This window comes from Qipengyuania sp. BR81-2, from assembly GCF_055693895.1.
The window spans coordinates 1622379-1676818 of the sequence record NZ_CM146344.1; the positions used below are offsets into that span (position 1 = coordinate 1622379).

Sequence of the window (54440 nt, forward strand, 5' to 3'; positions counted from 1 at the left end):
CAAAAAGAGCGCGCACGCCTATAGCCAGGTTTGGACCGAAGAAGGCTCGCCGCTCGCCGTCATCACCCGCAAGCAGGCAGAGGCCATGCAGGACCGGCTTGGTGAGGGCGTCATGATCGACTGGGCCATGCGTTACGGAAAGCCTTCGATCCCCGACCAGATCCAGAAGCTGATGGATGCCGGCTGCGATCGCATATTGCTCGCTCCGCTCTATCCGCAATATTCGGGCGCGACGACGGCGACGGTGGTCGACAAGGCGGCCGACAAGCTCAAGGAGATGCGCTGGCAGGCGAGCCTGCGTACGCTCCCGCCCTATCATGACGACCCTGCCTATATCGACGCGCTCGAGACCGACATCACGCGCCAGCTGGACGCGCTCGATTTCACGCCCGAAGTCCTCCTGCTGAGCTTCCACGGCATGCCGCAGCGCACGCTGGAGCTGGGCGATCCCTATCACTGCCACTGCCAGAAGACCTCGCGCCTGTTGCAGGAGCGGCTTGCGGGCCTCGACATGCGCATCCGCACGACTTTCCAGTCGCGCTTCGGCCCCGCCAAATGGCTAGAACCGGCGACCGACACGGTGATCAGCGAAGAGGCAGCCAAGGGCACCAAGCGTCTCGCCATTGCGGCTCCGGGCTTCTCGGCCGACTGTCTCGAAACGCTCGAGGAACTCGCCATCCAAGGGCGTGAGCAGTTCATCGAGGAAGGCGGCGAGAAGTTTGCAGCGCTCTCCTGCCTCAACACTTCGGATGCTGGCCTCGCAATGCTCGAAACTTTGTTGCGGCGCGAGCTGGCCGGATGGATCGATTGCTAATTGCCACTTAATAATTGCTGATGCATGATGGCTGCATGGCAACCCTTGCAGCACACGATCCGATCCCCACGCACTGGACCGAAGGCGTCCCGAGCGACGACGAACTGGCACATATTCCAGGTGAAGGCGGCTGGCCGTTGGTCGGCAATACGCTGAAGATGCTGAAGGACCCTCACGCCTTCACGCGGCGCATGGTCGCAACCTATGGCCGGGTCTACAAATCGAAGGCCTTCGGCGGCTGGAATGTCGGACTGATCGGTGCCGATGCGAACGAGCTAGTGCTGTTCGACAAAAACAAGAATTTCTCATCCGAGCAGGGCTGGGGGCCGGTGCTTGACCAGCTCTTCCCGCGCGGCCTGATGCTGCTCGACTTCGATCATCACCGCGCCGACAGGCGTGCGCTTTCGATCGCCTTCAAGCCCGGTCCGATGCGCCACTATTCGGGCAGCCTCAATCGCGGCATCGCGAAGAAGGTCGAGGACTGGGGCGAGGGGCGGATGGAATTCTATCCCGCGATCAAGACGCTCACGCTCGACCTTGCTGCCGACAGCTTCATCGGGATCGAATGGGGTCCGGAAGCGGACAAGATCAACACCGCCTTCATCGACATGGTGCAGGCCTCGGTCGCGCCCGTACGCAAGCCGCTGCCCTTTACGCAGATGAAACGCGGCGTCGACGGACGGAAGTTCCTCGTCGATTTCTTTACCGCAGAGACGCAGCGACGCCGTGCAGAAGGCGGCGGGCAGGATATGTTCAGCCAGTTCGCCACGGCCGAGTATGACGACGGCAGCCTGATGCCGGTCGACGAAGTAGTCGACCACATGAACTTCCTCATGATGGCGGCACACGACACGATCACCAGCTCGGCGACCTCGCTAATCTGGCTGCTCGCCAAGCATCCCGAATGGCAGGAAAAGCTGCGCCAGGAACTTGAAAGCGTGACCGGCGGCATCGGCAGCGATGGCAAGCCGCGCGACCTTGCCTACGAGGACATGGGCAAGCTCGAACTGACCGAAATGGCGTTCAAGGAAGCTCTGCGGATGGTCCCGCCGGTCCCTTCCATGCCGCGCCGCGCGCTGCGCGAGTTCGAGTTCGGCGGCTACCACATTCCGGCGGGCACGCATGTCGGCATCAACCAGTATTTCGTTCACCACGAGGAAGAGCATTGGGACGATCCCTTTGCCTTCGACCCGATGCGCTTCACGCCCGACAAGGTGAAGGCGCGCCACAAATATGCATGGGTGCCTTTCGGCGGCGGCGCACACATGTGCCTCGGGCTGCATTTCGCCTACATGCAGGTAAAGATCCTGCTCGCGCAGCTCCTGCCGCGCTACGAGATCACGCTCGAGCAGGAACCCGAGTGGCAGCCCTGGCCGATCCCCAAGCCGCGTGACGGGCTGAAGATCTCGCTAAAAGCGCTCTGATTTCCGCGGCGAAGCCGAGACAAGGGCGGAAGCGAAGTCGCAGACGCAGCTGGCCAAAGGCCACCTGTATGACCGCCCGCAGCAGGCGCAGCTTGCTGCGCGTCTAGCGAGGACGCACCCGCGGAGGCGGGTGCGCAAATCAGAAGTCTATGGCGATACCGTCCTTGACCCAGTCGCCGTAGCGCGTCGGGCTCAGGTCTTCCTCGTTCTCGACCTTCTTCGGCTTGGGCGGCGGTTCGCTGCTCCAGTGCTCGGGCTTTTCGAATTTCTCGGGCCGTTTGGTCGCGCGTTTCGTCATGCTTCTAAAATGCGCAGGCTGGCGCGTGGTTTCAAGTAAAGCTAGGGGCAGCACCCAATGGCACAGCCTATCGGAATACACGCGCGCCGCGCCGCGCTCCGCCTGCTCGATGCGGTCCTGCGCCGCGGCGAGACGCTCGACGTCGCATTCGGCGCGGCAACCAAGGACGTGCGTAAGTTCGAGGACAAGGCGTTGGCGCGGGCGATCGCCAGCGAGGTGCTGCGCTGGCTGGTCGATCTCGATGTGCTCATCGACAGCGCGACGAAGAAGCCGCTGCCTGCCGATGCCAAGGCGCGCACGGTGCTGCGCATGATGCTGGCGCAGTGGCTCCGCCTCGATACGCCGCCGCACGCCGTCATCGCGACCTGTCTGCCGCTGCTTGCCGGAGGCCCGCGTAGGCTGGCGCACGGCGTTTTTTCGACGCTGACCAAGCGCGATATTGTCTTGCCCGTGGCGCCCACGCTTCCCGCCGATGTCGCGGAACGCTGGGGCGATCGCTCGGCTGCGATCGCGCGGGGCCTTGCCGAGCCCCCTCCGCTCGACCTGACGCTGAAGGACCCTTCGCAAACCGAGGTGTGGAAGGCGAAACTTGCCGCCGACAGCCTGATGCCGGGTCACCTGCGTCTCGCGCGTGGCGAGAATATCGAGAAGCTGGCCGGTTTCGCGGAAGGTGACTGGTGGGTGCAGGATATCGCTGCCTCGCTGCCTGCGCGCCTGCTCGGCGAGGGCGAGGGCCGCCACGTCCTCGACCTGTGCGCTGCGCCCGGCGGCAAGTCGCTGCAATTGGCGGCGCAGGGCTGGCAGGTGACCTCGCTCGACATTTCCAAGCGCCGGCTCGACCTTCTGCGCGCCAACTTCAGGCGCGTGGGCCTGAAAGCCAGCCCGCTTCGCGTCGACGCGCTCACTTGGGAACCTAAGCACCGCTTCGACGCGATCCTGCTCGATGCGCCGTGCACTGCGACCGGCACTGCACGCCGGCATCCCGATGTGCTTCACCGGATCGGATCGCGACAGATCAAGGAGATGGCCGAACTCCAGGCCGCATTGCTCGAACGCGCCTCTGGCTGGCTCAAGCCTGGCGGCGTGCTGGTATATGCAACCTGTTCGCTCGAACGCGAGGAAGGAGAGGCCCGTCTGGCCGAATCCAAGCTCGATCTGGTGCCGATTTCGCAGGACGAACTGCCAGAGGGAATCGCCCCCGGCGCCGATGGCACCTTGCGAACCGACCCCGGAATGATGGCGGAAAACGGGGGAATCGACGGATTCTTCATCGCCCGGCTCGCAGCCCGCGGCTGAAAAAAGGCAAAAAAAAGGCAAAGTTTTAACGGTTCGCCGCAACAGTGGACCGCACCGCCCCCATGCCGGGCTCCTCTGGCTTGCCATTCACATTTTTGAAAGCATGGGATCAACAATCAGCGTTTCACCGAACAAGGACGCCGCCATTCTCGCCGCGTCTTGAGACATACGCATCAGAATTTAGGATCGACGACCGGACCGCCCCCTACAAGCGGCCATCAAGAAGCTGTAAGATGTCCATGGTCGTCGTGGATTGAAGGAGTACGAAAGTGACTGCAATTAAGAAGACCGCAGGAATCCCCCTCCTGCTTGGCGCGCTTGCGCTGCCCATGAGCCTTTCGGCGCAGGAAGTTGAAGCCACCGACAGCAACATCGACGTCTACGGCTCGGCCCTCACCGAAGGTCCCGAAGTCGAGGGCATCATCACCTCGCGCAGCGGCGACAAGATCCGCGTGACGCTGGAAAATGGCACGACCACCGACATCATCATCGATGAAGGCACCGAAATCCGCGCAACCGGCGGCTTCCTTGGCATGAGCAGCAAGAAGCTGACCTCGCGCCAGCTGCTGAACGGCCTTCCGGTCGAAGTCGACACGCTGCAGTTCGACGGCGGCCTCGTTGCCAGCCGCGTGAAGCTCAAGGCGAGCGACCTCGAAACCGCTGCCATGATCCGCGGTGCGACCGCTCAGCAGTTCGCCGAACAGCGCGAAGACATCGACGCCAACACGGCTGCCGCAGAAGCCCTGCGTGGTCGCATGGCCAACATCGACCAGTACAACGTCCGCGGCGTGACCAACGTCTACTTCGACAGCGGCAAGTGGAATATCTCGGCTGAAGGCGAGCGTGAGATCTGCGAAATCGCTTCGCAGGCGGAAGCCATGGACAATGCGCTGCTGCTCGTCGTCGGTTACACCGACTCCGATGGCGACGAAGACTACAACCAGGTCCTCTCGGAGCGCCGTGCAGGCCGCGTGACCAACTACCTTCAGCAGAAGTGTGGCTGGAAGCCTTGGCGCATGCTGACCCCGACCGGCATGTCCGAATCGGATCCGGCTGCAGACAACAGCACGCCGGAAGGCAAGGCGCAGAACCGCCGCGTTTCGGTCAACATCCTCGTCAGCAAGGCCACCGAAGAAGGCTGAGCCAAGCGCAGGATACGCTAGTTATGAGGGGCGGGTCTTCGGACCTGCCCCTTTTTTCTTGCCTAGCCGGCAGCAGCGATGACCGATTCAGCGAGCTCTCGTCCCGAGACCCAGGCGCCCTCGACGCGCGGGGCGACCAGCCAGTCTCCGCACACTCCCAGTTGCAATGCTGCATCCCACAAGTGGCCTTCGCCGGCCTTGCCGGACTTGGCATAGCGCCAGCGGTGGGCACTGCTCGCGACGATCACGGGCAGGTCCGCGCCGATTTCCGAAGCAAATGCGCTCAGCAGGGCCTCGGTGACCTCTTCGCGCTCGTCCTCGAGATGTGCGCGCGACCATTCGGGGCCTGCCTGGACTACCCAGCGTTCGCCCGCCGACCGGCCGGGCTTTGCGCTGTCGCGGGCCGCCCATCCGATGGGGCCTGCGTTGCGCAGCGTATCATTCGCGTTGGGGACGATTTCAGCAAAGGCCGCCATCACTGTCCAGCAAGGGTCCGAGATCGTCGTGGCAGCTAGGCTGCTCCATTCCGGACGGTGCGCCTCAAGCAGGGGCGCAGCCTGTTCGGCCGGTAGCGCGAGGACGAGGCGGTCGAATGCAGCAGGATCGAGACCCTCGCCCGCGATAAGCCAGCGCTGGCCGTCCCGCTCGACGCGCTCGATGCGCGCTCCGAATTGAACGCCAAGCTCTTCGGCCATGGCGCGGATGGGTGCATTCATTCCCGGCGTGCCGACCCAGGCATCCTCGCCCGCGGCTGGCCAGCGTTCCGCAATGCCGCGCTCCTGCCAGTTCTCTACCTGCGTGCGGAACCGCTCGTCGCGCACGGTGAAATACTGCGCACCGTGATCGAAGCGCAATGTCTCGCCATCGGCATCCATCCGGCGCGTCGACATGCGTCCACCCGGGCCACGGCCCTTGTCGAACAGGGCCACTTCGTGACCGGCATCACGCAGCGCCATCGCGCAGCTGAGCCCGGCCATTCCCGCTCCGACAATCGCAGTCTTCACCTTGCCGGTCCTCAGGCGTCGTCCTTGACGTACTTTTGGAAGCTCTTGCGCAGCTTCATCAGCTTGGGCGGGATGACCGCGAGGCAATAGGGATTACGCTGGCCTTCGCCGTCCCAGTATTCCTGGTGGTAGTCTTCTGCCGGATACCATTCGCCGCTCTCGATCGTGGTCACCGCGCGCTGGCCGGGATGCTCCTCGTTCCAGCGGGCGATGGCGGCTTCTGCCGCCTCGCGCTGTTCGTCCGTCGGGAAGATTGCGCTGCGATACTGCGTGCCGACGTCGTTGCCCTGCCGGTTGAGCTGGGTCGGGTCATGCGTGCCCATGAAAACGTCGAGGATCTGTTCGAGGCTGATCTGCTCGCTGTCGAAGGTGACGCGCACGCCCTCGGCATGGCCGGTATTGCCGGTGCAGACTTCTTTGTAGGTCGGGTTCGCCTGATGGCCGCCGATATAACCGCTCTCGACCTCGCTCACTCCGATGACGTCCTTCATCACCGCCTCGGTGCACCAGAAGCATCCACCAGCGACGATTACCTGTTCCTGCGACATGCATATCTCCTTTGAGCGGGCATTTAGGAAGACGAAGGGTCCTTGTCATCGTTCCAGTGCAAGTGCAGGAAGCACCGCAATCGAATTGAGAGGAGAATCCCCCCATGCGTTTGTTCCTGACTGCAGCCGTCGCCGCCTTTGCCGTCACGCCGCTTGCGGCCGACGATCACGCCGGTGACCTCGGCGAGGTCCTAGCGTCCGACCTGCGCGAGGATGACCGTGCGCGCGACCAGTATCGCAACCCGGAAGAGACACTCGCATTCTTCGGCGTCGAGCCGACGATGACCGTGGCCGAGTACGGCCCCGGCGGCGGCTGGTACACCCGCGTTCTCGCACCGTACATCTCGCCGGCCGGCAAATACATTGCCTTCGACCAGGACAGCGACGATCGCACCTATCGCGATCGGGCGCAGGAAGCGCGCGCCAAGGGCTGGACCGAACGTTTCACCGCGAGCGTTTCCGAAATGGAAGGTGTCAACGGCGACAATGTGACGGCCTTCGAGATCGACGAAATGCCCGAAGAGCTGGCAGGAACCGTCGACCGCGTCCTCATCTTCCGCTCGATGCACGGCCTCAACATCGGCAATGCTGCCGACACGGTGCTCAAGGCAGCGCGCATGATGCTCAAGGACGACGGCATGGTCGGCGTCGTGCAGCACCGTGCTCCCGAAGGCGCCAGCTATGATGACTACGGTGCCCGCCAGCGCGGTTACATGCGCAAGCAGGACGTCGTCGCGATCTTCGAGGCGAACGGCTTCGAACTCGCCGGCGAAAGCGAGATCAACGCCAATCCCAACGACCCTGCGAATTGGGAAGGCGGCGTTTGGACACTGCCGCCCGTGCTGCGCTACGGCGACCAGGACCGCGACCGCTATCTCGCTATCGGCGAGAGCGACCGCATGACGCTGCTTTTCAAGAAGGCCGACTGACCCCTCTGTCAGCCAGCGTTCATAAGCGAACTGCAATTCCTCCGATGTAATAGTATTACATCGGAGGAATTTTTCTATGCAAAAACTGATTTTTGTGGCCGCAGCTCCGCTAGCGCTTGCAGCCTGTAGCGATCGCGCAGACGAAGCGCGCGGGGTCGATCACGGCGAGACGCTGCTGTCGGTCAGTGCCAGCGGCCAGGCAGAAAGCCGCCCCGACCGCGCGCAATTCAATGCCGGAATCGAGACATTCTCGCGCAGTGCGACTGCGGCGAGCGAGGCCAATGCCGAGAAGATCGAGGAGATCGTGACGGCGCTGCGCGAGCTCGGTATCGCCGAGGACGACATCCAGACGCAGAACGTGAGCGTCCAGCGCGTGCGCTGGGGAGATCGCAAGGGCCAGTACCAGGCGAGCAACGTCTTCGAAGTCACGATGGACGATCCCGACAATGCCGGTGCCGCGATCAGCGCCGTTACCGAGGCGGGCGCCAATGTCCTGTCCGGCCCGAGCCTGACCATGAGCGATCCCGAAGAGGTGCTGAATACCGCCTATGCCGATGCCTATGCAGCCGCTCGCGGACGCGCCGAGGCCTATGCAGCGGCATCCGGCATGGAGATCAGCCGGGTGCTCTACATCCGCGATGCCGGCGGCCAACAGGGTCGCAGCTGGGTACGCGGCGCTGAGGCGATGAACGATGCGATGATCGAGCGTACTGCACCAGCCGCGCCGCCGCCCCCGCCACTTGCCATCGCTCCCCGCCCGGAAAGCGGATCGCCCGGAATGATGGTCGGCACCACGCGGACCAATGTCCACATCCAGGTAGACTTCGCGCTGCGGGAGAAATAACGCTCCTAGGCATGAGAGAACTGACCGTTTCCGTCCTGCAGTTGCCGCTCGCCCTTCCGGACGAGGCGGACAATATCTCCGCTGTCTGCCAGCTCGTGGAAGAGGCGGCGGGCAACGGCGCGCAGGTTATCCTGCCGCCCGAGCTCTTCGCCGGCGAGTATTTCTGCCGCGAGGAAGAGGAGGAGCTGTTCGCCCGGGCCCGCCCGACGGCAGAGCATCCCAGCGTGCTCGCGATGCAGGAGCTGGCGGGCAAGCTCGGTGTGGCGATCCCGACCAGCTTCTTCGAGCGCGACGGGCATCACTATTACAACACGCTTGCCATGATCGGTCCCGATGGCGGGATCATGGGCACTTATCGCAAGAGCCATATTCCCGACGGACCGGGCTACGAGGAAAAATACTATTTCCGCCCGGGGAATGACGGCTTCAAGGTCTGGGACGTCTTCGGGGCGCGCATCGGCGTCGGCATCTGCTGGGACCAGTGGTATCCCGAATGCGCGCGGGTCATGGCGCTGAAGGGCGCAGAGGTCCTGTTCTATCCGACCGCGATCGGCTCCGAACCATATGACGCCGATCTCGACACCAGCCGCATGTGGCGCCGCGCGATGATCGGCCACGCGGTCTCGAACTGCATGCCTGTCTGCGCTGCCAACCGTATCGGCCATGAAGGCCCCGCCGACCGTCAGCAGAGCTTCTACGGCCACAGCTTCATCTCCGACGAATGGGGCGACCTGCTGGAGGAATTCGGCGCGTCGGACAGCGGCACGCTCGTCGCAAAGCTCGATCTCGAGCGGGCAGCCAAGCACCGCGCGGGCATGGGTTTCTTCCGCGACCGCAGGCCCCAGCTCTACGGGCGGATCTGCGAGGACATCTGACCGTGTCCACGGGTCGCGCCATCAGTCAGGACCAGCTCGACGCTCTCTTCACGGCGGCGCTCGAGGCGGCGATCGGGCGGATCGAGAAGGACGGCCATTTCCACCCGCTCGTCTTCGAATTGCGAGACAGCGGCGCGATCCACGCTGTTGCCGTGCTGGAGACGGGCGCGATCGACGGACGCCGCGACGTGATCGACAGGCTTTTCGAGATTGTGCGTGCTCGCGTTGCTGAGGGTCTCGTACAGGCTTTCGCCATCTCGCTCGACGGGCACCATGAGGAGCAGATGACGGTCATGCTCCGCGCGCCCAACTATGCTGCCGACATCCTCGTCCCCTTTACAGAAGCCGGTGAGGGCTTCCTGAAACGGAAGCGTCGCGTTTCGCTCGGCGAATTCTCGGCCAAAGAGGTCGCGAACGAAATCTTCGGAGCGGCCGGATGACGGGCGCACGTCACCGCTACCTGATCGCGCTTGGCTCGAACATTCGGGTGGCGGGAATCGGCGGGCCGCGGGCGGTGCTGTCGCGAATGATCGACGCTTTCGCCGAAGCGGATATCGGGGTGCAGCAGGCCTCGCGAGATCATGTCGAGCGCGCCGGTCGGCCCATCGCTCCGCCGCTATGCCAACGCCGCAGTGGTGGCCGAGAGCGCGCTTGCGCCCGAAGCAATGCTGGCCAGCCTGCAGGAACTCGAATACCGTTTCGGTCGGCGCCGCAAGGGCGCCCCTTGGCGGGCAAGGCCGCTCGATCTCGATATCGTTCTATGGAGCGGCGGTTACTTCGCCTCGCCCAGACTGCTCATCCCGCACCCGTTGTTCCGCGAACGCTCTTTCGTGTTGAAGCCCGCCGCCGAAGTCGCGCCGCACTGGCGCGATCCCGTGACCGGCCTCACGCTTCGCCAGCTCGCAGCTCGCGCGGCTTGAGTTTCGCAGCGGGATTGCCGCGGTAGATCGCCCATGCCTCGGCATCCTCGAACAACACGCCGCGCGCCGCCAGCACCGCGCCTTCGCCCATCGTGACGCCCGGCCCGACGAATGCTTCCGCCGCGACCCAGCACTTGGGCGCTAGTGTGACCGGCCTCACCACCAGTTGGAAATCCCGGTCGGACACGTCATGCGTGCTCGCGCAGAGGTGTGCCCTTTGCGAGACGACGCAGTCGCTCCCGATGGTGATGTAGCCTTGGTTGTAGATGATGGCGCCGGGACCGATCAGCACGTTGTCCCCCAGCTCCAGATTGCGCGGATGCCATATCTTCACGCTCGCGTGCACGCGGCAATTGCTGCCCAGCCTTGCTCCGGACAGCCGCAGGATTAGCGCGCGCCATGCGTGCAAGGGGGAGGCGTCCAGCGGGCGAGGAGCAGCCAGCTCGTCATCCAGATCACCCGCCCGAGACGGTTGGCAAGCGAGAAACTTGGTCCGCCGGACCGGCTGGCGGCCTTCTTCGCGTCCAGCGGAGCGTCTCGGGAAGCGGTTTTCGTCATCCTTTTCGCCCTAATTGGGGGTTGCCGCGAATGGCAAGCCAAAGCGTGCTTGACCACCTCGACAACCGTAACTAGGTGGGCGCCGTGGTCGGGCCGTTAGCTCAGTTGGTAGAGCAACTGACTTTTAATCAGTAGGTCGCTGGTTCGAACCCAGCACGGCTCACCACCTTTTTCTCCATTTCCGCCTTCCAACCTGCATTCGCAGCGCTATCGTGGCGGGAATGGTTTCTCCCAAGCTTTCGATTTTCGCGCGCCTGCCCGTGCCGGGGCAGGTGAAGACGCGGCTCGTTCCTGCCGTGGGTGAGGAAGGCGCAGCGCGGATCTATGCGCGGCTGCTGGCGCATACTGTTGAAGTCGCGAGGGAAAGCGGGCTCGACTTCGAACTGCGCGTGACCGGGGGCGAGGTGGAGGCATTCCATTCGCTGTTCGGAAGCAATGTCGCCGTGGTCGACCAGGGTGGCGGCGATCTCGGCGCGAAGATGGCGCGGGTCGAGGCACCCGCACTGCTTATCGGCAGCGATTGTCCGGGCATATCCGTGCCGCTGCTGCAGGCTGCTGCGGGCGCGCTGAATGACCGCCGAGTCGTGCTCGGCCCCGCCAATGACGGCGGCTATTACCTGATCGGCTATACCGAGCCGGTGCTCTTCCTGTTCGAGGACATGGAGTGGAGCACGCCCAAGGTGCTGCCCGAAACGCTCACCCGGCTCGCTGCGCGCGGATACGGCCCGGCGATCCTGCCCGAACTGGCCGATATCGATACCGGCGAAGACCTTGCCGCCTGGCCCGAATTCGAATGAGCGTGACGCTCCTCGTTCCGACGCTCGAGGAGGCTAAAGCGCTGCCCGAGCTGGTCGCGCTCTTCGAGAGACTCGATCCGAAGCCGGCCGAGATCATGCTCGTCGACGGGGGTAGCACCGACCGGACCTGCGAGATCGCGCTCGAAGCCGGATGGCGAGTGATCGAGAGCGAAAAGGGAAGGGCCCTCCAGATCAACAAGGGGGTCGAAGCGGCGCGCGGCGAGATCGTGTGCGTCGTCCATGCCGATACGCATCCACCGTCCGACATGGTGCAAGTCATCGAGGAAACGCTTGCCGAAAAGCGCATCGCGCTGGCGAGTTTCACGCCCGTCATTGGCGGCCCCGAGAAGACGCGCTGGGGCACCACGATCCATAACTGGGCGAAGACATGGTATGCTCCGCTGATCACCCGACCGCACCTTTTCGTGCGCGGCGTTCGCCTGCTTTTCGGTGACCATGCGATGTTTTTTCGCCGCGGGGATTTCATCGCCGTGGGCGGCTGCACGCCGGGCGACCAGGTGATGGAAGAAGCGGACCTGTGCGTGAAGCTGGCGCAGCGCGGACGCGTGAAGATGGTGCCGCGTCGGGTCTATACCTCCGATCGCCGGATCGCCGAATGGGGCGCGCTCAAGGCCAACTGGATCTATTTCAAGGTCGGCATGCTCTGGGCCTTCGGCCTGCGCGGCCGCATGGCGCAGCACTATCCCGACGTGCGCTAGGCTGCCGCGTCGTTTCCCATGAGGAATCCGTCCTCGATGCAATAGTCGATCAGGCGCTCGATGAAGGGTTCGCCGGTTGCCGGACATGATGCTCCGGCAAACGCCCGGAACTGCTTGTCATCGAACTCGGGATCCCGCTGGAAGTAGCTGGCGTAAAGACCGGCAACCCGCTTGAAGAGCCGCCTCTCGAGCGCAGGCAGCATCGAGGCGTCGAATTTCTCCGGAGCGACAAGTTCGGGCTCGTGGAACTGCGGGTAGGCGCCGATCACGCCGGTAAAACGCTCCACGGGCAGCGGCTGGCCCGAGACGAGGTGGAACGTGCCGCCCTCCGCGCGATCCATGTCGCCGGCGATGGCCAAGATGCCGCGCGCGACATGGTCGAGCGGGACGAAATCGAGCGTTGCCCCGGCGCGGGCGGGCATGTGGCGCACGCGTCCCTCGGCGATCAGCTTGAATGCCGCATAAGTCGTGTCGAACTGGCGGATGCGGCCGCTTTCGTGCTCGCCCACCACGATCGAGGGGCGCGCGATGGCCCAGCGGACACGGCTGGAGCGCACCAGGCGTTCGCCCGCCGCTTTGCTCGCCTCGTAGCCATTGGCGAAGCTGCCTGAGGGCAATGGATCGCTTTCGAGGATGGTGCCATCTCGCGTCCCGCAGACATAGGCGGTCGAGACATGAAGGAAGACCATCGAACCCGCTTCCGCGAGCGCGAGGGCATTCGCGACGCCGTCGACATTGACCGAAGTGTAGTCCGCTTCCTGGAGATCGAAGCGCACCGTCGCCGCGCAGTGGACTATGAGGTCGTGACCGTCGGCCACCGATGCGAATGTCGCTTCGTCCCAGCCCAGTTTCTCGCGCGATACGTCACCCCTGATCGCAGTGACATCGACGAGGCTGCCGTCGTTCGCCCGCACTTCGGGATTGTTGTGGACGAGCGCTGTAACGCGGTGGCCCGCATCTGCCAGTCGCCTGCAGACTTCGCCGCCCAGCAGGCCGGCGGCTCCGGTGACGAGAATATTCACGAGACTTGCGCGGAGCCCATGTAACCTGATGCTTCCCGTCGGCGAAAGGAGGAGTGCGAATTGCACTGGGGCTTTCGCATCTCTCGCAAATTCGGTTACGGAGCAAGCGATGAAATTCACGCATGACGTTATTGTGATCGGTGGCGGCGCCGCAGGTCTCACCGCAGCCGGAGGGTGCGCGCTGTTCGGGCTCGACGTCGCTCTGATTGAAGCGCGCAAGATGGGCGGGGAATGCCTCAATGATGGCTGCGTGCCGTCGAAAGCCCTGATCGCCGCGGCGAAACGCGCCGCCGAAGCGAACGAGCGGGAGCGCTACGGCATCACGCTTCAGCCGCCGAAGGTCGAGTGGACCGGCGTTCACAAGCACATCCACGATGCCATCGCCGCCATCGCCCCGCACGATAGCGAGGAGCGTTTCGAGGAAATGGGCTGCGAGGTCATCCGCGACTGGGCGAGGGTCACCGGCCCGCAGACCGTCGAAGTCGGCGGGCGCACCCTGCGCGCACCGCGTATCGTCATCGCGACCGGCTCCAAGCCCGCCGTGCCGCCGATCGAAGGCATCGACGAGACGCCCTATCTCACCAACGAGAACATCTTCGATCTCGATGCGCTGCCCGATCACCTCGTGATTGTCGGTGGCGGCGTGATTGGCATGGAGATGGCGCAGAGTTTCCGCCGCCTCGGCAGCGCCGTGACCGTGGTCGAACCGGGCGAGCTGATGGGGCGCGACGATCCCGACAGCGTGGCCGTGGTCCGCGAGACCATGGAGGGCGAGGGCGTCCGCTTCGTCAAGGGCCTCGCGAAGAAAGTCGAGGGCAGCGAGGGCGCGATCCGTCTCCACACGGAAGACGAAACCGTCGAGGGTTCGCACCTCCTTATCGCGGTGGGCCGCACGCCGCGCTGCGAGGGCTTCGGTCTGGAAGACATCGGCGTCGAGATGGATCGCGGCGGCATCAAGGTCGATGACCGCAGGCGCACCTCGGTGAAGGGCATCTACGCCATCGGCGATTGCCGCAACGGGCCGCGCCTCACCCATGTCTCGGGTTATGAAGGCTCGAATGTCGCGCTCGAAATCACCCTTGGTGTGCCCACCAAGGTCGACTGGTCTGCGCTGCCCTGGTGCACCTACACCGATCCCGAAGTCGCGCAGATCGGCATGACCGAAAAGGAAGCGCGCGAGAAGCATGGCGACAAGATCACGGTCGTGAAGGAGACATTCCACGACAACGAGCGCAGTCTCGCCGAAGGTAACGACAAGGGTCACCTGAAGCTGGTGCTCAAGGGCAAGAAGGTCCTCGGCGCCAGCATCGTCGGAAAGAATGCGGGCGAACTCCTGCTGCCCTTCTCGCAATCGATAACCGGCAAGAGCAGCACCTTCGCGCTCGGTTCGGCGATCATCGCCTATCCCACCCGCAGCGAGATTTCGAAGGCGGCTGCCTTCAGCGCGTGGGAGCCGACCGTCTTCGGATCGATCCCGAAGAAATATGCCGGTTTCGTCGCTTCCATGCGGAGGCGTTTTCCGTGAATGCTACGTGGGCGAAGTCACGCAACGCGCCTGTCGGTCCTTCGCCCTTCGCGGTTGAGGCGGCGCCGCTCCCGCGTGAGAAATTCAGCGATCCGCTGGTGACGGCCAAGGGCGAACAGCGCGCGTCGGTACCGCTCGGGAAGCTCGACACGCTCTGGCTCAACACCGGCACGCTCTGCAATCTCGCCTGCGCGAGCTGCTACATCGAGAGCAGCCCCACGAACGATGCGCTGGTGTACCTCTCGCGGGCGTACGCGACGCGGTATCTCGCCGAGGCGAAGAGCATGGGCACGCGCGAGATCGGGTTCACCGGCGGCGAGCCTTTCATGAACCCCGATATGCTCGGCATGCTCGAGGATACGCTCGACGGCGGCTTCGAAGCGCTCGTGCTCACCAATGCGATGAAGCCGATGCGTCGCCACGAAGCAGCGCTTCTCGCCCTGCGCGAAAAGCACGGTGATCGCCTTACGCTCCGCGTCAGTCTCGATCATCACAGCCGCGAGGTTCACGAAGGCGAACGCGGGCTGCGCAGCTGGGAGCCGGCCATCGAGGGCCTGCGCTGGCTCAGCGAGAACGGCTTCTCGATTGCCGTTGCCGGGCGGCTGCTGCCCGAAGAAGGCGAACCGGCTGCACGTGAAAGCTACGCTGCCTTGTTCGAGCGCGAAGGCATCGCGATCGACGCACACGACCCCGCACGCCTCGTCCTCTTTCCCGAAATGGACGAGGACAAGGACATCGCAGAGATCACCACCGAATGCTGGGGCATCCTCGGCAAGGCGCCAACGGACATCATGTGCGCATCGAGCCGCATGGTTGTGCACCGCAAGGGCGAGGCAAGTCCGCGCGTCGTCGCCTGCACGCTCATTCCCTATGAGGCCGGTTTCGATCTCGGTGAAACGCTGGCCGAGGCAAGCGGAGACGTCCCGCTCAACCACCCCCACTGTGCGCGCTTCTGCGTTCTGGGTGGGGCGAGCTGCTCGGCCTAGGAGCCAATCGCGCAAGTGCCCGTTGAGAGGGCATGTTCTTCGAAAACACACTTGCCGATCTTGCCGCGCGAGGCTTCGTGCTGTCCGCGATCGGCCTCGCCTGGGTCATGTTGCTGATCCGCGTCGTCGGGTTGCGCTCGCTTTCCAAGATGACGAATTTCGACTTCGTCATGACAGTGGCGCTCGGGTCGGTACTCGCGGCCGCGGTCACCGCCGACAAGTGGACGGTCTTCGGACAATGCCTGTTCGCGATGGCCGGACTGTTTCTCGTCCAGTGGCTGGTGGCGAGGGCGCGCAAGGACTCCGACGCCTTCGAGGATGCGATCCAGAACGAGCCCGTCTTCCTGATGCGCGATGGCGAATTCTGCGAGGATGCGCTCAAGTCTTCCCGCGTCGCGCGCAGCGATGTCATCGCCAAGCTGCGCGAGGCGAACGTGCTCTCGCTATCCGAAGTTCGCGCGGTTGTGCTCGAGACGACCGGCGACGTCTCGGTGCTCCATGGTGACAGGCTCGATGACGATCTCGTGGAGAATGTGCGCGCCGACTAGGCCGGGCGACTGTCCAGCCATTTGGCCAGCGCGACACCGCCGGTGATGAGGAACGGCACCAGCACGATGCTGAGCACGACCTTTGCGATCACCTGACCGATCAGCAGGTCGGTAATGTCGAACTCGCCGTAGAAGGCGAGCGTCACGAAGATCACCGAATCGATTGCCTGGCTCAGCGCCGAGGCGATCGCGCCGCGCGCCATCAGGCCGAAGGTGTTCGCTTCGCCTGTCCCGCGCAGTCTCGAGAAAATCCAGACATTGAGCAGCAGCGAGACGATGTAGGCGGCTGGCCCTGCGGCCATGATCCGCGGCGTCTGTGCAAGCACCGTGTTGAATGCGTCGAGATCGGCGCTGCGGTATTCGAGCATCTCGGGCGATGCGGGCAGGGATAGGACGAGGAAGATCAGTCCCGCCGAAACTGCAAGCGGTAGGAAGCCCCACCAGACAAGCCGCCGGGCGAGCTTCTCTCCGTAAAGCTGTGCGATCGTACTTGAAATCACCACCAGGCCGAGAAAGGCGAAGATGCCCGATTCGACCGCGAGATTGGTCGGCCACAGCTGCACCTGCTTGAACGCAAGCACGCCTGCGACGACCGTCAACCCGCCATAAAGAACGAGGAATACGAACAGGCCGAGCGGCATGGCTGCGGCATTCACGCGGGTTTCGTTGGCCGGTTGGTCGGTCATGTTGGCGGTGCGCGCCCCTTATCGTCTGGTGATAGCCGAAGCTGGAATCGGGCGCGAAAATTGACTAAGCGGGCCCGCCGCGCAAGACAGCGGCTGATTTCATCCGCAACTAGTCGCGTAGCCAGAGGGGTCGGCATGCCGCCAGTGGTCATCAATATTCTCGGTATCATCGCCATTCTGGCGATCGCTTTCCTCCTGTCGACGGGCAAGAAACGCATAAAGCTGCGCGTCGTGGGCGCGGCCTTCGCTTTGCAGGCGGCGATGGCGCTGCTGGTGCTGCGTACGCCCTGGGGTGTCCAGCTGATCGAGGGCATGTCGAACGGCGTGATCGCCCTGCTCGACTTCTCCAAGGTCGGGATCGAGGCTGTGTTCGGCCCGATGGGCTCCAACCCCTTCACCAACACCTTCGTGATCGCGGCGCTGCCGGTCATCGTCTTCTTCGCGGCGATCGTCTCGATCCTCTACCACTGGGGCATCATGCAGCGCCTTGTGCGCTGGGTCGGCGGCGCAATCGGCTGGATCACGGGCATCAGCAAAGTCGAGGCGCTGGGCAGCGCGGCCAACATCTTCGTCGGCCAGTCGGAAAGCCCGCTGGTGGTCCGCCCCTATCTTGCGGCTCTCACGCCAAGCCGCCTGTTCACGCTCATGAGCGTCGGCATGGCCGGCGTCGCGGGCACAATCCTCGCGGCCTATGCCAGTTTCATCGGTTCCGAGGCCGTGCCTTTCTTGCTTGCGGCTGCCTTCATGTCGGCGCCCGGCGGCATCCTGATGGCGAAGATCATCATGCCCGACGACGAGAGCGATCTCGCGCGCGACGCGGCCGAGCTTGCCGGCACCGAAGGCGAGATCAAGCTGCCCGACGCGCGTATCAGCGCAGAAGGCCCGGCAGCCCTCACCGAAAGCGGCAAACCGCACGAGGTCGAAGTCGCCGAGACATTCGAGGAGGGCCACAAGCCCGCCAACGTCATCGAAGCCGCGGCACAGGGTACCCAGACCGGCGTGAAGCTGGCCGTGGCAGTGGGTGCGATGGTCATGGTCTTCGTCGCGCTCGTAGCGCTCGCCAATGGCGTGCTGGGCGGGATCGGCGGACTGATCGGCTATCCCGACGTCACCTTCCAGCAGCTGCTCGGCTATGTCTTCGCGCCCGTCATGTACATGATCGGCATCTCCGACTGGAGCCAGGCGCAATTCGCCGGCGGCCTGTTCGGCACCAAGATCGTCTTGAACGAATTCGTCGCCTTCATCGAACTGGGCGCGATGGAAGCGGGTACCCTGACCGATCGCAGCCGTGCCATCGTCACTTTCGCACTGTGCGGCTTTGCCAATTTCAGCTCGATCGCAATCCAGATGGCCGTCACCGGCGGCCTTGCGCCAAATCAAAGACCGGTGATTGCAAAGCTGGGTATTCGCGCGCTCGCCGCCGGCAGCCTCGCCAATCTGATGAGCGCAGCGCTGGCGGGGATCTTCCTCCCGTATTAAAGGGCGCACCATTATGACCGAATCGAACACCGACATTGCGGTTGTGTCGCTGGCACAGCCGCTCGAGAGCATTGCCGACGAGATCGGCCGCAGCTTCCAGGAATATGGCTTTGCCGTGATCCGCGACCACGGCATCCCGCAGGAGCTGATCGATCGCGCCGAAGAGCTGTCGAAGGAATTCTTCGCGTTGCCCGAAGACGTGAAGAAGGCCTATCACATTCCCGGCGGCGGCGGCGCGCGTGGTTACACGCCGTTCGGCACCGAAAAGGCCAAGGACGCCAATGTCCACGACCTCAAGGAATTCTGGCATGTCGGCCGCGAACTTCCCGCGGGCCACCCGCTAGCCGAATTCATGGCGGACAATGTCTGGCCCGATGAAGTCGACGGTTTCCGCAAGACCTTCAGCGAGCTCTACTCCGCGTTCGAAACGGCCGGCGGCAAGGTGCTCGAGGCGATCGCCATCCACCTCGGACTGCCGCGCGAATTTTTCGCAGCCACTGTCGAGGACGGCAATTCGGTTATGCGCCTGCTGCGCTATCCGCCGCTCGAGGGCGAACAGGCCGAAGGTGCCATTCGCGCTGCCGCGCATGGTGACATCAACACGATCACGCTGCTGCTCGGCGCCGAAGAGGCGGGCCTCGAACTGCTGACCAAGCAGGACCAGTGGAAGGCCGTCGACGTTCCGGAGGGTGCGCTGGTGATCAACGTAGGCGACATGCTCGACCGGCTAACCAACGGCAAGCTGCGTTCGACCACTCACCGCGTCGTCAATCCGCGCGGCGAAGCTGCATATCGGGCACGCTATTCGATGCCCTTTTTCCTGCACTTCCGCCCGGATTATGTGATCGAGACTCTGCCCTCGTGTATCGACCCGGAGCATCCGACCGATCATCCCGAGCCGATCTCGAGCCACGAGTTCCTGCTGCAGCGCCTGCGTGAAATCAATCTCGCCTGAGGCACAGCCCGTCGCGCACGAGTTTCGTTAGAAAACGAATCTTTTTGGTACCTGTGTGGTTTTTGCAACAGCGGTAAATGGCTGAAAAAAAGCGTTTTTTCACCAATTCGTGACTCGCCCTCCACAGGGGTGGGTGCGTTGTCTTGACTCTGTCACAAAAGGATAGCTTTGGCGAAACATCGCCAGCCTAGCGGGGCTGCGCATCGTTAAGTGCATCCGATTTTTTTATCCGACAAGACGAAGGGGTCTTCTCCGATGAAGTTCAAGTATCTCTTGGCCGCAAGTGCGGTCAGCCTTTCCGCAACGGCCGCCATGGTCGCTGCACCTGCTGCAGCGCAGCAGATCACCTCGGGCATCGAAGGCCAGGTCGTCAGCGACAGCGGCACTGCGATCCAGGGCGCGACGGTCACCGTCACCGACACGCGTACCGGCCAGAGCAGCGTCCTCACCTCGGGCCCGGACGGCACGTTCCGCGTCGGCTCGCTGGTTCCGGGCGGTCCCTACACGGTCACCGCACAGGCGGACGGCTTCGAAGGCCAGACCGTCGAAGGCCAGTTCATCACCGTTTCGGGTAACACCAGCTTCACCTTCGAACTGACGCAGAGCGCGGCAGAGAACGTGATCGTCGTCACCGGCGCACGTGCCAACGTCCAGCAGCTCGCTGTCGGTCCGGGCACTGCATTCGGCGAAGCGACCCTCGAAGCGTTCCCGAGCCTTTCGCGCGACGTTCGCGACATCATCCGCCTCGACCCGCGTGTCAGCCTCGAGCGCGCCGACGAAGTCGACCGTATCTCGTGCCTCGGCGGTAACGACCGTTCGAATACCTTCACCGTCGACGGCATCGTCCAGGCCGACGTCTTTGGCCTCAACGGCACGCCGTTCGCAGCGCGTAACTCGCTGCCACTTCCGTTCGACGTGGTTCGCGAGACCTCGGTCGAATTCGCGCCGTTCGACGTCGAATATTCGGACTTCACGGGCTGTCTCGTGAACGTCGTCACCAAGTCGGGCCAGAACGAATTCCATGGCTCGGCATTCTACACCTATTACGACGACAGCATGCTGGCCGACACGATCATCCGTCCGGATGGCGAGGAAGTGCCTCTTTCGTCGGGTAGCGAAGAGCGTTGGGGTGTCACCCTCGGCGGCCCGATCATCAAGGATCGCCTCTTCTTCTACGCAGGCTACGAAGAAACCGACCTCGGCGACGCGAATGACGAAGGTCCGCTCGGCGGCGGCTTCGCCAACCCCGAATTCGGTGTCACGCAGGCACAGTTCGATCGCTTCTCGCAGATCGCACGCGATGTCTACGGTCAGGACCCGGGCGGCTACCCGCGTACGCTTGACGAAACCAGCGTCCGCTACTTCGGCCGTATCGACGCCTACATCAATGACGATCACCGTCTCGAAGCGACCTACCAGCGCCTTGAGGAATCGAACGTCGAGCCCGACTTCGGCGGCGGCAACATCACCGGCCTGAACTCGTTCGAAGACGAAGGCACGATCTCGGACTATTACTCGGTCCGTCTCTACTCGGACTGGAGCGACAAGGTTTCGACCGAGCTGCGCCTCAGCCGCGCAGAAGTGGGCGACAAGCAGGGTCCGGTCGGCTTCGGTGAAGCACAGTCGGACAACCCGACGGTGCGTCTCGCAGTCGGTACGCAGGTTCCCGACGCAAACGATCCGGGCGAATTCAACTACGGCGTGCTGAGCACCGGCCCGGGCATCTTCCGCTCGGCAAACCAGCTCGACACGAAGATCGACCAAGCGAAATTCCAGATCAACATCGATGCTGGCGACCACCTGTTCAAGATCGGTGCCGAAGCGAACTCGCTGGAAGTGTTCAACCTGTTCGCCATCAACGCGACCGGTACGCTGTACTTCGCCAATCTCGACGATTTCGAAAACGGTGTCCTGAGCCAGGGCTTCGAGTTCTTCCCGAACGCATTCGAAATCGCCACCGGCCAGGCATATGGCGCTGACATCAACGCCACTCCGACCGGCGACATCAACGAAGCCGCTGCGCGCTTCAACCGCAACATCTACTCGTTCTACGCACAGGACGAGTGGCAGGCGACCGACCAGCTGAGCGTTACTGCCGGCCTCCGCGTCCAGATCTATGACGGCGACGCACCGCGCACGAACCCGGCGTTCTTCGATCGCTTCGGTTTCACCAATGCCAACTCGTTCGGCAAGCTGGACCCGGTCCTGCTGCCGCGCCTGAGCGCCACCTACGAACTCGACAATGACGGGTTCTTCTCGAACTCGCGCATCACCGGCGGTGTCGGCGTGTTCTCGGGCGGTGACCCGGTCGTGTACTTCTCGAACGCGTTCTCGAACAACGGCTTCTCGACCGCGCTGGGTACCTCGGTGTTCTGCTCGACCACGCCGACCAACGTTCTGGACGCACAGGGCAACTTCACCGGCTTCCCGCAGTGTGTCACCGACTCCGGTTCGGCAACTGCTGCTCGCGGCGGTGGTGACGTCCAGTCGACCGATCCGGACTTCGACGTTCCGACCGTCGTTCGTGCGAACCTCGGCTTCGCAAGCGACATCGGCACCGACACCGGCTTCTTCAGCGGCTGGCGCCTGAACCTCGATTACATCTACTCGCGGTTCAACGACACGCTGAACTTCGTCGATCTGGTGCAGGCTCCGAACCCCGATGAAGGCCTCAACGGCTTCACCATCGACGGACGCCCGATCTACGACGCGCTCGATATCAACCGTACGGGTTGTAACGCGACGCTCGTCGGCACGGGTGGCACGCCGCCGGTCTACGAAAACCTGACCGGTGACTGCTTCGGTACGCGCTTGGATGACTTCATCCAGCTGACCAACGGTCCGAGCTACGAAAGCCACATCGCCTCGATGCTGCTTTCGAAGCGCTTCGACGGTGGCATCATCACCGACGGTGGTAGCGTCAACGTCCGCTTCGGCTACGCCTTCACGGACTCGAGCAACAACCGTGACGTCGCTTCGTCGACCGCGACTTCGTCGTTCGACCGTACTGCAGCCTTCGATCGCCAGAACCCGGCTGTTTCGACCTCGAACTTCGAAACTCGCCACAACATCACGGCAGCAATCAGCTTCCGTGAAGAGTTCTTCGGCGATTATGCAACGCGTCTCGGCCTGTTCTTCCGCGCCCGTTCGGGCCGTCCGTACAGCCTCGTGTTCGACGGCGGCAGCGTCTTCAACGACAGCGCTTCGGGTTCGGACAACGCACTGCTCTACGTCCCGTCGGGCGTGAACGATCCGTTCCTCTCGCCGCAGTCGGATCCGGCCGCGGTCCAGGAACTGATCGACTACGTCAACGCGTCGGGCTGCGAGTTCACGCCTGGTGCTAGCATCGAGCGTAACACCTGCCGCAACCCTTGGTCGTACGATCTCGACATGCGCATCAGCCAGGAACTGCCGTTCTTCGGCCAGCTGACCGGCCTGGTGAACGACCGCCTCGAAATCTTCGCCGATTTCGACAACGTCCTGAACATGATCGACGCAGAAGCGAACCGCGTGATCTTCAACTTCGACATCCCGACTTCGTTCGCGGATTACGACGATGAAGGCCGCTACATCATCGACAACTTCAACCCCGATGATGACCAGTCGATCTCGATCTCGGGTTCGGCCTGGAAGATCCAGGTTGGCGCTCGCTACGAGTTCTGATCCCTCGATCAAACCAAACAAGAAAGGGCGGCCCCGCGGGGTCGCCCTTTTTCTTTTGGGTTTGCCTGACAGGGCGGTCAGGCGGCGTCGAGCAGTTCCTCTGCGAGCTGCCTGCGGACGTCCGGCTCAACCCCCGAGCGCAGCGCGCGTTCAAGCGCGGCGGCTTTCTTGCCAAGACCGGGTTCGCCGAACATGGCGGCCGTGCCGGCCAGCTTGTGCACCGTGCGTGCCAGCTCCTCGGTCCGCGCGCCTTCCAAGTCGTCCTCTCCCAGCGCCTCGCTCACCGCCTGGATCGCCTCTTCACGCCGCTCGTTCCAGCGGGCCAGCATCTCCGGAGACTTGGGCGGGGCCGTTCGAGGGCTTGGAGGAGGCGCGCTTTCGTCGACAATGCGAACCGGCATCCATCGGGCGAGAGCCTTTGCCAGATCCTCGAAGACCAGCGGCTTTGCGAGATGCGCCTGCATCCCGGCCTCCTGCGCGGCTGCGACATCTTCGGGAAAGGCATTGGCCGTGAGCGCGATGATCGGCAGGTCCTCGGATCTCTTCCCGGCATCACGGATCATCCGCGTCGCTGAATAGCCGTCGCAGCCGGGCATCTGGATATCCATCAGGACGAGGTCGAAGCCGCCGTCCTGTTCGCTTGCCGAGAGCACCGCCTCGACCGCTTCCAGGCCGTCCTGCGCGACAACGACTTCCTGCCCGAGCTCATCGAGCATGGCGGTCGCCAGCATGCGGTTCACATCGTGGTCCTCAGCCAGCAGGACGCGGCCACGATTGGGCCGTTCGACATCGGTCGCCCGGCGCCCAGCGCCTGCAGCTTCTCCCGCCATGCTCCCAGCGGCCTGCTTCGGAATGCGAAGGGTGAAGCGCGAACCAAGTCCGGGCATCGAGTCGGCCGAAAGCGATCCGCCAAGCAATTCGGCGAGCTGGCGCGAGATGCTGAGGCCGAGCCCTGTGCCCCCGAAGCGGCGCGTCGTGCTCGCCTCTTCCTGAACGAATGGCGCGAAGATTTCCTCGAGCCGTCTTGGAGCGATCCCGATCCCGCTGTCCTCGACGACGAACACCAGCGTCTCACCCTCGCTTTCGACCGACAGCGAGACCGTTCCGCTTTCCGTGAACTTTACCGCATTACTCAGGAGGTTCAGCAGGATCTGCCTGAGACGCAGCGGATCGCTGCTGACAAACTGCGGCAGGTTTGGCTCGGCAGCTGTGACAAGCGAAATTCCTTTCCGCTCGGCGCCTTCGTGATGGAGGTGAGCGCAGTCGGCGATGAGTTGTTCGATGTCGACTCGCTCGTAACTCAGTACCAGCTTTCCCGATTCGATCTTCGAGATGTCGAGAATGTCGTTCAGGAGCATCATCATCGAGCGGCCCGAACGTACGATCAGCTGCGCATAGCGGTTTGCGTCTTCGTCCAGGTCCATTCGCGAAAGCAGGTCGGCAAACCCGAGCACGCCGTTCATTGGTGTGCGGATTTCATGGCTCATGTTGGCGAGGAATTCCGCCTTGGCCCGCGCAGCGTTCTCGGCATGGCGGGTTGCGCGCTTGAGGCGGCGTTCAAGCTCGACGCGGGTGGTGACATCGCGCGCCGACACTATGATACCCTCGCGCTCGCCCGTCTCGAAATTGAACGCAACTGCGCAATCGGCTTCGATATGGACCGCGCTACCGTCCTCCGCATCGAGATAGCGCCGGTAAGTGAAGCGCTCCTTGTCCTTCTTGCCGGTCAGCAGGGCTTCCTGAACGTCATGGATCGCTCGTGTGGCTTCCGGATGAACCCGATCGCCGGCACCCTTGCCAATGAATTCGCCCGGGGGGAGGCCGAGCACGGTTTCCACCGAAGGCGAGGCGTAAGTGCACTTTCCATCCAAGTCGAAACGCAGGATGGCGTCGGTGATGTTGTCGGCGAGCAGGGCGAGCTGCTGCCTGCCGGCGTCGAGCTCCATCCGCGCCCGGTCGCGTGTGGCGAGCACTGCAGCGATGGGAAGGCCGACCACCATGGCCGAGGCAAGAAAAGTCTCGAGCACCAGCAATTGCATGGCCATCGGCACGGGGAGAAGGTTGATCGGCCCCTTGCCCAATTGCGTGAAGATCAGCGCGATCACCGCGACCTTGAGCGTGGAAAACGCAGTACCCAATGCACCAAGGCGGAAGGCGTGCGCCACCACGATGGGCGGTACGAGGAAGAGCAGCGGGTATTGGGTTTGGTTGAAGACGACAAGGGTCAGGGTCGTTCCGCAACCGGTCAGAACCAGCCATTCGAAAGCCTCGCGCCCAGTCGGCAATCGCGGTTTCCTCAAGGCATCGTGGAGGACGAGGGCGCTGGGTGCCAGGATCAGCATGGCGAGCGCATCGGAACCCGCCCAGCGGATGACGGCGGCCAGCGACAGGCCGTCGGATGCAATGAGCGCGACCGATGCCACCAGCGCAGAGCATAGCGGCGCGATCAGCCCTGCCGCGACCATGAAGTGCCCGAGGTCATGCGTGTCGGACATGTCCGGCCGCGGTCCGCACCACCGCCGCACCAGCGTGACCGCCAGCAGGATTTCTACCGAATTGGCAAGCGCGAGCGTTCCTGCGGTGACGATGGAATCGCCTGCATAGAGATTCGCCAGCAAGTTGCCTGCGTACATCGCCGCAAGGAACAGCGCCTCCCGTGGCACGCGGAAGCGGAGCAGGAAGGCTACTGCCAATGCGTTTGGCAACCAGACGACGGCAATGCGCCCCTCTCCCCGGGTCAGCGCGATGCTGAGATAGGCGAGTGCGGCGAAAGCGATCAGTCCCGCCAGCGGGAGGAGTATCGCACTTGCACCGGGACCTTTGCTTCTCCGATCGGAGCAGGGGAGTACGGCAGCTGTGGAATCCATGGGCAATCCCCTGTCGCGAAGCGGCGCTGGCGGGAGCAAATTCGGCCGGAACGTCTCGGCGGCTTCTCCCGTTCTTGCTTCATGTCCGAAACGGCCACCCGATTCAGCACGACCAAGAAGCGGCTCAACCCCTGGGTTATTGCTCTTATACTGTTGATTCATTTGGGAATCTTCTACGTATTAATACGTGCTCTTGCGCCCGGCACGGTGGCGAGCGTCGAGCGGACGGTGGTTTCCGCGTTCACGGTGACGGTTTCCGCACCCGAGGAAGAAACCCCCGTGACCGAGCCCGAACCGGACGAGGGCGCGCAGGGCGATCCGGGCGAAGAGGCGGTTCCGCAACCGGTCTCCGCGCCCACTCCGCGGCAACAGGTTCGCGAGGACCGGCCCGTTCCGCGCGCCGCATCGACGGGTGCGGCAACGACTTCGGGTGCGGCGCAATCGGGCGATGGTACCGGCGCTGCAGGCAGCGGCACCGGCACCGGGTCGGGGCGTGGCGGCAGCGGGCAGGGCGGCGTCGCGGCGACCAAGCCCGTCCTCATCCGCTCGATCACCGACAGCAGCGCCTTTCCCATCCCGCCCGGTGGTCGACAGGCCCGGATCGGGGAATCGGTCATCGTGCGTCTGACGGTGAACGCGCAGGGCCGGGTAACGGCGTGTTCGATCTACCAGCCAAGCCCCTTCCCGGAGACCGACGCAGTCGTTTGCCGCCTGTCCTACGAGCAGATCCGCTTCGAACCGGCGCGCGATGCCGCAGGCAATCCAGTGCCCGCGCCGTTCTATTACCGGCAGCGTTTCTTCAACTGACAAGCGCGCAAGCACTGCCTATGGAGGGGCGCAGAAAGCGGCCCGAATAAGGAAATGCAAGTGATCCAGCCTGTCGTCCTGTGCGGAGGAAGCGGCACACGCCTGTGGCCGCTGAGCCGCCCGGACAGGCCCAAACCGTTCTTGCCGCTCCTAGGCGATCGCACGCTCTTTCAGCAGACGTTGGACCGCGTGGCCGACTGCACGCGATTCGCGGACCCAATCGTCGTGGCCGGCAGCGCCCATATGCGGCTGATCGAGGATCAGGCGGGTCCGCATCACCTCATCGTCGAACCGGATGCGAAAAACACGGCGCCGGCGATCGCGCTGGCTGCAAAAAGAGTTCCGCGCGAGAGGGTGTTGCTGGTTTGCCCGAGCGATCATCACATCGGCGACGAAGATGCGTTTCTCGAAGGTGTAGAGGCGGCGAAGAGCCTCGCAGAGCAGGGAATGCTCGTCTGCTTCGGTATCGCTCCCGACCGTGCGGAAACGGGTTACGGCTATATCGCACGCGGCGAGGCGCTGGGGTCGGGGCACGCCGTGTCCCGCTTCGTCGAGAAGCCTGACAGCGAGGCCGCCGAGAGCTATCTCGCGAGTGGCAAGTTCGTCTGGAACGGGGGAATTTTCCTCTTCCGTGCGGGCGAGTACCTCGACGAATTGGCGAAGCATCGTCCCGAGATGGCCAAGCTCGTCGACGAGGCGGTCGCAGGCGGCCGTAGCGAAGGTCATGTTTTTTCCCGGCGCTGCGCCTTTCGGCGAGATCGCCGCGGAAAGTGTCGACTATGCCGTCATGGAAGCGACCGACCGCGCCGCGGTGGTGAGCGCAGACATCGGCTGGTCCGATATCGGGGACTGGAATGCCTTGCTTCTCGCGCGCAAGGCCGCAGGGCTCGACCTTTGCGCGCCAGGCACGCAGTGTGTCGGGGCCGACGGCGTCATGACGGTGAGCGACGGGCCGCGCATTTCCGTGGTGGGCCTCGATGGCGTGGTCGTCGTGGTCGACGGGGACGAGGTCCTCGTGCTTTCGCGCGAAGCTGCCCAATCAGTGCGAATGTTGGACACGGCAGATCGCGCATGAGCGAAGCGTTGAAACTGCAACCCTGGCTGCTCGAGAAGCCATGGGGGCGGACCGGCCTGCCGAGGCGAATCGTCGGCGATAGCACGGAGGCAGTCGGGGAGATCTGGTACGCGCCACCCGCGCCGCTCGACAGCATCCTCACAAAGTACCTCTTCACCAGCGCCAAGCTGTCCGTGCAGGTCCATCCGCGCGGGAGCCTCAGCCCGACGGGGCGCGGCAAGGACGAGTGCTGGCTGGTCATCGATGCCGAGCCCGGCGCCCGGCTGGCAACCGGTTTCAGGGAAGAGATCGGAGGCGATGCGATCCGGAAGGCCGCGCTCGACGGTTCGATCGAGCACCTGCTCGACTGGCGCGAGGTGGCGGTAAACGAGTTTCTCTACGTGCCCGCCGGCACGGTTCATGCCATGGGTCCAGGGCTGTCGATCGTCGAAATACAGCAGAACACCGATATCACTTACCGGCTCTACGATTACGGGCGCGACCGGCCCCTGCATCTCGATGAAGCGATCGGAAGCGCTTTCGGCTCATCGCACCCGGCGGACCTGCGCCGCACAGTCGATCCGACGCGCTCGCAAATGCTTGTCGAAGGCCCGTACTTCGCTGTCGAACAGGTTTCGAACCCGGCTGGCGGCGTGGTCACAGCGCAGACTGAAGGACCCGTCCAGCTGATCCCGCTGGAGGGTCATTGCGAAACAGGCTGCCTGCGCATCGAGGCAGGCGGATCGGGCTTCGCGCCATCGGCGCAGGAGGTCGACTTTTCAGGATGCCCGCGTTGCCTGGTGGTTGGCCTGCCGCTCAGGACTTGAGGATCGAGACGAGGTCGTCCTTGCCATAGGGCTTGGTCAGCAATCCGGTTGCGCCGAGTTCCTCGAGGCGATCCTCTAGCTCACCGTAGCCGCTGGCCAGCCAGTATGGGATTTTCCTGCGAGCAAGCTCCTTGGCAACCCGCTCGCTGCTCTCGCTGCCGAGATTGTAGTCGAGGATCGCGAGGTCGGGCTCGTTGCGCTCGAGTGCCTTGAGCGCACCAGTCACCGTACTCTCGACCACGACTTTCTCGACGCCGAGTTCCTTCAGACAGTCTTCCGTGTCGAGAGCGATTATCATGCTGTCTTCGACGAGCAGAACGTGATCGGGAACGCTGTCGAGCACGGGAGCCGAGGCTTCGTCCTTCTTCTGCTGCGCTTGCACCGGCGCTGCTTTGGTGTCCCATGAGATGAAACGTTGCGGCACCATGAAATACGCCTCCAGGCCCTGCAGCTTGTATTCGACCTTTGCCTCGCCCCCCAGCTCGAAGGGGATCGAGCGTTCGATGATCGTCGAGCCGAAGCCGCGCCGCTGGGGCGGCTTTACCGGAGGTCCGCCGATTTCCTTCCAGTGGATTTCGAGGGCTCGGTCATCGGGCTGCCTGATCTCGATCAGCAGTTCGCCGCTGTTGTCGCTCAGCGATCCGTATTTTGCCGAGTTGGTCACCATCTCGTGCATGACGAGTGCGAGCACCGTATATGCCTCGGGCACAACCATCGGATCGGGTCCGTCGATGGTGATCCGGCTGGTCTTGCCGGACAGATAGGCATCGGCCTCGGTCTCGATCAGTTCATGGAGCGGAGCTGAGGACCAGTTGCCCTTCGTAATATTCTCATGCGCCATAGCGAGCGAGGAGATGCGCCCGCCCACGATCTCGGAGAAATCCTCGACCGATTGGGCCTCTCCGCGCGACTGGTTCACCAGCCCGCGGATGAGGTTGAGGATATTCCGGACGCGATGATTAAGCTCCGAAATCAGCAATTCCTGCTGGTTCTGGGCCCTCGCTCGCTCCTGCACCGCTTCGTCGGTCAGTCGCAGGATGATCTCGAGCAGCGTCACGCGTAGCCCCTCTGCGACCTGCAGCTCGCCGCTGGTCCAGGAAGCACTTCGGCCCTCGACAGTCTCCTGCCACGCCTCGAAGCTCTTGCGCGGGGTCAGGCGCGCCCCATTAGGCCCGTATTCGACGGGCTTCTCCGGATTGCCCGCCCAGCGCACGCTCTGGCTCAATTCCTTGCGCCACAGGACGAGATAGTCGCGCGGAGTCCGCGAGACCGGGATGGTGAGCGCGCCGACCACACGATCGGAGAAGCGCTCGGCCTTGGGAATGCGCTCGCCCATCGCGTCGGTCGCGAAGATCTTGCTCGTGGCGGCTGCATTGAGCGAGCCGACGATCGCGCGGAATTCTTCCTCGTTGGGCGCAGCACCCTGCGCTTCGTAGACATTGTCGATGAACACGCTCGCGCCGTCGTGCGGGATGATGTCCTGAATGATTGGCGAGAGCATCGGGAGGCTCTCGCTAAGCGGTGTACCGGCAGCGATATCGCGCATCAGGCGGTCGTGGACCTCGCGGCCCGCGATGCGCAGTTCTTCGCTCTGGGTATGCAGTGCCCTTTCGAGCAGCAGCGAGAACATCTCCGAGAACAGCTCGGCCGTCGTGCGCCGCGAATAGGGAAGCATCTTGGCTTCGTAGTGGTGGCAGGCGAACAGCCCCCACAACTCGCCGCCGATCACGATGGAAATCGACAGCGATGCGTCGACGCCCATGTTCTTCAGATACTCGATATGGATCGGCGAGACCGCTCGCAGAGTGCTCATCGAGAGGTCGAGTTCCTTGCCCTCGATCGTGTGTTCGGGGACGATGTCGACAGGTTCGGAATGCACGTCGCTGATGATGCGGAAACGGTTCCGCTTATAGAGCTCGCGCGCCTGGGCCGGGATGTCGCTCTTAGGATAGCGGAGGCCACGGAAGGCTTCGAGCCCGTCACGCTTTGCCTCGGCAACGACTTCTCCGGAAAGATCGTCGTGAAAACGATAGACCATCACGCGGTCCATCTCGAGCGAGGACCGCAGCTGGCGGGCTGCCTCCTGCACGATGCCCTCGACGGTATCGTGCCGTTCGAGACGGCTCATGATCGGGCGAAGCAAGCCGATCTGGCGGTTGAGATCGCCCTTCGCATGCGGTTCAATCTCGATGACGAGGTAGGCACCGGACTGGTGCACGGCGCAGTCGAAAAGATCGTCGGAGCCGGTAAGAGCTACACCGAAGAGTCGCTCAACCTGGTCGCCGTCGGCAATGACGGAGACCGCGCTGCGAAGCCTCATGAACGCGTTGCGATCGAGGTAATCGGAAAGTTTCGCTCCTGCTTCGACCTCGCGGTCGATGCCGAGCATGTTTTCGAGATTGGTCGAGCGCTGGCTGACGAACCAGTCGCCATTGACCGTGACGAGCGCCCCGAATGATTGGATCTTGCCGAGCTTGTGGATCGGCTCGCGGTCGCAATTTGTAATGTCGACCTCCTGGCTCACGCGGCCTGCTCCATCAGGTGGTCGGCAAATGCGCCTTCGAACAGTGCGAAGCACTTCAGGGCGCCGCGGGTAGCCGGCTCGAGCGAGGTTTCGGGATCTACCACTTCGATCACCGCAAGCAAACTCTTGAAATACTCGGGCATCGATGGATCGGAAAGAAACGCGTCTTTGCCCGCGAGGCCTTCTTTGCGGCGCCGGGCAAGCAGCGTGCGATTGCCAAGCGAGGAGCCGGCGATGACCCAGGCGGCCCCGAGGGCCTCGAACGGATTGTCGAAGATGGGCGCCTCGTTGGAAACCGGAAGGACCTGGCCAAGCGAAGCGATGTCGCGTGCCAGGAGAGGAGTTTGTGCTGGCGGAGCTTCGATTCCGGCGGGGGGCGTAAGCGCAAACGCCCGCTCCATCGCGGCGCGGGCGCTGTACTGAGCCTTCAGGAAAATCGCGTAATCATGATCGCAGGTCAGCGGAAGCGCGCCGGCAGCAGCGTCGAGCCGCCTGTGCGCAGCATCGGTCGCCTCGCGTAATTCTTTCCTCACTTCGGACCCCCTTATTTCCGAGTGTTACGGCAGGAGGTCGACGAAACGGAGACCCGACAAAGCGGTGAGGCAAAGCCCTGCGTTCGCAGAAAGCGCCTGAATTATCGAAAGGTTCCCGACAAAGTCGATATTTGTCGGATTATCTGGAGCTATTTTGCTTCGAGGAGCTTCTGACCTTTCTTGCGGATGGCTCCGGCGATGACCGGTTCGACGAAAGACAGCGCGGGGGGAAGGTCGACTTCGAAGATCACCTGCGTGTCCTCGATCAACACCTGTGCACGGGTGACATTGCCCATCGCCTTGATGTCGAGCGCCATGCAGTCCTCGTTGGGCCAGCTGGTCTCCACTTCTGCCATGCCACCGGGCATTGCATCGGCAATTTCGTGACTGCGGGCCTTCAATCGGCGACGGACCTCGTCCTTGCCGAGATCGTGAGGAAGCGGAACGCGCATCAGTTCTTGTGCTCCAGTTCTGGTGCGGTCTGGGCACCTTCGCCAAACTTGTAGTCGAGATATCGGTGCTTGATCGCAAGATCGTCGAGCGAACCCTCGGCCAGCTGGCGGGTGATCGAATCGATTTCGCCGCTGATCTTGCCGAGGCTGTCGGTCAGCTGCTGGTCCGGTGTCGCGCCAGCCCGTTCCTCGGTACGCAGGTGTGCAGGGATCTTGCGATAGCTGTCGATCATCTCGGGCAGTTGCTCACCCACAAGGCTGCGCACTTCACGCGCCTTGGGATGGTTCTGGTCGACTCCTTCAAGCTGCAAGCCGAGCGCGTCGAGCTGCACACCCATGTCGCTCACGATCTTTGCCGCGGGAGGCGGCAGCGCAGGCCGCTGGCTTTCCAGCCATAGCTCCGTGCGACCAACCATCTGCTGGACATTGCCCTTGTTGAGGTCACCGCGCTTGGGTGTTTCCATCTTGGGAAAGCTGGAGAAGACGGCAATCGCGACGATGCTGGCGACCAGCACAGCCATCAGGCCCCAGAAGCCGATGCCACTGAACATCGCGCCGGCGATGCCGCTGGCGAGCCATATAGCGAAGACCGCGATCACCACGTTGCGGATTTTCTTCACCAGGTGCTTGCGCTTCACCTTGGCCGAACCAGCGCCGATCGAGCCACCACGGCGATGGAAGCCGCCCTCGCGGTTCACGTCGCGCGAGATTCTGCGCTTCGTGCATGATCCGGTCACTGTCGCGGGTGAGGTCGTTCATATCAGCCTTCGATGCTCAGCAGGTTCGATTCTTGGATCGAGGCCTGTGCCTGTGCCTGCCCTTCTGCGCGGGCGATGTAGCCTTTCGACTTCTCGACCTCGTCGGTGAGCACGTTGACCGTCTGCTTCATGCTGTCGAGCGCGCGCAGCTTGAACTGGTCGACCTCGTCCATCGTGTCGTAGATGTTCTGGAAGGCGCGCTGCAGCGTCTCGAGCGGGATGGTGCTGGCGGCGGCCTGTTCGTGGATCTTGCCCGTCTGGTCGCGCAGCATCGTGCTGGTGCTGTCGATGATGCCGGCCGTGGTATCGTTGAGTGCAGTGATCTGGCCCAGCACGAGGCGCTGGTTGGTCATCGCTTCCGCCACGGTAACCGCGGTGCGCAGCGCGCCCACGGTGGTGGTGCTGGCACGGTCGACGCCCTTCACGAGCTCGACATTGTTCTTCTTCACCAGGTCCAGCGCGAGGTAGCCCTGCACGCTGACCGCCATCTGCGTGAGCAGGTCCTGCGTACGCTGGCGGACATAGAACAGCGCGGTCTCGCGGATCGCCTTGGCCTTCGCCGGATCGGTAGCGTCGAGTTCCGCGGCCTTTTCCTCGAGCTTTTCATCGAGCGTGTTCGAGATGTGGATCATCTGCTCGAGGTTGCCCATGGCTTCCCAAAGCTTCTGGCGTTCCACGTCGATCGCTGCATTGTCCATGATCAGCTCGTCCTTGCCGCTGGCGAGGTTCGAGAGGATCGACTGGATGTGCGTCTGCGCGCTCTGGTAGCTGCGGAAGTAGTTGGTCAGCTTGTTTCCGAAAGGAATGATGCCGAGGATCTTGCGCGGTCCGGAGAGCTTGCCGCGCTTGCCCGGATCGAGGTCTTCGACCACGCGGCGCAGCTCGGCGAGGTTCGCGCCGACGCCTTCGTCCTTGTCCATCGCACGGACCGGGCGGTCGAGGAAGCGGTTCGACATGCCTGCCGCCGCCATGATTTCCTTGCGGCCCATGTTGGTCAGCTGGTCGACCTTCTTGCCGAATTCGGGCGAGTTCGCGTCCTGCGAAATGAGATCGTCCACGAAGCCGTCGACCTTGGTTTCGAGCTTGCTCTTAACCTCTTCGGAAACCGGCACGAGGCCGGCCGCCTTTTCGGGCGCGACCGCGGGTACGGGGTCGGGAGGGGTCAGGTCGAACTCGGGCGGCGCAGCCGTAGTCGTGGGAGCGGCCTTTGCGGGTGCAGGCGCAGCTTCGGGCTTGGGCGTTTCGTCACTCATGATATTTCAGCAGACCTCCGAGAGAACCAGGGCGTGTGAGCCTTAGTTCTGTATTAGGTCTCTATAACACGAGTTTCAAGCGCCTCTGTCCTTCCGGATCAGCGGTTTGCCGAAACTAGGCGGCCAGTTCGAGTTCGATCGGCTGGATTTCGCCCGAAAGGTAGAGCCTCTTGGCCTTTGCACGGCTGAGCTTGCCCGAGCTGGTACGCGGCAGCGTGCGCGGCGGCACAAGCTCGACGACGCAGCTCATGCCGGTCACGCCGCGGACCTTGTCGGAGATCTGGTCGCGCAGCTTGATGCGCTCTTCCGGCTCGGAAACACGGCAATGGACGAGCACGGCGGGCGCTTCCTCGCCACTCTCGGTCTCGATCGAGAAGGCGGCGATGTCGCCGTGGTTGAAGCCGGGCAGCTGTTCCACCGCCCATTCGATGTCCTGCGGCCAGTGGTTCTTGCCGTTGATGATGATCATGTCCTTCGCACGGCCCACGATGAACAGATAGCCATCGGCGAGGTAGCCCATGTCCCCGGTGTCCAGCCAGCCGTCGACGAGGCATTCGTCGGTCGCTTCCTCGTTGCGGAAATATGAGTGCATGACGCTCTTGCCGCGGCACCAAACCTTGCCGATCTGGTGGTCGCCCTTGGCATTGCCCTGCTCGTCGCGGATCTCGACCTCCATGCCCGGGATCGGTTTGCCGCAATTGACGATTGCGCGGTAGCGCGCGGGATTCTTGAGGTCGCGCGGACGGCCCGAAAGGCGCTCTTCCTCGACCAGCTCGACACGGATGCCTTCGCCCGGCGGCATCACGGTGACCGCAAGCGTCGCCTCGGCAAGTCCGTAGCTCGGCGTGAATGCGTTCGCCTTGAAGCCCGCATCGGAGAATGCGTTGACGAAATTCTGCATGACATCGGGGCGGATCATGTCCGCGCCGTTGCCGGCAGTGCGCCAGCGCGAGAGGTCGAAGCGGTCCGCGACGTGGCTCTGGCTCGAAATGCGGCGCGCACAGATATCGTAGCCGAAGGTCGGCGAATAGCTGAGCGTCGTGCCCTTGTTGCGGCTGATGAGGTCGAGCCAGGCGAGCGGACGGCGGGCGAAGTGCTCGGTCCGGATCAGATCGACCGAGACCTGGTTGGCGATCAGCGACAGGAAGCAGCCGACGAGGCCCATGTCATGGTACCAGGGCAGCCAGCTTACCACGCGGTCGTTCGTGCCGATGTCCATCGACTGGGCATGGCCGCGCAGATTGTGGAGCAGCGCCTCGTGGGTCACGGCGACGCCGGTCGGGAAACGCGTCGAACCGGAGGAATACTGGAGGTAGCTGATATCGTCGGGCTTGGCCTCGGGCAGCTCGCACTCCGGGCCCTCGCGCTGGGCGAAGACGTCCCAGCTTTCGCCCTCGCAGCCCTGCTTGTCTGCAGCGGCCTTGGCCATTTCGGCGATTTCGGGCGGATAGAGGAGAATGCGCGGATCGCTGCTCTCAAGCTGGACCTTTAGCTGGTCGATATAGCTTTCCTTGCCGCCGAAAGTGGTCGGCAGGGGCAGGGGGACGGGCCAGGCGCCGGCATAAATGCAGGCGCAGAACAACGCAGAGAATTCCGGACTCGTCTCGGCGACCAGCGCCACGCGCTCGTTCTTGCCGATGCCCGAAGCGATCAGCTTGTAGGCCATCGCGATCGCATCGCTGCGCATTTCGGAATAGGGATAGACGCGCGCGAGGTTGCCGCGCATGTCGTGGAAATTGAGTCCCTTTTCGCTCCGGGCTGCATAGTCGATCGCGTCGTTGAAAGTCGCGAAGTCGCTCCTGCGTCGTTGCAGGTTGCAGTCGTTCGGCGTCGGCGTCAAAACGGCGTCGTTCATAGCTTTGTTATGATACCTTTTGAAATTCAGTGCCTTATGGCGACCCAAATGCAGAAATTTGCCGCGCTCCCTACCGCGGCCCCTCATTCGATGTTTCCCAATCGATAAGGACTGTGGCAAGAATATGGCCGATGGTTGATGCTTCCGCAACAAGGCGTCGCAATCGTCGTTCGCCGAAACCGCTTGATCGCACGCGGCTGAACGACCTCGCGCTCCATTATGTTGCTCGCTTCGCAACGTCCACAGGAAAGCTTCGGGCCTATCTCCAGCGCAAGCTGCGCGAGCGCGGATGGGAGGGTGACGGCCAGCCCGACATCGATGCGTTGGTCGAGCGTTTCGCCGACAAGGGCTATGTCGATGACGAAGCTTATGCCCGCTCCAAGGCGAACGGTTTGCTTGCGCGCGGCTATGGCGCTCGGCGGGTGGAGGAGACACTGCGGGCGGCCGGCATAGACGAGGAGGTGCGAAGCGACGCTGCTCCCGAGGAAGCGGAGGCCCGGCAGGCGGCGATAGCGCTGGCGAAGCGGCGGCGACTCGGTCCATTTGCGCGGCCGGGATCGGACGAGACGGTCGAGGAAGCCCACAAGCGGCGCGAAAAGCAGCTTGCCGCAATCATTCGCGCGGGCCATGGATTCGACCACGCCCGGCGCATCGTCGAGGCGCGGACGGTCGAGGAGTTGGAAGAATGGGCTTGGGACGTACGGGACTGATCGCAAGGGGATTTTCCATCGCTGCGGGAGCGGCCGTCCTTTTTGCCTGCTCGCCCCAGCCTTCCGCAGAACCGGCACCGGCCAGCGTCAATCAAGAGGCGGCACCCAGCGTCCATCCGGTGTCGGGCCTCGAGATCGTTCCGGTCACTGTCACCAGTGGCGACGAGACCTTCGAATTCCGTTCCGAGCTGGCCGCCAGCCGCGAGGCGCAGGCGCAGGGCCTCATGTTCCGCACGGAGCTGGGCGACTGGGAGGCGATGATCTTCCCGAGCGAGCCGCAGACCGCGCGCAGCTTCTGGATGAAGAACACGCCGATCCCGCTCGACATCATTTTCATCGGGACCGACGGCAGGATCCTCAATATCGCCGCGATGACCGAGCCCTATTCGCTCGAATCGGTCTATTCGCAGGGGACCACCAGCGGGGTTCTGGAACTGCGCGGCGGCCGCGCGGAGGAACTCGGCATCGAGCCGGGCGATCTGGTCCGGTGGTAAAGCTAGCACCGGCGCCCTCAAGGGCGCTTGAGGCGCGTCCAAAACAAGGCTAAGCGCGCGGCCATGAGTCTCCTCGGCAAAATATTCACCTGGTGGAACGGTGCAACCATCGGCACGCTCCTGTGGTCTTCGCGCAATGGCGAGAAGGTCGGTACCGACGCACAGGGCAACACCTATTACCGCTCCAAGAAGCGTGGCGAAGGCCAGCGCGAGCGTCGATGGGTGATTTACGAGGGTGCAAATGATGCGAGCCGCGTCCCTGCCGAATGGCACGGCTGGCTGCACGGCGCATTCGACGATGTGCCCGAGAGCAACCTTCCGCCGCCGCGCATCTGGGAAGCTGAGTACACGCCCAATGCGACCGGTACTGAAAAGGCCTACCGACCGCAGGGTGCACTCGAAAAGGGTGGCAAGCGCGCACGCGCAGTGGGCGACTACGAAGCCTGGTCGCCGGACGCCTGAGCATGATGCGCACGGGCGCACTTCTTGCCGGCCTTGCGCTGTTGACGGCCTGCTCGGACGATCCGGCCGCGCCGACCCCCGTCGAAACCGAGATCCCCGAAGAACTGCAGGAAGTGGCTCCGCCACCTGCATCGGTCGCGGAAGTCGCCGGCATCGGCACGCCGATGGAAGAGCGCGTTGCGACGATCGGCCTGCTCAACAAGCGCAACAATCTCGCGCAGGACCTCGAACTGAGGCCGGGCGAGCAGCAGCGTGTCGGCGATGTCATCGTGCGCCTTAGGGCATGCGAGCGCACGGCGCCGTGGGAATTCGAAAAGGACGAGGGCGCTTTCGTGCAGGTCCTCGTGCGCGAGCGCGGCAGCGAGAACGATTTCCGCTCGGTTTTTTCCGGCTGGCTGTTCAAGAACAAGCCCTCGATCAACGTGGTCGAGCACCCGATCTATGATGTGTGGGTCAAGGCCTGCGCGATGGAGTTCCCGGGCGAGGAATGAGCGTTCGCTTCGGCGATCGCCTGCGGGATGCGACCCGTGGGCACGCCCCGGGCAGAATGCAGCAATCCCAGATATCTGGCCTGCGGCATGGCAACAGCGCCCAACGAGCCCAAGTGGTCGGTCATGAACTGGCAGTCGAGCAAGACGTAGCCGGCCCGCTTCATCGCTGCGACGAGCCATGCGAGCGCGACCTTGCTGGCATTGTCCGCCCGGCTGAACATGCTCTCGCCGCAGAACACCCGGTCGAAAGCCACACCGTAAAGGCCGCCGACCAGTTCGCCGTCCTGCCAGACCTCCACGGAATGGGCGTGTCCCTGCTCCTGTAGAGCGATGTAGCTCGCCTCGATCTGGTGGCTGATCCAGCTTTCCGCATGCTCTTCGCGTGGCTCGGCGCATGCGGAGATCACTGCGGGAAAATCCCGGTCACAGGTGACGCGGTAGCGATCCTGCCGGATGACCTTGCGCAGGCTCTTCGACATGCGGAAACCGTCGAGCGGGATGATCGCCCTCTCGCGCGGCTCGACCCAGTAGACCTCGCGGTCGTTCCGGTGGTCGGCCATGGGAAAGATGCCGCTGCGATAGGCACGCAGCAGCAATTCCGATGGGATGATCTCTGGTACCGGCGCATGCATGGCGCGCATATCCTAACAGTTCGCACAAGGTAGCGATACTTGTCTTGCCAAGCGCGCGCGGCTCTTCTAATGCGCCGCTCTCCAAGCTGCAGGGGTGTAGCTCAGCTGGTAGAGCATCGGTCTCCAAAACCGAGGGCCACGGGTTCGAATCCTGTCACCCCTGCCATTTCCTCTTCAATGACTTGTCGCTGACGCAAGCCGCGCCTATCGCGCAAGTCATGACAGAAGAAGAAAAACGCAAACGCGGCATTCAGGACCGCAAGTTCTACCCGGCACAGCAAGAAGCCCAATTCGAAAAGAAGGGCCTCGAAACACACACGCCGCAGACCGAACATCCATCATACAAACTGGCTTTCCAGGACAAAGACTTCCTCCTGCGCGAGGAATTGCGCCCGGTGCGCTTCCAACTCGAGCTACTGAAGCCCGAGATGGTTCTCGACGAAGCCGGGGTCGGCTCGACGCTGGTCATGTATGGCAGCGCGCGCATTCCCCCTCCCGATGCGGCGGAAGCCGCGCTGGAGGGCGCGAAGGACCTGCCCGAAGACGAGCGCAAAGTGGTCGAAAGCCTCGTCGCCAAGAGCAAGTATTACGACGAAGCCCGCAAGCTCGGTAAGCTCGCGACCGAGAAATCGATCATCGAGGACGGCAAGCGCCAGTTCGTCGTGTGTTCGGGCGGCGGGCCCTCGATCATGGAAGCTGCCAATCGCGGCGCCAGCGAGGCGGGAGGCGAATCGATCGGCCTCAACATTATCCTGCCGCACGAACAGGCGCCCAACAGCTATGTGACGCCCTACCTCTCGCTGAACTTCCACTACTTCGCCCTGCGCAAGATGCACTTCCTGCTGCGCGCGCGCGCGGTCGCGGTTTTCCCGGGCGGGTTCGGCACCTTCGACGAGCTTTTCGAGCTGCTCACTTTGATCCAGACCGGCAAGATGAAGCCGATCCCCATCCTGCTGTTCGGCAAGGATTTCTGGACCCGCGTGGTCGATTTCGAGGCGATCGCCGAGGAAGGAACGATCTCGAAGAAGGACCTCGATCTCTTCCGCTGGTGTGAAACCGCCGAAGAGGCCTGGGCATACCTCTGCGATTTCTACGACCTGGGGTGCTAGCCCTCGTCAGGGGCGGACAGCTTGCGCACCGCGTGGTGTCCGAGCGGTCCGCTTCCGTCGCCGAAACCGGGAGCCTGCTCGATCGCCGAGTAAGTAAAGGCGCGGGCGATGCGCACGGCATGCGTCAGTGGCTGGCGCATGGCGAGCAGCGTCGCGAGCGCTGCCGATAAAGTGCAGCCGGTGCCATGCGTGTGCCGCGTTTCGATGCGTGCATGGCCGAAGCTTGCCAGCTTGCCCGAAGCCGAAACGACGTAATCGATCACCTGGTCGCCTTCGCCGTGGCCACCCTTGGCAAGCACGATGGTATCGCGCTCGCGCGCAAGGTCGAGCGCGGCCTCGAACACGCTTTCGCCGTCGATCTCCTCGCGCCCGGTAAGCGCGGCAAGCTCGGGCAAGTTGGGCGTGACGATGGTTGCGATATCCATCAGCGCACCGAAGCCTTCGATGGTCGCCGCGTCGGCGAGAACCGAGCCGCTGGTTGCGACCATGACCGGATCGAACACAATCGGGCCCACAAAGGTATCGAGCCGCTTGGCGAGCCGCATGGCGATCTCGGGCGAACCGAGCATGCCGATCTTAATCGCATCCACCCCGATATCTGTGAGGCAGCTTTCGAGCTGGTCCATGACGAGACCCGTATTTATCGGCGCGACCTGCTGGACCCCGCGCGTGTTCTGCGCGGTCACAGCCGTGATCGCGGTCATGGCGTAGCCGCCGAGCATGGCGATGGTCTTGATGTCGGCCTGGATGCCGGCACCACCCGAACTGTCGGAACCGGCGATCGAAAGCACGCGCGGCGGGACGGGGCGCTCGCTCATGGCTTGAACTTGCGCGTGGTGCTGGGCGGAAACTTGTCGTGCAGCTTCTTCGCGCGGGTCGGCCGGTCCATCAGCTCGCCGCCGCAATTGGGGCAGAGGTCATCGAGATCGTCGGCGCAGTCCGCGCAGAAGGTGCATTCGAAGCTGCAGATGAATGCGCCAGGGTTCTCTGCGGGAAGGTCGCTGCCGCAGCGTTCGCAATCGGGGCGCATCTCGAGCATCAGACGGCTTCCCTTACAGCGTCGCAAATGCGGTCGACTACGCGTTCGACTTGCCCGGCATCGTCACCTTCGGCCATGACGCGGATCACCGGCTCCGTGCCCGAGGGACGGATCACGAGGCGGCCGGAACCTTCCAGTTCCTTCTCGGCTTCGGCGATCACCGATTTGACGCTCTCGGCCTCCAGCGGCTTGCCGCCCGAATAGCGCACGTTCTTGAGCAGCTGCGGGACCGGATCGAAAACATGCAGCAGTTCGCTCGCAGGCTTGCCCGAGCGCACCACGCTCGCAAGGACGCGCAGCGCGGCCACCGTCCCGTCACCGGTCGTGCCGAAGTCGGTCAGGATCATGTGGCCGGACTGTTCACCCCCGACATTGAAACCGCCTTCCTTCATCCGCTCCAGCACGTAACGGTCGCCGACCTTGGTGCGCTCGAGAGTCAGGCCCTTGTCCTTGAGATAGCGTTCGAGGCCGAGGTTGCTCATCACGGTGGCGACCACGCCGCCACCCTTGAGATCGCCGCGGTCGTTGAGGCGCGTGGCGATGAGGCCCATGATCTGGTCGCCGTCGACTGCCTGGCCCTTCTCGTCGATCACGATCAGCCGGTCGGCATCGCCGTCGAGCGCGATCCCGATGTCTGCGTCTTCCTCGACCACGCGCGCCTTGATCGCATCGAGTGCGGTGGAGCCCACACCGTCGTTGATGTTCGTACCGTTGGGCTCGGTGCCCATGGCGATGACTTCGGCGCCCAGTTCCCAGATCGCGCTGGGTGCGACCTGGTATGCCGCGCCGTTCGCGCAATCGACCACGACCTTGAGCCCGTCGAAACGGATGTCGCTCGCCACCGACTGCTTGACCGCGTGGATATAGCGCCCGCTCGCATCGTCGATCCGCCGTGCGCGCCCGATCCGTTCCGGCTGGACGAGCAGCGGCTCCTGCTCGATCAGCAATTCGATCGCCGCTTCGGCCTCGTCGGACAGCTTGTAGCCGTCGGGCCCGAAGAGCTTGATGCCGTTATCCTCGAAAGGGTTGTGGCTTGCCGAGATCATCACGCCCAGATCGGCGCGCATCTCGCGGGTCAGGAGGGCAATCGCGGGCGTCGGGAGAGGGCCGGTCATGATCACATCCATGCCTACGCTGGTGAAGCCTGCAACCAGCGCGCTTTCCATCATGTAGCCCGAGAGGCGCGTATCCTTGCCGATCACCACGCGATGCCGGTGCCCGCCGCGCAGGAAGTGCGTTCCCGCCGCCTGGCCCACCTTCATCACGGTCGCCGCGGTCATCGCACCCTGGTTGGTGCGGCCACGAATACCGTCGGTGCCGAAGAACTTGCGCGTCATAAATTCCTTTCCCTGCTTCTTTGGACCCTTGTTACGCCTTCACAAGGCAAAGAAAAGTCCGCTCGTCCCCCTTTTCGTGGAGCTTATCGCGCCCTAGTGCAACTTCGCGCGCCTTGGTGCGTTAGGGTCGCAACGGAATTATATTCACACCAACCCAAGAGGGGACCATTCGCATGGCTTTTGAGCTGATCGACCTTCCTTATGATGACACTGCGCTGGAGCCTGCGGTCTCGGCGAAGACGCTGAGCTTCCACCATGGCAAGCACCACAAGGCCTATATCGACAAGACCAATGCGGCGATCGAAGGTACCGATCACGCCGACAAGTCGCTCGAAGAAGTGATCGCTGCAGCGCGTGGCAGCAACCAGGGCCTCTTCAACAACTCGGCCCAGAGCTGGAACCACGGTTTCTACTGGCACTCGATGGCAGCGGAAGAAACTGCGGCATCGGACGAACTCAAGAGCATGATCGACAGCACCTTCGGCTCGGTCGACGAACTCAAGAAGAAGCTCGCAGAGCGCGGTGCTGGCCACTTCGCCAGCGGCTGGGTATGGCTGGCGGTGAAAAACGGCGGCCTGACGATCGAGGAAACCCACGATGGGGATACGCTGGCCGACCAGGAAGGCGTCAACCCGCTGCTCGTGATCGACCTGTGGGAGCATGCCTACTATCTCGACCACCAGAATGCGCGCCCGGCCTACCTCGATGCGGTCAACGGCAAGCTCAACTGGAGCTTCGCGAGCCAGAACCTCGCGCGCGGCACGACGTGGGCCTATCCCGCCTGATCGATCGCCCGAGAAAATAAAGAGGCCCGCTGCGGATCTGCGCAGCGGGCCTTTTTATTTGGTCGAATCGTCCTGCGACATTTCGAGGACATTCGTGGCGAATAGTGGCTCCCCGAAGATGAAGCCGATGAGGTTTGGCCTCCCGACATGATCAAACAGCGCGGTGAGCATCAGCAGGATCGGCACCGAAAGAAGCGCACCGAACACGCCCCATATCCACGTGAAGTAGGACAGGGCGATGAGGATAAGCACCGGGTTCATCGTGAAGCGCGCGCCGAGTATCGAAGGCGTCACGACATTCGCCTCGACCGTGTGTAGCGCCAGATAGGCGGCTGCCGGGATCAGGCCGATGAAGATGGTCTCGGTTGTCGCGATGCCGAACAAGGTGAGCAGGCCGACCATCAGTGTCGGGCCGATGTAGGGCAGGAAATTCAGCAGGGCAGCAAGCCCGCCCCACATGATGGGCGCATCGACGCCCAGCGCCCATGCGCCGAGTGCGACCACCACGCCGACGCCCAGATTGATGAGGCCCACGGTCAGTATGTAGGCCGCGACACGGTCCTGCACCTCGCGCAAGACGCGCGCCGCCTTGATGCTGGTGCCGAAGCTTGTGCGGCCGAACAGCAGGCGCTGGCGTAGGCGCACGCGGGCCTCGATCATGAAGAAGGCCATCAGTAGCGTGAGGATGGTTTCGATCACCAGGCTTGGCGTCGCGAAGGCCAGTTCCTCGAGCAGGCTGGGCGTTGCGACAACCACCTCGCGCGATTCCCCGCGATCCATGAGATCGGCAAGCTGCTCGTTCATCTGTCCGATCCACGCGAAGCGGTCGCGCAACGCGGCAAACTGATCGGCGACGTTCTTCGCCATCGCGGGCAGCTCGTCGAAAAGCGCTGCGGCAGGCTGCAGGATCAGCGCCAGTGCAAGCAGCAGGATGGCGAAGAAGAAGAGCAGCGAGACCAGCGAGGCGAGGACATTCGGAATGCCCCAGCCGTTGAGCTTGTCCGCAAGCGGCGAAAGGATCACCGTGAGGATTACCGCCGTCACGACTGGCAGAAAGACGACCGAACCGATCGAGAGGACGAAGGGCAGCGCGAAGAACAGCCCGAGGCCGATCAGCACCACCAGCGCCGAGATCAGTCGTAATTCCTGTTCGGCGAACGCCATGCGCCGTCCGCGCACAGGTGCAGGTGCGGAATTCTTCCCGTCTCCAGGTGCAGGGTCGCCGTCGCTCATTTCACCCCTGTGTGCCGTGCCGGCGATGCGAGAGCAAGCTGCTTAGCTGCGCGCAGCAACGCCCTGTCCGGCCGCCACGTCGTCGAGTTCTTCGAGGATGGCGCGGTGGGCGGTGTCGTCGTCGATCGAGCGCTTGGGGATTGTGCCGTCGGCAAGCATCGTGTTGAGCGCGGAGCGCGCACGGCCCACGCGGCTCTTGATCGTGCCCACAGCGCAGCCGCAGATATTTGCCGCTTCTTCGTAAGAGAAGCCACCCGCTCCGACCAGCAGCAGCGCTTCGCGGCGCTCCGGCGGCAGCGTCAGCAATGCGCGGTGCATGTCGGACAGATGGATCGGTTCCTCCTGGCCGGCGGGAGCCGTCAGGACGCGCTCGGCGACCGTTTCGTCATATTCGCCGCGGAAGCGGTTGCGACGCATGTCGGTAAGGTAAGCATTGCGCAGGATCACGAAGGTCCATGCACGCATGCTCGTGCCGGGCTGGAAGCGCTCCTGCGCCGCCCATGCCTTGAGGAGGGTTTCCTGCACGAGATCGTCGGCCATGTCGGCGCGCCCGCAAAGACCGCGCGCAAAGGCGCGGAGGTGGGGCACCACCTCGGTGAGCTCTCTCTTGAAATCGGCCTTCTCGGAGGCCGTCCGTTTCGTACCCCCCATCAGTCCTTGTCATCCAGTTTCGAGAGAAGATCCTTGAAGCTGTCCGGCAGCGGTTCTTCGACCACCGAATCGTAGAGCTCGCGCAAGCCATTGGCCCATTCGGGCTTCTCCTTGGCTTCCTCGCCAGCACCCTTTTCGGCCGGTGTTACGGAAGTAGCTTTCGCGTTCATGCTCTGAGAATACGTCCTTACCATGACGGAAGCGCGCGCCCAAACTGCAGCGCCGGCCCCCGATTTCAATCCCACAGGTCCTCGCACAACGTAGAAACCCGCATTCCGTTCCGAAGTGGGGGAAATTTGCCGCCAGGCATGGAACCTTCCGCCAACTAGCGGATATTAGGCGCACGGGTCGAACGCGAAAGAGGCGAGAAGCTGGTTCAAGACGATCTAATGCGACGTGGGCAGCGCCGGCGATGGCTGGTCGATTATCCGCGCGCGGTGCCCCTGGGCATCTTCCTCCTTGTTGCAGCCATTACGGCACTCAGCGTGTTCTCGATCGAAAGCGGGGAGCGCGCTCGCGCGTCCGCAGAACTCAATCGCAAGTCGATCTCGATGACCTCGGCAATCGAACGCCGCGCCTATTCGAACTCGTCCTTCCTTCGCGCTGGTGCTGCGCTCTTCGGATCGCAGGGCGAGGTCACGCCGGAAATGTTCCGCCAGTTCGTTTCCGAACTGCGTCTCGATGCCGATTACCGCGGCGCCGAAGGTATCGGCTGGGCACCTGCCATAGGAGCGTCGGAGGCCGCAAACTTCGAGGCACAGCTCAACGAGGGGCGGATCGGGTTCACGCGGATATCGCCTTCGCTGGTGGAGAGCCCGCGCGAGCAACTGGTCCCCATTCTCTACCTCCAGCCCGACACGCTGAGGAACCGACGCGCACTCGGCTACGACATGTATTCCGAACCCACCCGCCGCGAAGCGATGGACGAAGCCCAGCGCACCATCAGGCCGACCGCGAGCGGACGCATCACGCTTGTCCAGGAAGGTGAGGGCGAGGATTACGGTTTCTTGATCTATATGCCGGTCATCGACGGTTTAGGCGCTTCGCGAAACCTCAAGGGATTTATCTACAGCCCCTTTAACGCGTCGCAGTTCCTTGCGTCGGCGAGCGAGCTTGTCAGCGGCGACGAAACGGGCGTTCGACTCTACGACATCGATGGCGGCGAGCGCCGGCTCCTCGCGCAACTCGGCGGTTGGACAGAAGGCAGCGAAACGATCCAACGCGACGTCGACCTTGCGAACCGGGACATGCTGCTCGTGGTGCAGTCTTCAAACGACGAGACGCTTTCGCCCCTGTCGATGATCACGCTGTTGTTCGGCCTAGCCGTGGCCAGCCTCCTCATGGTCGTCGCCCGCCTGCTCACCAAGCAGGCGCAGGAAGACAGCCGCTCGCTCGACTGGTTTGCCGAACAGAACTCGATCCGCAACTCGCTCACGCGCGAGCTCAATCATCGTGTGAAGAACACGCTGGCGAACGTCTTGTCCATCGTGTCGCTGACGCGGCGACGTGCCGACTCGCTCGACGAGTTTGCGACCGGTATCGACAACCGGATCCGCGCGCTGTCGGCGACGCATGATCTCCTGACCCAGTCGGAATGGGGAACCACGCCGATCGCATCGGTCGTGGGCGTGGAGCTCGCGCCCTATGCCAATGACCAAGACCACACCGTTGTGATCGAAGGGCCTGCGGTCGAGCTCGCGCCGAACGATGCGCTTTCGCTTGGCCTCGCTATCCATGAACTTGCAACCAATGCCGCGAAGTACGGAGCGCTCAGCACGAGCGGCGGCAAGGTCGAGATCACCTGGTCATTGGTCAACGAGCAGCTCGCCAGCATCGTATGGATCGAAAGTAATGGACCCGAGGTGACCCTTCCGAAGAAGCGCGGTTTCGGCACCGACCTTATCGAGAAGATCGTCGCCCACGAGCTGCGCCATCCGGTCGAACTGGAATTCCTGCCCGAGGGCGTGCGGTGCAAGCTTCTCGTCCCGGTGCGCGAGCCGAGCGAATTCGAACTGCGCAGCAGCTCGCAGAGCAACCGCGAGAGCTGAACCTGCGCGCTTGCCGCCGGGGCCAGCATCCGGCTGATCGCTTTCCGATGATCGCAAAGGAAGGGCCGCCCGGATCGCTCCGGACGGCCCATTCCCCTTTTGAGCTGTAAGGCGTGTCAGCCCAGCGGGCGGCTCGATCCGAAGAACAGTGCCTGGCTGATCGCCGCGCGAACCGTCTGCTCCTGGAAGGGCTTGGTCACGAGATAGGTCGGCTCGGGCCGGTCACCGGTGAGCAGGCGTTCGGGATAGGCAGTAATGAAGATCACCGGCACGCTGTCGATGGCGAGGATGTCGTCCACGGCATCGAGACCCGAGGAACCGTCGGCCAGCTGGATATCGGCGAGCACGAGGCCGGGCGTCTTCTCGGCGACCACTTCCTGCGCCTGCGTACGCGTGGCAGCCGTGCCGCACACTTCGTGGCCCAGCGAGGTGACGAGGTCCTCGAGCTGCATCGAGATGAGTGGCTCGTCCTCGATGATGAGCACGCTGGTTGCGCTCTCGCGATCGATCTCGCCGACGGCTTCCTGGACGAGGCGTTCGACCTGATCGCCTTCGAGCTCCATGATTTCCGCGGCCTGGTCGACCGAGAAGTCTTCCAGCGTGGTCAGGAGAAGTGCCTGCCGGTTCAGCGGAGTGATCGATTTAAGCCGATCCTGCGCCGCGCCTTCGCGGCCGGTATCGCCTTCGCTGTCGGGCACATCCATGTATGCGCTCGACCAGACCTTGTTGAAGGCGCGGTAGAGCGGCACGCGGCCGCCCTCGAGCGAGGCCTTGAGCTGTTCGTCTGCCAGTGCGGCTTCAAGCGTTGCGCGGACGAATGCGTCCCCCGTTGCCTGCGAGCCCGTCAGCGCACGCGCGTAGCGGCGCAGATAAGGTAGGTTTTTAGCAATCTGGTCACCAAGCGACATAGAACCCCTTCCGTGGTTTGCGCGATGAGAACGCCTGCCCGCGCCATCGGTTCCAGCAACCTCTTAGCAATTCTCGCAATTTGACAAATGATATTATTGCGCGGACTAAACGCGCGCTGCCGAACCGGATTCCTGCGGCCTATGGGGAGCTGCGCATGTTCGAAGTTGCCGATCCGTACGATTGCCTGAACTGCCCGCTGCAGGACTGTCCCGGCCTGCGCCCGCTGGAAAGGCGGCAGCGGGCGTACATGAACGATTTCAAGAAGGGCGAGCTGCGCTTCGAACGCGGAGACACCATCCTGGAGGAAGGCGAGGAGGCGAAACACCTCTACACCGTGCTCGAAGGCGTGCTGATCCGCTTCCGGTCGCTCGAGGACGGGCGTCGCCAGATCGTGAATTTCATGTTCCCGGGAGACCTCGTGGGCCTGCAGGGGGCGTTCGACGAACCGGCGAGCCATTCGGTCGAGGCACTGATCGAGGCGCGCCTGTGTGTTTTCCCGCGCTCCGACTTCGTTTCGCTCATCAAGGAGCATCCGCGCCTCGGCTACGACATCACCTGGCTGGCGGCGAAGGAAGAGACCGAGCTGGAAGGCCATATCGTCTCGCTCGGGCAGCGCAGTGCCAAGGAGCGAGTGGTGTTCCTCGCCGCATGGCTGGTCGACCGCGCGCTCGCGACCGGTCTCGCCGACGAAGGCAACAGGCTGACCATTCCAGTGACACAGTCGCAGATCGCCGACATGCTCGGCCTCTCGCTCGTCCACACCAATCGCACAATCCGCGCTCTCGACCGTGAAGGCCTCGTCGAATGGAGTTCGCGCGAGCTGTGCGTGCCGAACATGGACAAGGCCGCCGATTACGCCGATTTTGACCGCGCCGGGCGAAGCTCCAGGCCCTTCATCTGATTTGGAAATTACCCGGTTTCCGCGCGGGTCAAAAAATTTTGACCCGCGTGGGAACCCCATTCGGGTTGGTCCATTTAGCTTATGTCACCGCCGAGACCCCCCTCCCGTCCAAGCGGCTGGTGATACGATCCCGAAAGGCCTTCGCTCCATGAGAGCGGAGGCCTTTTTTCTTTCGCACGCAGAATTATGGCGCTGCTAGACTACGGCGAACGCATGTCAAAGCTGGAGAAGGGTGCGGCGAGCGGGCGCTTACTTTGCGCCCAATGCCCCGCGAAGGCGCTTGATGATGCCGGTACGCTCAGGTTGGCCCAGCAGGCTTACGAGATCCGCGCTGTCATAGGGCTTTTCCAGCACGCAGCCGAGAGCCGCCACGTCTTCCGGAATGTCCTGCGGTGCGCCGGTCGAGAAGATCACGCGCGGGGGTTTCGGGCCAAGCGTTTCCACCAGCTCGGCAACCGCCCAGCCATCGTCACGATCGGCAAGGTGTACGTCGAGGACGATGGCGTCGGGCTTCTTGCGCCGCAGCGCCTCGAGAGCCTGGTCGGTGGTGGTGCACAGCACGACTTCCTTGACGCCTGCATCTTCCAGCGCGCCCTGGAGGTTGAGCGAAAGGATCGCGTCATCCTCCACCACGAGGACGTAGTTGGGCAGCTTGGGTGCTGCAGTCTTCTTGCTGCTGGATTTCATTCTAACCCGTCGATGCAGGAGCACAGCCCCATCGCGGGCTCCAGTAACTCGAACGGTGTCGGCTGCCCAGCGTTCCCGCCATGCAACATTCAGCCATGCATGTGTTGCTGCAAGGCCACTTGTCGCTGGGCCGCGGTGTCAGAGCGCCTTCTCGTAGATGACGTACTCGCGGTTGATCGAGCTCTCGATGGCATCGGCAATCGCCACCATTCCCTTGTTGTCGTCGAGGATCCAGCCGATCTCGGCACGCTTCGATCCGTATAGCTCGGTGGCATTGTCGCGGATCTTGCTGATCATCATGAAAGCGAGCTGGCTGGCGAGGCGCGAGCTTTGGAATTCCTTGCGTACGCCCATCAACGGGACGCGCATACCGAGGCCGGTGGGCTTGCGCAGCGCGCGCAGCAGGGGGAACCAGCCGAAGGGGAACAGCTTGCCGCGCACCTTCTTCAGCACCTCGTTGAGGTCGGGCAGCACCACCATGAAAGCGACCGGGCGACCGTCGAGCTCGGCGATCATGTTGAGCTCGGGCCGGACGACGGGTTTAAGTTTCTTCGCCGCGTGTTCGATCTCGGCCTCGGTGAAGGGCACAAAGCCCCAGTTTGTCGACCATGCATCGTTGAGGATCTCGAGAACCGTCCGGATTTCCTCGACCCAGCGCGATTTGTCGACGCCGCGCAGGCGGATGCGTTCATTGCGTTCGCCCGACTGCACGATGCGCTGGACGATGCGGGGGAAGGGCGTCGAGATGTCGAGGTCGTAGGTGAGCAGGCTCTTGGCATGGGTGAAGCCGGCGCCTTGGATCCAGCCTGCATAATGCGCGGGATCGTGACCCATCATGATCATCGGTGAGTGGTCCTGCCCCTTCACCAGCAGGCCGGGCTCTTCCCAGATCGAGAGCGAGATCGGGCCGATGACCCGGGTCATGTCCTTTGCGCGCAGCCAATCCTCGGCACGCGAGATGAGGGCCTTGGCGACCTCCTCGTCCTCGGCATCGAAATAACCGAACATGCCGGTTCCGGGCCCCATGCCCTGTTCGGGCGGGAGTTCGAGCGCGAGCTTGTCGATATGGGCCGCAATCCGGCCCACCGGCTTGCCGCCTTCGTAGGCGATGAAGAGCTGGGCTTCTGCGTGACCGAAGAACGGGTTCTTGTCAGGATCGACCAGTTCGAGCTGCTCCGAACGCAGCTGCGGGACATTGTGCGGCTCGCGTGCAGCGAACTCGCGCCCGATGTCGACGAATGCCGCACGCTGCTTCTTGCCTTCGACGGCTTCGATCACAATATTCCTGTCAGACACGCACGTGGTTCCCTGTTGAAACGGGTTGTTCAGCCAAGGTTAGCCCTGCGTGTGGCATTTGATCTTTGTCAAGGAATCGCGCGCCTTTCGATCACAATGATCGATAGCGAAGACTGTCATTTTTCGCGCGATTCGCTATAGGCCGCCCCCAGGAAATTCGAAATGAAGCTCGACCAGACCCTTTCTGCCGCCAATCCCGCGCAACTGCGCGAAAAGCGCGGCTGGCATTCGCAGATCGCCGACGACAAGGCGATGCTGCGCGCTGCGCGCGACCTGACCAAGGATATCGCCGAGCATCGCGCCTCGATATACTGGAGCGACATGATCGCTTCGGCGCTGATCGGCTATGGCACCCTGGCAGGTGCGATCCTGGTCGAGAATACCGCGCTGGCCGTCGTGTTGGCCTTGGTTTCGGTCCTGGCGCTTTATCGCGCGCTCCTGTTCATCCACGAGATCTCGCATTTCCGTAACGGGGCGCTCCCGGGCTTCCGGACTGCGTGGAATGCGCTGGTGGGCGTGCCCATGCTGACGCCGTCCTTCATGTACGAACAGGTCCACACGCTGCACCACAAGCGCACGCAGTACGGCACGGTGGAGGATCCCGAGTACCTGCCGCTCGCGCTGATGAATGCGTGGAGCCTGCCGCTTTTCGTCATCATTGCGATCCTCGCGCCGGTGGCGCTCCTGTTCCGCTTTGCAGTGCTCGTGCCGCTGGGCGCGATCATTCCGCCGATTCGCCAGCTTACATGGCAGCGCGCCAGCGCGCTCGCGATCAATCCCGAGTTCCGTCGCCGTCCGCCCGAAGGCGAACTGCGTCCGCGTGTCCTCATGCAGGAAGCCGCTGGCTTCATCTGGTCGTGGGTGCTGATCGGCAGTGTCTTCGCATTCGGCTGGAAGCCCTTGCTCGTCGCGCTGGGTGTGGCCTCGGCAGTGGCGTTGCTCAACCAGCTGCGCACGCTGGTCGCGCATCTGTGGGAGAACGAGGGCGAGGCGATGACCGTCACCGCGCAGTTCCTCGATTCGGTCAATGTCCCCCCGCCGGGCCGCATCGCCGAGATCTGGGCTCCGGTCGGCCTGCGCTATCACGCGCTGCATCACCTGATGCCCTCGATGCCCTATCACTCGCTGCCCGAGGCGCACCGCCGCCTCGTGAAGGAACTGGGCGAGAGCTCGACCTATCATGGCGCGAACCACGCCGGCATGGGCGTGCTGGTAACCCGCATCGCGCGCAGCACCATGGGGCGCCCGCGCGACTGATTTATTCGGGGGCTTCGTAGCCTTCCGGAAGCTGGTTCTCGCCAGCAAATTCCGCATCGACCTGCTCGTCGGTCCCGCCTTCGATCGTGTCGTTGTCTGGTGCCGAAGCCATGCCTTCTTCCATATCCTCGACTGGCGGCGGAAGCTGATCCTCATAGCTCGTATCGGGATCAGGTTGTTCCTGCCCGCAAGCGGCAAGAGCGAGGGCCGGAACCGCGATGAGCAAGGCGGGACGAATGGTCATGGTCAATCTCCTTGTTTGCCAAAAAGACGCCTGACCCGCGGCAGCGTTCCGGACTTAGCCTAGTCGAGAAAGAGGATCATCGCGCAGCGGCGCTCGCGCGGCAAACCCAGAGTGGCAGCCGCCTCGAGGCTTTCGCGCAGGTGCTCGCGCCCTTCGAAGTTCTCGATCTCCACGAAGCCGTGTCTCGCGTAGAATGGCCCGTTCCAGGCGATGTCGCGATAAGTGTTGAGGGTGATCGCACGGAGGCCGCAATTGCGTGCGTCGACCGCGAGGGCCTGCAGCAACGTGGCGCCGATGCCCTGTCCCTGGCTCCGCCTCGCAACGCTCAGCTCGTGAAGGTGCAGCTCGCGGCCGATTCTCCCGGCTGCCGCAAATCCGACGACTTCATCGCCGCTGGTTGCGGCAAGGCAGTTCCCGCGCCGGATCAGCGCGCGGTAATGCTCAGCGCTTTCGGATGGCGGGACGGGCACGCCTTCGAGCGACGGCTCCTCGCGCAGCAGGCTGGCTGCGTCCTCCTCGACATCGTGAAAGGCTTGAGCATCCTCGACGCGCGCCAGCCGGATGGAGAAGTCGCTCATTCCTCGGTGCGGATGAGGACTGTTTCGCCGATCAGCGCGAACAACAGGAACGGCGCCCAGGCAGCGAGGAAGGGCGGATAGCCGCCGAAGTTCCCCATCGCGAGCGCGGCATTGTCGACGACGAAATAGGCGAAGCCCAGTGCCATTCCGATCAGCGCGCGCACGAAGAGCTGGCCCGAGCGCGCTAGGCCGAACGCGGCAACAGCGCCGAGCAGCGGCATCAGGAAGGACGAGAGCGGGCCGGAGAGCTTGTGCCACCACTTCGCGCGCATTTCGCCGGTCCTGCGTCCGGCAGCTTCGAATGCGTCGATCTGCGGGCCGAGCTCCCAGAAGGGCACGGCTTCCGGGTCGATCTTGGCAAGGTCGATCTGGTCGGGGGTCAGCTCTTCGCCGACCACGAGGCTGTCGATCTCCTGCGTCGAGGCAGAGCCGACATCGAAGCGCTTCACGCCTTCTAGCAGCCAGCCGGACCCGGCATAGCTCGCGCTTTCGGCATCGACCTGTTCGATGATGCCGCCCTCGGGGCTGCGCCGGTACCAGGTCACGTCGCGCATAAGGATCGTTTCGCCGCTGCCGGTCAGCTGGGCGGCGGTCAGAACGTTGGAACCGTCGGCGAGATAGACATTCGCCCGCACGTTCGATTCCGCAGGGATCGGGCCGAATTCCGCTGCATCCCAGGCCTTGAGCGTGGCAGTAGCGCGGGTCACCACGCGTTCGTTAAACACGAAGCTGAAGCCGCCAACGACCAGCGCGGTAAGCAGCAACGGCGCAAGCACCTGATGGGCCGAAAGCCCGGCCGCTTTCATCGCGATGACCTCGCTGTTCTGGTTGAGCGTGACCAGCGTGATCAATGTGGCGAGCAGGACGGAGTAGGGCAGGAATCGCTGGATCAGCTGCGGTATCCGCAAGCCCGCGTAGGTCAGCAGCTCGCCCTGTCCGTTCCCCGGAACGGCAAGGATCTTTCCGCTGTTGGAAAGCAGGTCGAGCATCATCAGGACCAGCACCAGCATGACCAGCACCGCGAGGATGCGGACCACGAACAGCTTGGCGAGGTAGACCGTCAGCGTGCGCGAGGGAAAGAAATCGAACTGCGTCATGCGTCAGCCTCGTCGAGGACCACGCGGCGGTTGCGCTTGAACAGCTTGCCGAAGCGCTTGGTCACCTTGGCGAACCAGTTTTCGAGCGCGCCGATCGCCTGCCCGCCGGGCACGATGGCGACGCGGTAGTACATCCACACGATGAGTGCGCCGAACAGGAAGAACGGCACCCACAGGGCTATGATCGGATCGACAATGCCAAGAGCGGCGACATCCTCTCCATACTGGTTCACCTTGTGATAGGCGACCACCATGATGATCGAGAGGAACACGCCAAGCGCGCTGGTACTTCGTTTTGGCGGTATGCCGAGTGCGACGGCAAGCAGCGGCATAAGCGCCATCATCACCACCTCGACCAGCCTGAAATTGAAGCTCGCCTGAGATGCGTCCCGTTTGCTCTCGCTCGCATTGTCGGCCCAGCCGATGCGTAACAGCTCGGGCAGGATGTATTCGCGCTCTTCCACCCCTCGATCGCGGAATTCCTCGATCGCGGGCAGGTCGATCGGCAAGTCGTGCCG

At 63.3% G+C, this 54440-nt stretch carries 57 protein-coding genes, 2 tRNA genes and 1 pseudogene (2 of these 60 cut by a window edge); 32 read left to right on the top strand and 28 right to left on the bottom strand.

Annotated features, from left to right (window positions below; all coding sequences use genetic code 11):
- Together hemH and ACZ1G8_RS08120 are read left to right on the top strand one after the other, a co-directional pair.
- Positions 1-814, top strand: the 3' portion of a protein-coding gene (gene hemH, locus ACZ1G8_RS08115) for a ferrochelatase (protein ID WP_472678951.1). Its footprint begins 215 nt before the window's first position; the window shows 814 of its 1029 coding nt (coding positions 216-1029); its start codon lies beyond the left edge, outside the window; it ends in the stop codon at positions 812-814.
- Positions 815-849: 35 nt separating this feature from the next.
- On the top strand, positions 850-2238 hold the full coding sequence (locus tag ACZ1G8_RS08120) for a cytochrome P450 (RefSeq protein ID WP_472678952.1): 1389 nt from the start codon (positions 850-852) through the stop codon (positions 2236-2238).
- A 139-nt stretch (positions 2239-2377) separates the two neighbouring features.
- Here ACZ1G8_RS08120 and ACZ1G8_RS08125 read toward each other — a convergent pair whose 3' ends face one another.
- On the bottom strand, positions 2378-2536 hold the full coding sequence (locus tag ACZ1G8_RS08125; RefSeq protein ID WP_221429301.1) for a DUF1674 domain-containing protein: 159 nt from the start codon (positions 2534-2536) through the stop codon (positions 2378-2380).
- 57 nt (positions 2537-2593) lie between these two features.
- Here ACZ1G8_RS08125 and ACZ1G8_RS08130 point away from each other — a divergent pair, with 57 nt between their 5' ends.
- On the top strand, positions 2594-3832 hold the full coding sequence (locus ACZ1G8_RS08130; protein WP_472678953.1) for an RsmB/NOP family class I SAM-dependent RNA methyltransferase: 1239 nt from the start codon (positions 2594-2596) through the stop codon (positions 3830-3832).
- 269 nt (positions 3833-4101) lie between these two features.
- A complete protein-coding gene (locus tag ACZ1G8_RS08135) occupies positions 4102-4974 on the top strand; it encodes an OmpA family protein (RefSeq protein WP_247710176.1) in 873 nt (290 codons plus the stop codon).
- Between the two features lie 62 nt (positions 4975-5036).
- Here the strand turns inward: ACZ1G8_RS08135 and ACZ1G8_RS08140 are convergent, their stop codons facing one another.
- Both ACZ1G8_RS08140 and msrA read right to left on the bottom strand, forming a co-directional pair.
- Positions 5037-5978: an NAD(P)/FAD-dependent oxidoreductase gene (locus ACZ1G8_RS08140; RefSeq protein WP_472678954.1), complete on the bottom strand. Its 942-nt coding sequence runs from the start codon at positions 5976-5978 to the stop codon at positions 5037-5039.
- 11 nt (positions 5979-5989) lie between these two features.
- The gene (msrA, locus tag ACZ1G8_RS08145) at positions 5990-6526 is read right to left on the bottom strand and encodes a peptide-methionine (S)-S-oxide reductase MsrA (protein ID WP_222441712.1); all 537 of its coding nucleotides are present in this window, start codon (positions 6524-6526) and stop codon (positions 5990-5992) included.
- A gap of 104 nt (positions 6527-6630) precedes the next feature.
- Here msrA and ACZ1G8_RS08150 point away from each other — a divergent pair, with 104 nt between their 5' ends.
- The 5 genes from ACZ1G8_RS08150 to folK all read left to right on the top strand — a co-directional run bounded on the left by ACZ1G8_RS08150 (position 6631) and on the right by folK (position 10094).
- On the top strand, positions 6631-7455 hold the full coding sequence (locus ACZ1G8_RS08150; protein ID WP_472678955.1) for a class I SAM-dependent methyltransferase: 825 nt from the start codon (positions 6631-6633) through the stop codon (positions 7453-7455).
- Positions 7456-7531: 76 nt separating this feature from the next.
- Complete coding sequence (locus ACZ1G8_RS08155; protein ID WP_472678956.1) at positions 7532-8299, top strand: SIMPL domain-containing protein; 768 nt, start codon at positions 7532-7534, stop codon at positions 8297-8299.
- An 11-nt stretch (positions 8300-8310) separates the two neighbouring features.
- Positions 8311-9174 (top strand): N-carbamoylputrescine amidase, encoded by an 864-nt coding sequence (gene aguB, locus ACZ1G8_RS08160; RefSeq protein ID WP_472678957.1) that lies wholly within the window; start codon positions 8311-8313, stop codon positions 9172-9174.
- Positions 9175-9176: 2 nt separating this feature from the next.
- Positions 9177-9614 (top strand): hypothetical protein, encoded by a 438-nt coding sequence (locus ACZ1G8_RS08165; protein WP_472678958.1) that lies wholly within the window; start codon positions 9177-9179, stop codon positions 9612-9614.
- 141 nt (positions 9615-9755) lie between these two features.
- On the top strand, positions 9756-10094 hold the full coding sequence (gene folK / locus ACZ1G8_RS08170) for a 2-amino-4-hydroxy-6-hydroxymethyldihydropteridine diphosphokinase (RefSeq protein ID WP_472678959.1): 339 nt from the start codon (positions 9756-9758) through the stop codon (positions 10092-10094).
- On the opposite strand, the gene ACZ1G8_RS08175 is transcribed toward folK, so the two are convergent.
- Together ACZ1G8_RS08175 and ACZ1G8_RS08180 are read right to left on the bottom strand one after the other, a co-directional pair.
- Positions 10060-10428, bottom strand: coding sequence for a putative colanic acid biosynthesis acetyltransferase (locus ACZ1G8_RS08175; RefSeq protein ID WP_472678960.1), 369 nt, complete (start codon positions 10426-10428; stop codon positions 10060-10062). The genes folK and ACZ1G8_RS08175 overlap by 35 nt on opposite strands.
- Positions 10429-10481: 53 nt before the next feature.
- On the bottom strand, positions 10482-10652 hold the full coding sequence (locus ACZ1G8_RS08180; RefSeq protein ID WP_472678961.1) for a hypothetical protein: 171 nt from the start codon (positions 10650-10652) through the stop codon (positions 10482-10484).
- Positions 10653-10742: 90 nt separating this feature from the next.
- Here ACZ1G8_RS08180 and ACZ1G8_RS08185 point away from each other — a divergent pair.
- The 3 genes from ACZ1G8_RS08185 to ACZ1G8_RS08195 all read left to right on the top strand — a co-directional run bounded on the left by ACZ1G8_RS08185 (position 10743) and on the right by ACZ1G8_RS08195 (position 12168).
- Positions 10743-10818, top strand: a tRNA-Lys gene (locus ACZ1G8_RS08185).
- Between the two features lie 55 nt (positions 10819-10873).
- On the top strand, positions 10874-11449 hold the full coding sequence (locus ACZ1G8_RS08190; protein ID WP_472678962.1) for a TIGR04282 family arsenosugar biosynthesis glycosyltransferase: 576 nt from the start codon (positions 10874-10876) through the stop codon (positions 11447-11449).
- The gene (locus ACZ1G8_RS08195; RefSeq protein WP_472678963.1) at positions 11446-12168 is read left to right on the top strand and encodes a glycosyltransferase; all 723 of its coding nucleotides are present in this window, start codon (positions 11446-11448) and stop codon (positions 12166-12168) included. Before ACZ1G8_RS08190 ends, ACZ1G8_RS08195 begins: the two co-directional genes overlap by 4 nt.
- Here the strand turns inward: ACZ1G8_RS08195 and ACZ1G8_RS08200 are convergent.
- The gene (locus ACZ1G8_RS08200; protein ID WP_472678964.1) at positions 12165-13190 is read right to left on the bottom strand and encodes an SDR family oxidoreductase; all 1026 of its coding nucleotides are present in this window, start codon (positions 13188-13190) and stop codon (positions 12165-12167) included. The genes ACZ1G8_RS08195 and ACZ1G8_RS08200 overlap by 4 nt on opposite strands.
- 109 nt (positions 13191-13299) lie before the next feature.
- On the opposite strand from ACZ1G8_RS08200, the gene ACZ1G8_RS08205 reads away from it, so the two are divergent.
- From ACZ1G8_RS08205 to ACZ1G8_RS08215, 3 genes are read left to right on the top strand one after another with little or no spacing between them, the layout of a single operon-like run.
- Positions 13300-14715 (top strand): dihydrolipoyl dehydrogenase family protein, encoded by a 1416-nt coding sequence (locus ACZ1G8_RS08205; RefSeq protein WP_472678965.1) that lies wholly within the window; start codon positions 13300-13302, stop codon positions 14713-14715.
- Positions 14712-15701: a radical SAM protein gene (locus ACZ1G8_RS08210; RefSeq protein WP_472678966.1), complete on the top strand. Its 990-nt coding sequence runs from the start codon at positions 14712-14714 to the stop codon at positions 15699-15701. Before ACZ1G8_RS08205 ends, ACZ1G8_RS08210 begins: the two co-directional genes overlap by 4 nt.
- A 32-nt stretch (positions 15702-15733) precedes the next feature.
- Positions 15734-16249 carry a DUF421 domain-containing protein gene (locus tag ACZ1G8_RS08215; protein WP_472678967.1) on the top strand — a complete coding sequence of 172 codons (516 nt, stop codon included), beginning with the start codon at positions 15734-15736 and terminating at the stop codon, positions 16247-16249.
- Here ACZ1G8_RS08215 and ACZ1G8_RS08220 read toward each other — a convergent pair.
- On the bottom strand, positions 16246-16935 hold the full coding sequence (locus ACZ1G8_RS08220) for a queuosine precursor transporter (RefSeq protein WP_472678968.1): 690 nt from the start codon (positions 16933-16935) through the stop codon (positions 16246-16248). The genes ACZ1G8_RS08215 and ACZ1G8_RS08220 overlap by 4 nt on opposite strands.
- A gap of 135 nt (positions 16936-17070) precedes the next feature.
- Between ACZ1G8_RS08220 and ACZ1G8_RS08225 the strand changes: the two genes are divergently transcribed.
- The 3 genes from ACZ1G8_RS08225 (at position 17071) to ACZ1G8_RS08235 (ending at position 23032) form a co-directional block, all read left to right on the top strand.
- Positions 17071-18414 carry a NupC/NupG family nucleoside CNT transporter gene (locus ACZ1G8_RS08225; protein WP_472678969.1) on the top strand — a complete coding sequence of 448 codons (1344 nt, stop codon included), beginning with the start codon at positions 17071-17073 and terminating at the stop codon, positions 18412-18414.
- 13 nt (positions 18415-18427) lie between these two features.
- Positions 18428-19369, top strand: a complete 942-nt coding sequence (locus tag ACZ1G8_RS08230) for an isopenicillin N synthase family dioxygenase (protein WP_472678970.1) — start codon at positions 18428-18430, stop codon at positions 19367-19369.
- 255 nt (positions 19370-19624) lie between these two features.
- On the top strand, positions 19625-23032 hold the full coding sequence (locus tag ACZ1G8_RS08235) for a TonB-dependent receptor (RefSeq protein ID WP_472678971.1): 3408 nt from the start codon (positions 19625-19627) through the stop codon (positions 23030-23032).
- A gap of 77 nt (positions 23033-23109) precedes the next feature.
- Here the strand turns inward: ACZ1G8_RS08235 and ACZ1G8_RS08240 are convergent, their stop codons facing one another.
- Complete coding sequence (locus ACZ1G8_RS08240; protein ID WP_472678972.1) at positions 23110-25899, bottom strand: ATP-binding protein; 2790 nt, start codon at positions 25897-25899, stop codon at positions 23110-23112.
- 81 nt (positions 25900-25980) lie between these two features.
- Here ACZ1G8_RS08240 and ACZ1G8_RS08245 point away from each other — a divergent pair, with 81 nt between their 5' ends.
- From ACZ1G8_RS08245 to ACZ1G8_RS08260, 4 genes and pseudogenes are all read left to right on the top strand, one after another.
- Positions 25981-26706, top strand: a complete 726-nt coding sequence (locus ACZ1G8_RS08245; RefSeq protein WP_472678973.1) for an energy transducer TonB — start codon at positions 25981-25983, stop codon at positions 26704-26706.
- Between the two features lie 54 nt (positions 26707-26760).
- Positions 26761-27372: pseudogene (locus tag ACZ1G8_RS08250) on the top strand (mannose-1-phosphate guanylyltransferase); the annotation flags it as partial.
- A 58-nt stretch (positions 27373-27430) separates the two neighbouring features.
- A complete protein-coding gene (locus ACZ1G8_RS08255; RefSeq protein ID WP_472681287.1) occupies positions 27431-27781 on the top strand; it encodes a hypothetical protein in 351 nt (116 codons plus the stop codon).
- Positions 27778-28587: a class I mannose-6-phosphate isomerase gene (locus ACZ1G8_RS08260; protein ID WP_472681288.1), complete on the top strand. Its 810-nt coding sequence runs from the start codon at positions 27778-27780 to the stop codon at positions 28585-28587. The genes ACZ1G8_RS08255 and ACZ1G8_RS08260 overlap by 4 nt, the downstream gene beginning before the upstream one ends.
- Here the strand turns inward: ACZ1G8_RS08260 and ACZ1G8_RS08265 are convergent.
- The 6 genes from ACZ1G8_RS08265 to ACZ1G8_RS08290 form a co-directional block, all read right to left on the bottom strand.
- A complete protein-coding gene (locus tag ACZ1G8_RS08265) occupies positions 28577-31111 on the bottom strand; it encodes an HWE histidine kinase domain-containing protein (RefSeq protein ID WP_472678974.1) in 2535 nt (844 codons plus the stop codon). The genes ACZ1G8_RS08260 and ACZ1G8_RS08265 overlap by 11 nt on opposite strands.
- A complete protein-coding gene (locus ACZ1G8_RS08270) occupies positions 31108-31644 on the bottom strand; it encodes a biliverdin-producing heme oxygenase (RefSeq protein WP_472678975.1) in 537 nt (178 codons plus the stop codon). The genes ACZ1G8_RS08265 and ACZ1G8_RS08270 overlap by 4 nt, the downstream gene beginning before the upstream one ends.
- Before the next feature lie 149 nt (positions 31645-31793).
- Positions 31794-32096 (bottom strand): polyhydroxyalkanoic acid system family protein, encoded by a 303-nt coding sequence (locus ACZ1G8_RS08275; RefSeq protein WP_472678976.1) that lies wholly within the window; start codon positions 32094-32096, stop codon positions 31794-31796.
- On the bottom strand, positions 32096-32794 hold the full coding sequence (locus ACZ1G8_RS08280; RefSeq protein ID WP_472678977.1) for a hypothetical protein: 699 nt from the start codon (positions 32792-32794) through the stop codon (positions 32096-32098). Before ACZ1G8_RS08280 ends, ACZ1G8_RS08275 begins: the two co-directional genes overlap by 1 nt.
- Positions 32795-32856: 62 nt before the next feature.
- Positions 32857-34107: a toxic anion resistance protein gene (locus tag ACZ1G8_RS08285; protein WP_472678978.1), complete on the bottom strand. Its 1251-nt coding sequence runs from the start codon at positions 34105-34107 to the stop codon at positions 32857-32859.
- Between the two features lie 115 nt (positions 34108-34222).
- On the bottom strand, positions 34223-35962 hold the full coding sequence (locus ACZ1G8_RS08290) for a fatty acyl-AMP ligase (RefSeq protein WP_472678979.1): 1740 nt from the start codon (positions 35960-35962) through the stop codon (positions 34223-34225).
- 131 nt (positions 35963-36093) lie between these two features.
- On the opposite strand from ACZ1G8_RS08290, the gene ACZ1G8_RS08295 reads away from it, so the two are divergent.
- The 4 genes from ACZ1G8_RS08295 to ACZ1G8_RS08310 all read left to right on the top strand — a co-directional run bounded on the left by ACZ1G8_RS08295 (position 36094) and on the right by ACZ1G8_RS08310 (position 38119).
- Positions 36094-36672: a regulatory protein RecX gene (locus tag ACZ1G8_RS08295; protein ID WP_472678980.1), complete on the top strand. Its 579-nt coding sequence runs from the start codon at positions 36094-36096 to the stop codon at positions 36670-36672.
- Positions 36648-37166: a DUF192 domain-containing protein gene (locus ACZ1G8_RS08300; protein ID WP_472678981.1), complete on the top strand. Its 519-nt coding sequence runs from the start codon at positions 36648-36650 to the stop codon at positions 37164-37166. The genes ACZ1G8_RS08295 and ACZ1G8_RS08300 overlap by 25 nt, the downstream gene beginning before the upstream one ends.
- 63 nt (positions 37167-37229) lie before the next feature.
- On the top strand, positions 37230-37628 hold the full coding sequence (locus ACZ1G8_RS08305; RefSeq protein WP_472678982.1) for an NADH:ubiquinone oxidoreductase subunit NDUFA12: 399 nt from the start codon (positions 37230-37232) through the stop codon (positions 37626-37628).
- Between the two features lie 2 nt (positions 37629-37630).
- Complete coding sequence (locus ACZ1G8_RS08310; protein ID WP_472678983.1) at positions 37631-38119, top strand: DUF2155 domain-containing protein; 489 nt, start codon at positions 37631-37633, stop codon at positions 38117-38119.
- Here the strand turns inward: ACZ1G8_RS08310 and aat are convergent.
- On the bottom strand, positions 38068-38751 hold the full coding sequence (gene aat, locus ACZ1G8_RS08315) for a leucyl/phenylalanyl-tRNA--protein transferase (protein WP_472678984.1): 684 nt from the start codon (positions 38749-38751) through the stop codon (positions 38068-38070). The two genes, ACZ1G8_RS08310 and aat, sit on opposite strands and share 52 nt — an antisense overlap.
- A 90-nt stretch (positions 38752-38841) precedes the next feature.
- Here aat and ACZ1G8_RS08320 point away from each other — a divergent pair.
- Positions 38842-38917, top strand: a tRNA-Trp gene (locus ACZ1G8_RS08320).
- 52 nt (positions 38918-38969) lie between these two features.
- Positions 38970-39860 (top strand): LOG family protein, encoded by an 891-nt coding sequence (locus ACZ1G8_RS08325; RefSeq protein WP_472678985.1) that lies wholly within the window; start codon positions 38970-38972, stop codon positions 39858-39860.
- On the opposite strand, the gene thiD is transcribed toward ACZ1G8_RS08325, so the two are convergent.
- The 3 genes from thiD to glmM are packed head-to-tail and all read right to left on the bottom strand — an operon-like array spanning position 39857 to position 42236.
- Positions 39857-40678: a bifunctional hydroxymethylpyrimidine kinase/phosphomethylpyrimidine kinase gene (gene thiD, locus ACZ1G8_RS08330; protein ID WP_472678986.1), complete on the bottom strand. Its 822-nt coding sequence runs from the start codon at positions 40676-40678 to the stop codon at positions 39857-39859. The two genes, ACZ1G8_RS08325 and thiD, sit on opposite strands and share 4 nt — an antisense overlap.
- On the bottom strand, positions 40675-40899 hold the full coding sequence (locus ACZ1G8_RS08335; protein WP_472678987.1) for a DUF1272 domain-containing protein: 225 nt from the start codon (positions 40897-40899) through the stop codon (positions 40675-40677). Before ACZ1G8_RS08335 ends, thiD begins: the two co-directional genes overlap by 4 nt.
- Positions 40899-42236 carry a phosphoglucosamine mutase gene (gene glmM / locus ACZ1G8_RS08340; protein WP_472678988.1) on the bottom strand — a complete coding sequence of 446 codons (1338 nt, stop codon included), beginning with the start codon at positions 42234-42236 and terminating at the stop codon, positions 40899-40901. The genes ACZ1G8_RS08335 and glmM overlap by 1 nt, the downstream gene beginning before the upstream one ends.
- A gap of 173 nt (positions 42237-42409) precedes the next feature.
- Here glmM and ACZ1G8_RS08345 point away from each other — a divergent pair, with 173 nt between their 5' ends.
- Positions 42410-43021, top strand: coding sequence for a superoxide dismutase (locus ACZ1G8_RS08345; RefSeq protein ID WP_472678989.1), 612 nt, complete (start codon positions 42410-42412; stop codon positions 43019-43021).
- 54 nt (positions 43022-43075) lie between these two features.
- Here ACZ1G8_RS08345 and ACZ1G8_RS08350 read toward each other — a convergent pair whose 3' ends face one another.
- From ACZ1G8_RS08350 to ACZ1G8_RS08360, 3 genes are read right to left on the bottom strand one after another with little or no spacing between them, the layout of a single operon-like run.
- Positions 43076-44254 (bottom strand): AI-2E family transporter, encoded by a 1179-nt coding sequence (locus ACZ1G8_RS08350; protein ID WP_472678990.1) that lies wholly within the window; start codon positions 44252-44254, stop codon positions 43076-43078.
- 42 nt (positions 44255-44296) lie between these two features.
- Positions 44297-44905: a sigma-70 family RNA polymerase sigma factor gene (locus ACZ1G8_RS08355; RefSeq protein ID WP_221429261.1), complete on the bottom strand. Its 609-nt coding sequence runs from the start codon at positions 44903-44905 to the stop codon at positions 44297-44299.
- Positions 44905-45075, bottom strand: a complete 171-nt coding sequence (locus ACZ1G8_RS08360) for a NepR family anti-sigma factor (protein ID WP_472678991.1) — start codon at positions 45073-45075, stop codon at positions 44905-44907. Before ACZ1G8_RS08360 ends, ACZ1G8_RS08355 begins: the two co-directional genes overlap by 1 nt.
- Positions 45076-45294: 219 nt before the next feature.
- Between ACZ1G8_RS08360 and ACZ1G8_RS08365 the strand changes: the two genes are divergently transcribed.
- Complete coding sequence (locus ACZ1G8_RS08365; RefSeq protein WP_472678992.1) at positions 45295-46953, top strand: CHASE domain-containing protein; 1659 nt, start codon at positions 45295-45297, stop codon at positions 46951-46953.
- A gap of 116 nt (positions 46954-47069) precedes the next feature.
- Here the strand turns inward: ACZ1G8_RS08365 and ACZ1G8_RS08370 are convergent, their stop codons facing one another.
- Positions 47070-47861 carry a response regulator gene (locus ACZ1G8_RS08370; RefSeq protein ID WP_221552138.1) on the bottom strand — a complete coding sequence of 264 codons (792 nt, stop codon included), beginning with the start codon at positions 47859-47861 and terminating at the stop codon, positions 47070-47072.
- A gap of 155 nt (positions 47862-48016) precedes the next feature.
- Here ACZ1G8_RS08370 and ACZ1G8_RS08375 point away from each other — a divergent pair, with 155 nt between their 5' ends.
- Positions 48017-48763 carry a Crp/Fnr family transcriptional regulator gene (locus ACZ1G8_RS08375; protein ID WP_472678993.1) on the top strand — a complete coding sequence of 249 codons (747 nt, stop codon included), beginning with the start codon at positions 48017-48019 and terminating at the stop codon, positions 48761-48763.
- Between the two features lie 249 nt (positions 48764-49012).
- Here ACZ1G8_RS08375 and ACZ1G8_RS08380 read toward each other — a convergent pair whose 3' ends face one another.
- Together ACZ1G8_RS08380 and ACZ1G8_RS08385 are read right to left on the bottom strand one after the other, a co-directional pair.
- A complete protein-coding gene (locus ACZ1G8_RS08380) occupies positions 49013-49450 on the bottom strand; it encodes a response regulator (RefSeq protein ID WP_472678994.1) in 438 nt (145 codons plus the stop codon).
- A gap of 138 nt (positions 49451-49588) precedes the next feature.
- Positions 49589-50746: an N-acetyltransferase gene (locus tag ACZ1G8_RS08385; protein ID WP_472678995.1), complete on the bottom strand. Its 1158-nt coding sequence runs from the start codon at positions 50744-50746 to the stop codon at positions 49589-49591.
- Positions 50747-50908: 162 nt separating this feature from the next.
- On the opposite strand from ACZ1G8_RS08385, the gene ACZ1G8_RS08390 reads away from it, so the two are divergent.
- Entirely contained in the window at positions 50909-52003 is a 1095-nt protein-coding gene (locus ACZ1G8_RS08390) for a fatty acid desaturase family protein (RefSeq protein ID WP_472678996.1), read from the top strand.
- A gap of 1 nt (position 52004) precedes the next feature.
- Here ACZ1G8_RS08390 and ACZ1G8_RS08395 read toward each other — a convergent pair whose 3' ends face one another.
- The 4 genes in view from ACZ1G8_RS08395 to ACZ1G8_RS08410 are tightly spaced (at most 59 nt apart) and all read right to left on the bottom strand, a layout consistent with a single transcriptional unit that may run on beyond the window.
- Positions 52005-52247 carry a hypothetical protein gene (locus ACZ1G8_RS08395; RefSeq protein WP_472678997.1) on the bottom strand — a complete coding sequence of 81 codons (243 nt, stop codon included), beginning with the start codon at positions 52245-52247 and terminating at the stop codon, positions 52005-52007.
- 59 nt (positions 52248-52306) lie between these two features.
- Positions 52307-52825 carry a GNAT family N-acetyltransferase gene (locus tag ACZ1G8_RS08400; RefSeq protein WP_472678998.1) on the bottom strand — a complete coding sequence of 173 codons (519 nt, stop codon included), beginning with the start codon at positions 52823-52825 and terminating at the stop codon, positions 52307-52309.
- A complete protein-coding gene (gene lptG / locus ACZ1G8_RS08405; protein WP_472678999.1) occupies positions 52822-53922 on the bottom strand; it encodes an LPS export ABC transporter permease LptG in 1101 nt (366 codons plus the stop codon). Before lptG ends, ACZ1G8_RS08400 begins: the two co-directional genes overlap by 4 nt.
- Positions 53919-54440: the end of an LptF/LptG family permease gene (locus ACZ1G8_RS08410; protein WP_472679000.1), read on the bottom strand. 699 nt of this gene lie beyond the right edge of the window; 522 of the gene's 1221 nt are visible here — the last part of the coding sequence; its start codon lies beyond the right edge, outside the window; the stop codon is at positions 53919-53921. The genes lptG and ACZ1G8_RS08410 overlap by 4 nt, the downstream gene beginning before the upstream one ends.

Bases quoted from the DNA above. Each gene is read 5' to 3' on its own strand.
- ACZ1G8_RS08120 (WP_472678952.1), top strand. From the start codon at position 850: ATGGCAACCCTTGCAGCACACGATCCGATCCCCACGCACTGGACCGAA.
- ACZ1G8_RS08125 (WP_221429301.1), bottom strand. From the start codon at position 2,536: ATGACGAAACGCGCGACCAAACGGCCCGAGAAATTCGAAAAGCCCGAG.
- ACZ1G8_RS08130 (WP_472678953.1), top strand. From the start codon at position 2,594: ATGGCACAGCCTATCGGAATACACGCGCGCCGCGCCGCGCTCCGCCTG.
- msrA (WP_222441712.1), bottom strand. From the start codon at position 6,526: ATGTCGCAGGAACAGGTAATCGTCGCTGGTGGATGCTTCTGGTGCACC.
- ACZ1G8_RS08150 (WP_472678955.1), top strand. From the start codon at position 6,631: ATGCGTTTGTTCCTGACTGCAGCCGTCGCCGCCTTTGCCGTCACGCCG.
- ACZ1G8_RS08155 (WP_472678956.1), top strand. From the start codon at position 7,532: ATGCAAAAACTGATTTTTGTGGCCGCAGCTCCGCTAGCGCTTGCAGCC.
- aguB (WP_472678957.1), top strand. From the start codon at position 8,311: ATGAGAGAACTGACCGTTTCCGTCCTGCAGTTGCCGCTCGCCCTTCCG.
- folK (WP_472678959.1), top strand. From the start codon at position 9,756: ATGTCGAGCGCGCCGGTCGGCCCATCGCTCCGCCGCTATGCCAACGCC.
- ACZ1G8_RS08180 (WP_472678961.1), bottom strand. From the start codon at position 10,652: ATGACGAAAACCGCTTCCCGAGACGCTCCGCTGGACGCGAAGAAGGCC.
- ACZ1G8_RS08190 (WP_472678962.1), top strand. From the start codon at position 10,874: ATGGTTTCTCCCAAGCTTTCGATTTTCGCGCGCCTGCCCGTGCCGGGG.
- ACZ1G8_RS08195 (WP_472678963.1), top strand. From the start codon at position 11,446: ATGAGCGTGACGCTCCTCGTTCCGACGCTCGAGGAGGCTAAAGCGCTG.
- ACZ1G8_RS08205 (WP_472678965.1), top strand. From the start codon at position 13,300: ATGAAATTCACGCATGACGTTATTGTGATCGGTGGCGGCGCCGCAGGT.
- ACZ1G8_RS08215 (WP_472678967.1), top strand. From the start codon at position 15,734: ATGTTCTTCGAAAACACACTTGCCGATCTTGCCGCGCGAGGCTTCGTG.
- ACZ1G8_RS08220 (WP_472678968.1), bottom strand. From the start codon at position 16,935: ATGACCGACCAACCGGCCAACGAAACCCGCGTGAATGCCGCAGCCATG.
- ACZ1G8_RS08225 (WP_472678969.1), top strand. From the start codon at position 17,071: ATGCCGCCAGTGGTCATCAATATTCTCGGTATCATCGCCATTCTGGCG.
- ACZ1G8_RS08230 (WP_472678970.1), top strand. From the start codon at position 18,428: ATGACCGAATCGAACACCGACATTGCGGTTGTGTCGCTGGCACAGCCG.
- ACZ1G8_RS08235 (WP_472678971.1), top strand. From the start codon at position 19,625: ATGAAGTTCAAGTATCTCTTGGCCGCAAGTGCGGTCAGCCTTTCCGCA.
- ACZ1G8_RS08240 (WP_472678972.1), bottom strand. From the start codon at position 25,899: ATGGATTCCACAGCTGCCGTACTCCCCTGCTCCGATCGGAGAAGCAAA.
- ACZ1G8_RS08245 (WP_472678973.1), top strand. From the start codon at position 25,981: ATGTCCGAAACGGCCACCCGATTCAGCACGACCAAGAAGCGGCTCAAC.
- ACZ1G8_RS08255 (WP_472681287.1), top strand. From the start codon at position 27,431: ATGTTTTTTCCCGGCGCTGCGCCTTTCGGCGAGATCGCCGCGGAAAGT.
- ACZ1G8_RS08260 (WP_472681288.1), top strand. From the start codon at position 27,778: ATGAGCGAAGCGTTGAAACTGCAACCCTGGCTGCTCGAGAAGCCATGG.
- ACZ1G8_RS08275 (WP_472678976.1), bottom strand. From the start codon at position 32,096: ATGCGCGTTCCGCTTCCTCACGATCTCGGCAAGGACGAGGTCCGTCGC.
- ACZ1G8_RS08285 (WP_472678978.1), bottom strand. From the start codon at position 34,107: ATGAGTGACGAAACGCCCAAGCCCGAAGCTGCGCCTGCACCCGCAAAG.
- ACZ1G8_RS08290 (WP_472678979.1), bottom strand. From the start codon at position 35,962: ATGAACGACGCCGTTTTGACGCCGACGCCGAACGACTGCAACCTGCAA.
- ACZ1G8_RS08295 (WP_472678980.1), top strand. From the start codon at position 36,094: ATGGTTGATGCTTCCGCAACAAGGCGTCGCAATCGTCGTTCGCCGAAA.
- ACZ1G8_RS08300 (WP_472678981.1), top strand. From the start codon at position 36,648: ATGGGCTTGGGACGTACGGGACTGATCGCAAGGGGATTTTCCATCGCT.
- ACZ1G8_RS08305 (WP_472678982.1), top strand. From the start codon at position 37,230: ATGAGTCTCCTCGGCAAAATATTCACCTGGTGGAACGGTGCAACCATC.
- ACZ1G8_RS08310 (WP_472678983.1), top strand. From the start codon at position 37,631: ATGATGCGCACGGGCGCACTTCTTGCCGGCCTTGCGCTGTTGACGGCC.
- aat (WP_472678984.1), bottom strand. From the start codon at position 38,751: ATGCATGCGCCGGTACCAGAGATCATCCCATCGGAATTGCTGCTGCGT.
- ACZ1G8_RS08325 (WP_472678985.1), top strand. From the start codon at position 38,970: ATGACAGAAGAAGAAAAACGCAAACGCGGCATTCAGGACCGCAAGTTC.
- thiD (WP_472678986.1), bottom strand. From the start codon at position 40,678: ATGAGCGAGCGCCCCGTCCCGCCGCGCGTGCTTTCGATCGCCGGTTCC.
- ACZ1G8_RS08335 (WP_472678987.1), bottom strand. From the start codon at position 40,899: ATGCTCGAGATGCGCCCCGATTGCGAACGCTGCGGCAGCGACCTTCCC.
- glmM (WP_472678988.1), bottom strand. From the start codon at position 42,236: ATGACGCGCAAGTTCTTCGGCACCGACGGTATTCGTGGCCGCACCAAC.
- ACZ1G8_RS08345 (WP_472678989.1), top strand. From the start codon at position 42,410: ATGGCTTTTGAGCTGATCGACCTTCCTTATGATGACACTGCGCTGGAG.
- ACZ1G8_RS08350 (WP_472678990.1), bottom strand. From the start codon at position 44,254: ATGAGCGACGGCGACCCTGCACCTGGAGACGGGAAGAATTCCGCACCT.
- ACZ1G8_RS08355 (WP_221429261.1), bottom strand. From the start codon at position 44,905: ATGGGGGGTACGAAACGGACGGCCTCCGAGAAGGCCGATTTCAAGAGA.
- ACZ1G8_RS08360 (WP_472678991.1), bottom strand. From the start codon at position 45,075: ATGAACGCGAAAGCTACTTCCGTAACACCGGCCGAAAAGGGTGCTGGC.
- ACZ1G8_RS08365 (WP_472678992.1), top strand. From the start codon at position 45,295: ATGCGACGTGGGCAGCGCCGGCGATGGCTGGTCGATTATCCGCGCGCG.
- ACZ1G8_RS08370 (WP_221552138.1), bottom strand. From the start codon at position 47,861: ATGTCGCTTGGTGACCAGATTGCTAAAAACCTACCTTATCTGCGCCGC.
- ACZ1G8_RS08375 (WP_472678993.1), top strand. From the start codon at position 48,017: ATGTTCGAAGTTGCCGATCCGTACGATTGCCTGAACTGCCCGCTGCAG.
- ACZ1G8_RS08380 (WP_472678994.1), bottom strand. From the start codon at position 49,450: ATGAAATCCAGCAGCAAGAAGACTGCAGCACCCAAGCTGCCCAACTAC.
- ACZ1G8_RS08390 (WP_472678996.1), top strand. From the start codon at position 50,909: ATGAAGCTCGACCAGACCCTTTCTGCCGCCAATCCCGCGCAACTGCGC.
- ACZ1G8_RS08395 (WP_472678997.1), bottom strand. From the start codon at position 52,247: ATGACCATTCGTCCCGCCTTGCTCATCGCGGTTCCGGCCCTCGCTCTT.
- ACZ1G8_RS08400 (WP_472678998.1), bottom strand. From the start codon at position 52,825: ATGAGCGACTTCTCCATCCGGCTGGCGCGCGTCGAGGATGCTCAAGCC.
- lptG (WP_472678999.1), bottom strand. From the start codon at position 53,922: ATGACGCAGTTCGATTTCTTTCCCTCGCGCACGCTGACGGTCTACCTC.